The sequence below is a fragment of the Paenarthrobacter sp. E2MeOHC11 genome, from assembly GCF_058744955.1.
In genome coordinates this window covers 4,052,475-4,110,145 of record NZ_CP196673.1, presented here as the reverse complement: position 1 = coordinate 4,110,145, position 57,671 = coordinate 4,052,475, and the positions used below count along the sequence as shown (strand labels likewise).

Genomic DNA, 57,671 nt, shown 5'->3' with positions numbered 1-57,671 from the left:
GGTAGCTGGCACCCGGTCCAGAACCACGGCTACGGTGATATCCCGCGAAGCCGCGTCCAGGAGCAGGCGCCAGGGTACGGCGTCGGCGTAGCGGTTCGCTGTGGTGACGAACACCCAGAGGTCAGCGGCAGCAAGCAGCTGTCCAGCCAGCCTGCGGTTGTCATCGGAAATCGAGTCGACGTCAGGCGCGTCCAGGAGGGCGATTCCCTGGGGCACCGCAGCATGGGCGACCAGCACCAACGACGTGATGGCCTGCGCATCGGGGGCGGCACCTGCCTGGTTTGCCGGCAAAGGACTCGTTGAGACAGTGCCCTTGATGCGGTCCAGGCTCGGAAGAATCCTGTGGCCTTCAAACCACCCCGCATCCCCGGGATGGTGGAGCAAGATGGGCTGGCGCGTGGTTGGCCTGATGGCGCCCGCCCGGGTCACCGGGTAACCCACCAGCGCGTTGACCAACGTGGATTTGCCCGCACCCGTTGAACCTCCGACGACGGCCAACAGCGGAGCCTCCAGGCTTCTGTAGCGGGGAATCACGTAGTCGTCGAGCTGCGCAAGGGACTCGCGAATCCATTGGCGGGCTTCCTCGGCTTCCGGCACGGCGAGCGGAAGGGTGGTGGCCGCCAGTTCAGCACGGGCCGACTCCAAAGTTTCGACGGCGGCCGCCGCACCTTGGGCTACGGATTGGTGCCGGCTCGATGCCGGGTCTTGGTTTGCGGTCACAGCATCATCATGCCAGCCGGATCCACCTTGCAAGCGCGAGGCTGGCACGGCAGGTGGAAAACGGGCAAAAGAAATCCCCCGGAACGTGAGTTCCGGGGGATTCGGTGGTGACCCCAGCGGGATTCGAACCCGCGTTACCGCCGTGAGAGGGCGGCGTACTAGGCCGCTATACGATGGGGCCTTGCACTTTTTATCACCGTTTCCGGCGATCAAGCTGAATGAGTATTTCATACTTTCAGCCTCGCTCCAAATCGCTTCTGCTACTTGGAGGTTCCGAATTTCCAGCGTGTTGACGCGGATTTTCAGAGCTGGGATACCAGGACTCGAACCTAGAATGACGGTACCAGAAACCGTAGTGTTGCCAATTACACCATATCCCAAAGTGACTTTCGGACCGGAGTTCCGCGCTTCGGTTTCCCTCAGCTTTTCCCTCCGTGCCCCTCAGCACGAGTAATGACTCTACCGGAGTCTTGCCACCTGCACAAATCGAGAAGCCGTTACCTGCATCACATGAATCTCACGCCGCAGTAGGGGCTTTAGCGAGCAGCCGCGACAGTGAGTCCACCTGGCGTCCTGTGAACTCTTCCACCACTTCCCCGGTCCTGTTGAGCCAGACGCCAATGAGTCCGGCCGCCGTCGCACCATCGGCGTCGAGCAGCCTGTTGTCACCGACGTAGAGGGTCTCCTCCGCGGCGGTACCCAGCAGGCGGACACCCTCAAGGTAGATGGCAGGCTCCGGCTTGGCCGCGCCCACAGTGTCTGTGCCCACGAGGACCTTGATCCTGGAAAGGCCCGCACGGTCCAGCTTGGCGCGCTGGTAGTCATGAACGTTGTTGCTGACGGCTCCATAGGGAATGCCGGCGGCATCGAGTGCGTCCAGGACCTGTTCGACGTCGTCGAAAGCCCTCACGTACGCCGTCTGGCGTTGGTGGTACTCGCTCACCCACGCCTGCGATTCGTCACCATCGCCAAGCTCCACGCCAAAATGGCCAAGGGCAGCCCGGCCGCGAAGCAGTCGCTGCTCGTTGAAGGTCAGCTCGCCGGCCAGGTAACGGTCGTAGAAGTGCGTGGTTTCGTGGGTGAAAATGCGCCCGAACTTCACCCACCCGGCCTGGTCGAGGCCGGGCAGGAGATGTTCACTGACATCACGCAACGCTGTCGTCATGGCGTACTCAAGGTCCACCAAGGTGTCGTCGATGTCGAAGAGGACACCGCGGATGGTGCCGAATGAGCTTGCAATAGCCATGACGTGGGCTGCTCTTAGCCGCGGAACGCGCGAACGCGGCCCAGGGACGAGTCCTTACCCAGGATCACCATGGACTCAAACAACGGCGGGGAAATGCGGCGGCCTGAGATGGCGGTGCGGACAGGCCCGAACGCTGCACGCGGCTTGATGCCCAGGTCCTCGACCAGCGCCTGCTTCAGGGCGCTCTGGATGTTCTCGGCCGTCCATTCTTCGATGGGCTCCAGGGCCGCCAGGGCAGCATCAAGGACTTCCTCAAGGTTGGCCGGCAGGCCCTTGCGCGCGTCATCGGCAACGTCGATCGCGTCGTCGGCCTTGAACAGGAAGGCCAGCATCTCGGGAGCCTCGCCCAGAAGGGTGATGCGTTCCTGGACCAGCGGGGCTGCCTCTGCGAGGATCTCTTCCTGCCGCGGAGTGAGGATCTCACCTACGAAACCTGCTGTACGAAGGTACGGGACCAACCGCTCTTTGAAGTCTTCCGGCGCGAGCATCCGGACGTGTGTTCCATTGATGGCTTCGGCCTTCTTGATGTCGAAGCGGGCAGGGTTGCCCAGGACATCGTGGATGTCGAAGTTCGCCACGAGCTGCTCCACCGTGAAGATGTCCTCATCCGCGCTCAGGGACCAGCCCAGCAGCGAGAGGTAATTGAGCAGGCCCTCGGGAATGAACCCACGTTCGCGGTGCAGGAACAGGCTGGACTCCGGGTCACGCTTGGAAAGCTTCTTGTTGCCCTGGCCCATGACATACGGCAGGTGGCCGAACTCCGGCATGTACTCGGCCACACCGATGGCGTAGAGCGCACGGTACAGTGCGATCTGGCGCGGGGTGGAGCTCAGCAGGTCCTCGCCGCGCAGGACGTGGGTGATACCCATCAACGCGTCATCCACCGGGTTCACCAGGGTGTAGAGCGGGGCACCGTTTGCGCGGACCACGGCAAAGTCGGGGACGGAGCCGGCTTTGAAGGTGATCTCGCCGCGGACGAGGTCGTTGAACGTGAGGTCCTCGTCCGGCATGCGCAGACGCAGGACGGCATCGCGGCCTTCGGCCTTGAACTGTGCCAGCTGCTCCTCCGTCAGGTGGCGGTCGAAGCCGTCGTAGCCCAGCTTCGGGTCGCGGCCGGCAGCCTTGTGGCGGGCTTCGATCTCATCAGGCGTGGAGTAGGACTCGTAAACGTGTCCTCCGGCCTTGAGCTTGGCGATGACGTCCTGGTAGATGTCGCCCCGCTGTGACTGGCGGTAAGGCTCGTGCGGTCCGCCAACCTCCACGCCCTCATCCCAGTTGATGCCGAGCCACTTGAGCGCATCCAGAAGCTGGTGGTAGCTCTCCTCGCTGTCACGGGCAGAGTCCGTGTCCTCGATACGGAAGATCAACTTTCCACCGGTGTGGCGCGCATAGGCCCAGTTGAACAGGGCGGTGCGGATCAGGCCAACGTGCGGTGTTCCCGTCGGTGACGGGCAAAAACGGACGCGGACCGGAGTCTCGGCGTTAACGGCAGGGATGGCGCTGGGGGCAGCGTTCGACGCAGAAGCAGTAGTCATAGTGGTTCCAACTTTACCGCTTGGCACAGCTTGGGTTTCCCGGTCGAAAGTGCTCGACGGCGGCACTTACCTTTCGTGTGAAAGGCGCGTGCCGCCGTCGGCGTTTGGCATGTTGAGGTTTAGCCGGGAGCCTAGCGGCGAACCACCGGGTTGGAGAGGCGGCCGATGCCCTCAATCTCCACTTCGAAGCGGTCGCCCTCGCTGACCAGGCCAACACCGGCCGGGGTGCCGGTCATGATGACGTCACCCGGAAGGAGGGTGAAGGCATGCGAAACGATCGAGACGAGTTCGCGTACGCCTCGGATCATCTGGTTGGTGCTGCCGTCCTGGCGGAGTTCACCGTTGAGGCGGCCTTGGATGGAGAGGTCCTCGTGGTCGAGTTCAGTTTCGATCCACGGACCCAGCGGCGCAGAGGTGTCGAAGCCCTTGGCACGGGCCCATTGAAGGTCCGTTTTCTGCACATCGCGGGCAGTGAGGTCATTGCCACAGGTATAGCCGAAGATGACGTCGTCCGCCCGCTCTTCGGGGACGTCCTTGCAGATGCGGCCAATGACCACGCACAGCTCGGCTTCGAAGGAGACTTCCTCCGAGAACTCGGGAAGGATGATGGGGTCGTTCGGCCCGATCACCGAAGTATTGGGCTTCAGGAACAACAACGGCTGCTGGGGAACTTCATTTCCCAGTTCCGCTGCGTGCTCGGCGAAGTTCCGGCCGACACCAATCACCTTGCTGCGGGGAATGATGGGCGCCAGGAGCCGCACGTCCTCGAGCTTGTGCTTCACATGGGTACGTTCGACGCCGTTGAAGAACGGGTCACCATTGATGACAGTGATTTCCTCACTGCCGGGCTCACCTTCGACAACGCCGTAAAGGGGATCAGAATCAACTACAAACCGGGCGATACGCATGGGCTCAAGCCTACCGTCCGGGCTTAGCTCCGGAGGTAATCCACTTGGGCCGCAACCGAAGTCTCAGCGGCCCACCTGACGGAGGGGTCGACGTCGGGATACACGGCATCGGTGACCGCAGGGATCGAGGCGTCCGCGCCCAACTGGTTCAGCGCCGCCCTGACTTGATCAAGCCGTTGTTCCCGGTGTTCGCGGTATTCACGGCATTTCGCGTCCAGGGCTGGAAGCACGGGTCCATGGGCTGGGAGGAGCGTTGCGGGGCCGAGCGCTTCCAAGCGGTCCAAGCTGGCAAGGTAGTCGCCCAGCCTGCCATCCGGGTAGTCCAGCACCGTGGTGCCGCGGCCCAGGATGGTGTCCCCCGTCAGTACTGAGCCATGGGGACCGTCGGCGGGGAGATGGAAGCACACTGAGTCGGAAGTGTGGCCCGGGGTTGCCACGACGCGGATTTCGATGCCGCCTGCGTTCAGGACTTCGCCATCGTGGAGGGGCTCGCCGCCATGGCAGTGTTCCGGGGATACAGCCCGGACCGGGGCTCCCGTTAGTTCGTGGAAGCGCGCGGAGGCTTCCGTGTGGTCTGCGTGCCGGTGCGTGATGAGCACGACGTCCACTGCGCCGGCCGCCGCCAACTCCGCCAGGTGCTGTTCGTCTTCCGGACCCGGGTCAACTACAGCTACGTGGCCCGATCCCGGGGCTCCGATGACGTAGGAATTGGTGCCGTCCAGGCTCATCGGTCCTGGGTTCGGGGCCAAACGGAAGCGGGTGAGGTCACTGCTGCGCTGCAGGGAAGAGTCGTTGGAGGTCGCTATTGATTCAGAAGTCACTGTCCCATCTTGGCACCGATGCGATGCTCTCTCACCAATCACCCCCATCCAGCCATCCCCCTCTCACCAACCACCCTCAAAAGGCCCGACGCCGTCACCCGGCCGTAGTGCCGCCGTCGCCGATTAGAGCGCCTCCGACAGGAGGTGAGAGAGCGGTCACAAGAAAGACGCGAGAGGTGAGAGCGCATCCAGACGCAGAACGGCGGCCCTTCCGCTTGTCACCAAGGGAAAGGACCGCCGTCGTGCGTTTCGGTTGTGGCAGGAAATACTGAGACTTAGACCAGGCGCGTCAGCCAGCCGTGTCGGTCCTCGACGGTTCCGGTCTGGATGCCCAGGAGCTGCTCGCGGATAGCCATGGTGGTCTCGCCCGCCTTGGCGTCCTCGGAGCCGATGAATTCCGTTGCGTCCTTGAGGACACCGATCGGCGTGATCACAGCCGCGGTGCCGCAAGCGAAGACCTCGGTGATCTCGCCGGAGGCAACGCCATCACGCCACTCATCAAGGGTGATCTTGCGCTCGGTGACTTCGCGGCCCATGTCCTTGGCCACCTGGATGACGGACATCCGGGTAACGCCTTCCAGGATGGTGCCGCTGAGCGCGGGAGTGACAAGCGAGCCGTCCTTCATGACGAAGAAGACGTTCATGCCGCCGAGTTCTTCCACGGCGTCGTCGTTGAAGTGGTCCAGGAACAAGACCTGCTTGCAACCGTTCGCTTCGGCTTCCTGCTGTGCGATCAAAGAGGCTGCGTAGTTGCCACCGCACTTCGCTGCGCCCGTACCGCCGCGGCCTGCGCGTGCGTATTCACGGGAGATCCAGATGGAGACCGGCTTGAGTTCGCCGCCGAAGTAGTTGCCGGCGGGAGAAGCGATGACGCGGAAGGATACTTCGCGGGCGGCACGCACACCCAGGAACGCCTCGGTAGCGATCATGAACGGACGCAGGTAAAGGGCTTCGCCGTCGCCGGAAGGAACCCATCCCTTGTCAGCCTGCACGAGTTCGCGGATGGCGCCGAGGAAGTACTCCTCCGGAAGTTCCGGAAGGGCAAGGCGGCGGGCCGACTTGTTCAGGCGCGCAGCGTTGGCTTCGGGGCGGAACGTCCAGACGGAGCCGTCAGCGTGGCGGTAGGCCTTGAGGCCCTCGAAGATTTCCTGGCCGTAATGCAGGACAGCAGCCGAGGGGTCCAGGGAAATGGGTCCGTAAGGCTCGATCCGGGCATTCTGCCAACCGCCATTGCCATCGGCGTCAACTTTGTAGTCGACGACGGCGGTGTGGTCGGTGAAGTAGTCGCCGAAGCCTGGGTTCGCCAGGACGGCTGCACGCTCCTCAGCAGATTTCGGTGTTTCCGAAAGCTGCTGGCTGAATTCGACGCCATGGGCAGTCTGAGTCATGTTTCCTCCACAGTCAGCTACCTGGCAGGGTGAACCGGGTCCCAAAGGGTGTGGTTCAGCGATGGACCAGGGAAGCAGGTAAATAATTCAAGACAAGCTTACGCCTGAGAATTGGGCCTAAAGTGCGGCCGCGATAGCGTCGCCAATGGCAGCTGTGCTGCGTGGCTCGCCGGTGCGGCTCTCGACGTCGGCGATCACTGCCGCCTCGATCTTGCGGGCCGCCGTGGTGTAGCCAAGGTGGTCCAGGAGAAGCACTGCGGAGAGGATGGCCGCGGTGGGATCGGCTTTCTGCTGACCGGCGATGTCCGGAGCGGAGCCGTGGACGGGTTCAAACATGGACGGCGCTGTGCGGTCCATGTTCATATTGCCCGATGCCGCCAGGCCGATGCCACCGGTAATGGCAGCAGCGAGGTCGGTAAGGATGTCGCCGAACAGGTTGTCGGTGACGATGACATCAAAGCGGGAGGGGTCGGTCACCATGAAAATGGTGGCAGCATCGATGTGCAGGTAATCGTGGGTGACCTCGGGGAATTCCTGGGCCACGGCTTCGACGGTCCGCTTCCACAGGTGCCCGGCGTAAACCAGGACATTGTGCTTATGGACGAGTGTGACGTGCTTGCGCGGACGCTCGCTGGCGCGGCGGAACGCATCGCGCACCACGCGCTCAACGCCATGGGCGGTATTGAGCGAAACCTCGGTTGCAACCTCGTGCGGGGTGCCGCCACGCAGCGTGCCGCCGTTGCCGACATAAGGACCCTCGGTACCTTCGCGGACCACGATGAAGTCGATGGTGCCGGGGTTCGCCAAAGGGCTGCCGACCGTTCCGTACAGACGGGACGGGCGCAGGTTCACGTAGTGGTCCAGGCTGAAGCGGAGCTTGAGCAGCATCTCGCGTTCGATGATGCCGGAGGGGATTCGCGTATCGCCGGGGGCCGCACCCACTGCGCCGAAAAGAATGGCGTCGCGCGTGCGCAGGTCCGCCAGGACCTCGTCCGGAAGGGTCTCGCCAGTCTCCAGCCAGTGCTGGGCACCGAGCTTGTAGTTGGTCAGCTCAAGGGCGACGCCCTCCACGGCGACAGCCTTTTCGAGGACCTTGACGGCTTCGGCGATGACCTCTGGGCCAATGCCGTCGCCAGGGATGACAGCGAGATTGATGGACGTTGCACTCATAGCTCTATCTAGCCAAGCAATCCACATGCTGGTCAAAATCGTCTCATTCTGCGAACACGCAACAGCGCGAAGTCAGACCACGGCATGATGTCCGGGCAGGGAACAAGCGCATAGAGTCTAAGCGTGGATAGAAGGCACGCAGTTTACGAATGGTTCCGCATCAACCGCTTCACAGTGGATATGACGGCCACCTCGCTGCTGATACTCCTTTTCGGTCCGGTCTACCTGCTCGCCTCCCGGCCCGGGCTCTTTGTCCTTTCGTGCAGCCTCCTGCTTCCGCTGGCCTGGCGGCGGACGCGCCCGGCTGTGGCGGCCGGCGTCGTCATTCTTGTATGCCTTATTCAGTGGGCAGTAGGCGCCGAACCGGTGGCGGGCCAGATCGCAGTCCCGCTTGTCATCTATGCAACCGCAGCCTACGGGCCGGCCTGGGCGAGCCGCACGGTGCTGGTGGCCGGCATGCTGGGTGGCATCATGCTGACTACTCGCGAATACTCCAGTACTGCCGAGTCGGGGATCATGGGGCTCACCATCGGAGCGCTCTACACGGTCCTGATTTGGATGCTGGTCCTGGTGAGCTGGACCCTGGGCGATCTGACCCGGGTACGCCGGCTCCAACTTCAGGCCCTCGAGGACCGGACACGGCGGATGGAAGTGGAACAGGTCCAGGAGCGGAAACTGGCCGCCGCCGACGAACGCTCCCATATCGCCCGGGAAATGCACGACATCGTGGCCCACTCACTCTCAGTGATCATCACCCAGGCGGACGGCGCCCGTTATGCAGCCGCCGCGAAGCCCGAGCTCGCTACCGAAGCGCTGGCAACCATTGCCGCGACAGGCAGGGACTCGCTGGGTGAGATGCGACGGCTCCTGGGAGTCCTCCGCTCCGATGACGACTCCCCCACGCGCCCGCAACCCCGGCTGTCCGACCTGGACGAACTGCTCCTCGGCTTCCGTGCCGCTACCTTGCAGGTGGCTTTCGAACAGAGTGGGGTCCCCCGCCGGGCCCTCCCCGCTGGCGCGGAACTCACTGCCTACCGGATCATCCAGGAAGCCCTCACCAACGTCATGAAGCATGCTGGACCGAGGGCGACGGCGGGCGTCACCCTGACATGGCAGGCACGTGGACTTCAACTGGATATCGTCGACGACGGCCGCGGCGCCGCGGCGGATCCGCCAGCAGCCGGTGGCGGCAACGGCTTGCTGGGAATGGGAGAGCGGGTCTCCCTCTACGATGGTTCCTTGACCGCAGGTCCGGAACAGGGCGGCGGTTTCCGTGTGTCCGCTTTTATCCCCTACTCGGAGGCCTAAGCCATGCCAGAAGTTCCTGCGCCCATCAGGGTCGCACTCGTTGACGACCAGCATTTGGTCCGTTCGGGCTTTGGCATGCTGATCAATTCACAGCCCGACCTTGAAGTGGTCGCCGAGGCGGGAAACGGGATCGAGGCTGTCCAGGCCCTTGCCGCCACCGCTGCCGATGTGGTCCTGATGGATGTTCGTATGCCCGGGATGGATGGCATCGAGGCAACCCGCCGCATCCTGGAGCAGGCAGCGGCGCAACCTTCTGGATCCCAACGCGCGGAAATCAAAATCGTCGTCCTGACCACGTTCGATCTCGATGAGTACGCCCTGGCTGCTATCCAGGCCGGCGCCAGCGGGTTCCTCCTGAAGGATGCGCCACCCGAAGAACTCCTTGAAGCAATCCGGACCGTTTACCGTGGGGACGCCGTGATCGCTCCCTCCACCACCCGGCGTTTGCTTGACCATGTGGCGCCGCTGCTGCGGACGCAGACCCCTGAACAGAGCGAGCACGCCGCTGCCGTAGAGCGGCTAACGACCCGCGAGCGTGAAGTGTTCCAACTGATCGCGCAGGGACAGTCGAATCCCGAGATTGCGGCGGGCCTTTTCCTGTCCGAGGCAACAGTGAAGACCCATGTGGGCCACATCCTGGCCAAGCTTGGCGCCCGGGACCGTGTGCAGGTAGTGGTGATTGCGTACGAGACAGGGATTGTGGCGCCGGGGATCTGAGAGCTCAGACCACGGTATGAGCACCCCTGCCAGATAATGGACCCCAGGCCCGATCCCGGCGCGACGCACCAAAACATAGCGTGGAACCATGACAACATTCACGCCTCTCCCCCACCCGTCAGGAACCGACCACCCCACGGGATCGGACGCCGACCAGGCGCGTCCCGCCGTCGAGGCCTTCACCCTGTCCAAGAGTTACGGACGGGCCGATACCCGCGTGACGGCCCTGAACGAAGTGTCGGTGAGCTTCGATGCCGGGAAGTTCACCGCGATCATGGGGCCCTCCGGTTCGGGAAAGTCCACCCTGATGCATTGCCTCGCCGGGCTTGATACCGCGGATTCCGGACGGATTGTGCTGGGCGGCACGGATTTGACGGGGCTGAACGATCGCCAGCTCACCGCCCTTCGCCGGGAGCGGATCGGCTTCGTCTTCCAGGCGTTCAACTTGGTGCCCACCTTGACGGCCGAGCAGAACATCACGCTTCCGCTTGCCTTGGCGGGAACCACCGCCGACGCCGGATGGCTGGATACCGTTGTCAGTACCCTCGGCCTGAAGGACCGCCTGAAGCACCGACCCCATGAGCTTTCCGGGGGTCAGCAGCAGCGCGTGGCCGTAGCCCGCGCGCTGCTGACGCGTCCCGACGTCGTGTTTGGCGATGAGCCCACCGGCAACCTCGATTCCAAGGCCGGCGGCGAAGTCCTTGCGCTGCTCCGTCGAAGCAGCCAGGAAATGGGCCAAACCATCATCATGGTCACCCACGATCCCGTGGCCGCCAGCTACGCCGACCGCGTGGTGTTGATGAGCGACGGCGGCCTGGTGGGCGAGATTCACGATCCCACGGCAGATTCCGTCCTGGCCGCCCTCGGCAAGCTGGGGGCCTGAGGCATGTTGCGTGTTGCCCTTTCCCAAGTGACGACGCATTTCCGGCGGTTCGTCGCCATCGGACTGGCTGTGATGCTGTCCGTGATGTTCCTCTCCGCCACGCTGATGGTGGGTGCAAGCACGAATGCGTCCCTGGGCGCCAGCATAGGAGAGGCCTATCGCAACGCTGACCTCGTTGCTACGTCAAAGAACGGTGAAGCGTTCACCCAGGCCGCAGTGGATGCAGCCGTGTCCTCCCCCGCAGTGGATGATAGCTACGCCGAACGTTCCACTTATGTCACGTTCGAGGCCGGCGGCGGCGAGCAATACGGGCGGCTGCGAAATGCAGCCCCCGCGTCGCTTGAAGGCGCGGTCCTGTCGTCCGGATCCATGCCGGTCAAGGCTTCGGAGGCTGTTATTGACGTCAAGACGGCTGAACATCTGGGCCTCGCCGTTGGGAGCACACTCGAGCTGCACGGGCCCGGACCTGTCAAGAATGCCACAGTGACCATCACGGGCCTGACCCAGGCCACGAATGACCCCTTCTCGTCATCGGCGGCGCAGTTGGTAGCGTCCGAATCGGTCCTCAACGCGGTCCAGGATGCCGGGGCCGGGTTCACCGGGGTGCAGTTCTCGCTCAAGTCCGGGGAGGATGTCGCCGCCGCCAAGGAGTACATCACCCATCGAATGGAAGCTGCGGGGGCCGTTGAGCCCGTGCTGGAAACGGCACAGGAGAAGGTTACGTCCACGGTGGCCATGCTCAGCGCAGGACAGGACCAACTGACCGTGGTGCTGCTTGCGTTCGCCGGCGTAGCCATCCTTGTCTCGACGTTGGTGGTGGCCAATACTTTCTCCGTGCTGGTGGCCCAACGGACCAGGGAGTTGGCACTCCTGCGGTGCCTCGGCGCCGGCCGGGCACAGATCCGCGGATCAGTCATGCTTGAGGCCCTGGTGGTCGGCTTCCTTTCCTCGGTGCTGGGCGTCCTTGCCGCGACCGGCCTGATGACCGGGTTGATTGCATGGGCAAGGTCCCAGCCCGAGCAGGCCTTCGCGACGTTGGCTGTACCGCCCTCGGCTATTGTTGCCGGCCTTGTTGCCGGAACATTGTTGACCGTAGTCGCTGCGCTGGTGCCCGCCAAGGCGGCCACCGCCGTCGCACCCCTTGCCGCCTTGCGGCCCAGCGATGACGCCTCCGTCCGGAACAAACGCGGAAAGGTCCGGCTGGTTCTGGGCCTGGTGGCCTTGGCCGGAGGAACTGCGCTGCTGGTGTACGGCAGCGTGAACGTGTCACTGGGGGTGGCACTGCTGGGTGGTGCCGCCTCGTTCGTAGGGATCCTGCTCTGCTCCAGCCTGTTCATCCCCACAGTCGTTGCAGTGGCCGGTCGCCTGGCCGCTCCGGCTGGCGTCCCGGGCAAGCTTGCCGCCGTCAACGCCACCCGCAACCCCGCTCGGACCTCGGCTACCGCGGCTGCGCTTCTGATCGGCGTCACGCTTGTGTCCCTGATGATGACCGGCGCAGCGACCTCGAGGCAGGCGTTTAACGACACCCTGGCAGAGAACTATCCCGTGGACCTGTCCACGCAGACAGCAGTGGACGGCCCGGGCGAGCCCAACCAGGCTTTGGAAAGGATCAGGACCCTCGACGGCGTCAGCGCCGCGGTCCTGCTCCAGCCTGTGGGAACACTGAGCGACACCACCACCCCTGACGGAGGCACGACGATCTACGGCCTCTCCGCCGCTGATGCGGCATCCGTGCTCCGCGACAACAACCTGAAGCCGGCCCCGGGCACCGTGTACCTTCCTGAAGATTCTCCGAAGGGACCCGCCACGATCACGACGGCGGCCGGCAGCGTTTCACTCGACGCCAAGGTTTTGCGGACCCGCCACGTCCCGGCCTTCGTCGAAAGCACCAGCATCTCCGCCGCCCCGTTGCCGGAAACCCCTGCCATGGTGTGGGTGAAACTGGACGATTCTGTGTCCACGGACCGAGTGCAGGCTATTCAGAAGGAAGTCGCAGCAGCCTTGGGCGTTCAGGAGCGTACTGTCAGCGGGGCCGCGATCGAGCGGGTGACGTTCAACAGCATCATTGACGTGCTCCTGCTGGTGGTCACCGGGCTGCTTGGTGTCGCGGTGGTGATCGCGTTGATCGGCGTGGCCAACACGTTATCGCTTTCGGTCCTTGAACGGACCAGGGAGAACTCGCTCCTCAGGGCGCTGGGACTCACCAAGGGCCAGCTGCGCGGAATGCTGGCCATCGAGGCAGTGCTCGTAGCAGGCGTGGCCGCCATCATGGGTGCCGGCATGGGCGTCGTCTACGGATGGCTGGGGGCGCAGGCAACCCTGGGCGGCGTGGCGACCGTTGTGCCCGCCGTGCCCTGGCTGCAGCTGGCAGCGGTCTTTGGGGTGGCCGTGGTGGCCGGACTCCTCGCATCCGTGATCCCGGCCCGACGCGCTGCACGTCTGTCGCCGGTTGAGGGGTTGGCCACCGCGTAGGGCCCGCACGCCCTCCCACCTCATCCGGCTTAAAGAGAAACGCTCTCTCACTTCCAACGGTCATACGGCCGGGAAGTGAGAGAGCGTTTCGCGTTTGACTGCAGGCAGTGAGAGAGCGCCCTGAGCCTTAAGCTTCGACGGGTTCCTCGTACCTCGGGAAGACCGGTGCGGGGGCCGGCAACTGCGTTCCCGCCACGATCGGAGTCGCGATGGCGGCGAACTGCCGGGCTTCGCCTTCGGACTGGCCCAGGACTCCAAGCAGCTTGGCCGACGACGACGGCATGACCGGCTGGGCGAGGATCGCCACAATCCGGACTACTTCCAACGTGACGTAAAGGACCGTGTTCATGCGCTCGACGTCGGTCTTGCGAAGCACCCATGGCGCCTGATCGGCGAAGTACGCATTCGTGTCACCCAGCACTGTCCAGATGGCCTCAAGGGCACGGCTGAACTCCTGCTTGTCGAACGCGACACGGGCAGTCGTCAGCAACTCCCCTGCCTGCGCCAGCAATGCCTTGTCTTCTGCCGTGAACTCCCCGGGCACTGGAACTGTTCCCTCGCAGTTCTTCGCCACCATGGACAACGAACGTTGGGCAAGATTGCCGAAGTTGTTGGCCAGGTCCGAGTTCATGCGGCCCACGATGGCTTCATGGTTGTAGTTGCCGTCCGCGCCGAAGGGGACTTCGCGGAGGAAGAAGTAGCGGCACTGGTCCAAACCATACTGGGCAACGAAATCCTGCGGTGCCACCACGTTGCCCAAGGACTTGGACATCTTCACACCGTTGTTGGTGAGGAAGCCGTGGATCATGACGCGCTGGGGCAATTCAAGGCCGGCGCTCATGAGGAACGCGGGCCAGTAGATCGCGTGGAAGCGTGAAATATCCTTGCCAATGACGTGAACGTCGGCCGGCCAGAATTTCTTGAAGGACTCAGACTCAACGTCCGGGTAACCCACGCCCGTCAGGTAGTTGGTCAGGGCGTCAACCCACACATACATGACGTGCTTCTCATCGCCCGGAACCGGAACACCCCAGTCGAAAGTGGTGCGGCTGATGGACAGGTCCTCGAGCCCGCGCTTGACGAAGCTGATGACCTCGTTGAAGCGGGACTGCGGCGCACCGAACTCAGGCTGTTCTTCGTACAGGGCAAGGAGCTTGTCCTGGTAGTTGGAGAGCCGGAAGAAGTAGCTTTCCTCAGCCGTCCAGGTCACCAAGGTGTCCGTCTCCTTGGAGTAACGGAGACCGTCTTCCTTCACTACGGTGTCGTCCTCGACGTAGTACGCCTCGTCACGGACGGAGTACCAGCCCTCGTACTTGGACAGGTAGATGTCGCCGTTGGCTTCCATCTTCTTCCAAATGGCCTGCGAGGCGGCGTAGTGGTCCTGGTCGGTGGTGCGGATAAAGCGGTCGTGGGAGATCCCCAGGTCCTGGCTCATCTGCTTGAACGCAGCCGAGTTGCGGTCCGCGAGTTGCTTGGCAGTGATGCCTTCCTTCTCGGCCGACTGCTGCATCTTGAGTCCGTGCTCGTCCGTCCCGGTCATGAAGAACACTTCATGACCGTCCAGGCGCTTGAAGCGCGCCATCGCATCAGTCGCAATGACCTCGTAGGCGTGGCCGATGTGCGGTACGCCATTGGGGTAGCTGATTGCGGTGGTGATGTAGAACGGGGATTTCTCTGGAGACGTCACTCTAAGAAGTTACCTTTTTTTGGGATGAAATAGCTTTAGTTAAGTTCGGTCAGCGTATCGCTGAGCCGTACCAGCTCATGGTCGTGGGAGGCCACCAGGACAGCGATGCCATCACTGGTGGTGTCCTTCAGGATTCCGATGATGCGGTTGGCTGCGGCCCGGTCGAGGCTCGCAGTGGGCTCATCCACTACCAGCACGCGGGTACCAAGGATCAGGGCGCGGGCAATGGCCACACGCTGGCGCTCACCGCCGGAGAGCTGGGCGGGACGGTGACGCATGCGTCGCCCGAGGCCCACCAGGTCCAGGAGGTCCTTGGCCATCTCCGTCCGCTGTTCCACTTCCCCATCCGGCACGGCGGGAAGCAAGACGTTTTCCAGGGCACTCATGCCGTCGATCAAAGCGCCACCCTGGTCCACGTAGCCAATGAGTGCACGGCGACGGTCTGCGATCTCGTCGTCACCCATGGTGTCCAGCGGCAGGCCTTCCCAAAAGACCTTGCCCGACGTCGGAAGCGTCAATCCGGCGCTCACCGTCAGGATGCTGGTCTTTCCGGAACCGCTTCGACCGGCGATGCAGTGCATCTCGCCGGCGTGCAGCGTGAGGTTGAAGTCATCGACGACGTCGACTTCCTCAGCACCGCCCTTGTCGCCACCGTAGTGGATGGTGACCCGGCCCAGTTCCAAGGGAGTAGCGTGGTCCGCGGCCTTCACAATGGTGTTGGCGCGGGTTTGCAGCGACTCGTCCGTGGACTCCGGGGTCGCCGTCAGCTCGGGGTTGAGGTTGTCAGTCATTTGACTACTTTCGTTGCAATCGGAATCCAGCAAATTACGGCCAGCAGACCGGCCAGTCCGGCCCAGAGAGCCGCGTAGGGTGCCAGGAGCAGTCCCAGCCCGAGGGCGCCCAGGACACCCAGGGGTAGAGCCACGGTGCCTACCAGTGCGTTTTCAAAGAAGCGGACCTGTCCAAGCATGTCCGGGTTCCAGCCCATGGCCCGCAGGGTACCGAGGTATTCCCGCTTGGCGTGGAGTTCGAAACGCCCGGTGACCAGCGTCAGCAGCAAGCCGACAACCACGCCGAAGATGGCCAGGATGACGCTCGGCAGGGCAATGCTCGCAGCGGCCAGCCCACTCAAGGCACTGGCTCCTGCTGCCCGGGGGATGTCGATCAGCAAGGCGATCAACGCACCCACTGCAGCACCGAACACGCCCACTGCCACTGCCAGCGAAATCGAGTTGAACCTGTTGGTGGTCAGTTGCCTGTTGGCGAATGTCAGCGGTGAGTCCACTGTCACGAGGCGGTCATCGTGCTGCGGTTCCTGATCAATCACCACGCGATGACGCAACTGCTGGGCGGCCAGCAGCGCTGCACCGACGTAGATGACCAGCATGGTCACTGACACGATGACCGTGGCGAGGTTCCAGCTCAGCAGGCTGAGAATGACGCCTGCTGCAGCAAGGGCTGCGGCACCGACGGCAAACTCCTCAAGGACCCAGGATCGGATGCGTTTCTGCGTCCAACCCATCGCCCGGAGAATTCCGGCTTCGCTCCGGCGCTGCCGGATGTAGCTCACTGTGGACGCGCCTGTCAGGAGCGTCGCGCCAAGAAGCGTCAGGAAGAGCAAAGTGATGTTGGTACCGGTCAGGGAACCGGAAACTGCGTCGGCCGCATCCTGGCGGACCCACGACTGCTGGACAGTACCCAGCGGCGACTCCTTGCCGGCGTCGTCCTTGCTGTACCCGGGGACGAAGATGTTGGCGTCTTCACGTGCGGAACCGGCCACGACAGTGGCTTCGAGGCCGAGCTCGCGGATTTGCGTCGCAAGCTTCTCCACCTCCGGCTGCGCCGTCTTCCAGTTGCCGGTGGCGGATGCCTTGACCCGGATGGCGTCAATGACGTCGGCGTTGGTGTCGTAACCACGCGCTGCTGCGAGACCGTAGTAATCGGTGATGGCACCGGCGGACTGGCTGACCAGGCCTGTTGCACTCAGGGAGGGCTTCAGTTCCGTGCCTTCGACGTCTTTACCTTCAGCGTCCTTGCTGAGCGTCATGGGAGTGGGATCGTAGCCGCCAAGGGGCAACTTGTTGACGTCCCCGGCTGCGGACTGGACATCGGCCGGGTCGAAGGTGCCGTACACCATGGGCAGCGGCGCGGCCGGCTTCTTGCCCGTTTCCAGGTCTTCCCGGTAGGAACGCTCGTCAACCGGCTTGCGTTGGGTCTGGTCCACAGCCGCGCCAAAGGACGACTTCTCGGGCAAGCGGTTGACAGTGACCCAGTCCCCCGGCGTCGCGCTCTTCTCAGATGCTCCGTTGGAGGCCTCGTCGCCTTCCTTGTACTGGGGCGCCGCAGCAAATGCCGTGCTCCACGTAGCCGGGTTGTACAGTCCCTGGCTGAAGGAGGCTGTGCTCCCCAGAAGCTTGCTGTGGTCCGTGGATCCCGGCCATTCGAGGGCGAACGGGGACTTGGAGACGAACGGAAGGTAGTCCTTGTCCAAGGAGCGCGTTACGGTGCCTACCTCGTTGACCACCTTGCCGCTTGCGTCAAGTTCCTCGATTTTCACCGAGTACTGCAGGTCAAGGGATGTGCCGGAGCGGACAATCAGCGGAATGGCCTGGGAATCATCGGTCAGCAAACCGTCACGTTTGGCCTGCTGGTACTGCGTCATCAGCGGCGCCCAGTACTTGAGCTTGACGCCCAGGAAGTCCGGTCCTTCTTCCAGCTGGTCCATGCTCAGGCCTGTAGTGAACAGGCTCTCGAAGTGGCGCCCGATGGCACCCGCATCACGGGCATCGGCCGGCGGAGCCTTCTCAAGCGGAGCCAGGAAGTCGCCTGCGGAGCCCAGCAGCGCCCTCTCAGCGGCCGGGTCGACTGCGACGACGGACTCAGTCACCTCAGGGGCCAGGGGCAGTGCCACGGAGAGATTGAAGAGGTTGTGCTCAGAGCCAAGGGCTGGAGCGGGGAACTTGATGCCGGTCTCGCCATCAGCGCCGGCAATCCTGACGTTGGTGCCGCCCGCAGCCTGCTCCTGGACCAAGCGGCCCTTGCCCAAGGTGCCCTCGGCGCTGGTCTTGAACAGCGTCTGCTGGTTAACTCCGTCAGAGCTCGTAGCCGAGGCGGTCAAACGGTACTTCTTGGGGCTATCGGACAACACCGATTCCGCAGCAGGCCACTTGCTGGAATCCATGGCGGAAGGATCCCCTGCTGTCACAGCTCCGGCAAGGCCGGCGTTGTACCCGAGGTAGTCCATGGCATTGAGGCGGGGAGCCTCCAGGTTCTGCGATACGCGGGAGACGAGGCTGATGGGTGCGGCCACGGCTGTCTGGCCCATGGTCCGGATCTTTTCCAGCTGCTCAAAGCTGATGCCGCCCTGGCCGTTGGCGATTTCCGGCTGGATCAGGGCACCGCCGTCGCCGTCTTGGGCCTGGTCAGGCTTGGCCTGGACCAGGATGTCGTAGAGACCCCGCGAGTTCTCGTCCACTGTCCGGTTCAAAGCAGCCTGCGACTGGCTTTGGACGAGGACTGACAAGCACATAGCGACGATCAAAATGGCCGCGGTCAGCAGCAGCACACGGCTTCTGATGAACCTTTGGACGGCGTTCATTGGGCTCCCTGAGACCTTGATTGCGGGCGCGCACACAGAGTCCGTGTTTCCTCAAAAGACACAAGGGAATACCGGGCTGTATGTGCAAAAGTTGTGGCCGGCCTGCTGCCGGGTCCGAATCACGGACTCAGCCATTGTAAGCAGACCGGCCACTCCTGCGTGCCAAAGGTGTGTCGCCGGCACGCGAACTTAGCGGGTGGAAATCAGATCCAGTCCTAGTCCTCCAGGTCCACTTCCCGGACCATGTCTGCGCCGATACCGGCCTTGATGGCCTCCAGGACCTGCTGCGGGACTGAACTGTCGATGGTCAGGAGCGCAAGAACCTGGCCGCCTTCAGTCTGGCGGGCCACCTGCATGCCGCCGATGTTGATGTTGTTCATGCCCAGGATATGTCCGATGGTGCCGATCACGCCGGGACGGTCGGCGTAGGCCACAACAACCAAGTGCTCGCTGATGGGGATTTCAACGTCGTATCCGTTGACGCCCACCAGCTTCTCCACCTGCTTGGGACCCGTAAGGGTACCGGCAACAGAGATCTGGGAACCATCGCTGAGTGCGCCACGGATGGTCAGGACGTTGCGGTAGTCCTCAGCGTCGGGAGTGGTGATGAGGCGGGTGTTGATGCCGCGCTGTTCGGCGATGACCGGAGCGTTCACGTAGGAGACCTGCTCGGTGACGACGTCGGCGAATACGCCCTTCAGTGCGGCCAGTTCAAGAACCTTGACGTCCAGTGCCGCAATTTCGCCAGCGACCTCGACGTCGATCTGCGTCAAGGATGCGTGGGTCAGCGCAGTGAAGATCCGGCCCAGCTTTTCGATCAGCGGGATGCCCGGGCGCACGTCGGGGGCGATGACGCCGCCGGCAACGTTGACTGCGTCCGGAACAAGTTCGCCGGCAAGCGCCAGGCGGACCGACTTGGCAACAGAGACGCCGGCCTTCTCCTGGGCTTCGTCGGTGGACGCTCCAAGGTGCGGGGTGACAATGACGTTGTCCAGCTCGAAGAACGGGAGGTCGGTGCTCGGCTCCTTGACGAAGACATCCACGCCGGCACCGGCAATCTGGCCTTCCTTCAGCGCAACATAGAGAGCCTCTTCGTCCACCAAACCGCCACGGGCAACGTTGATGACGTACGCAGATTCCTTCATCTTGCGGAATGCGTCAGCGCCCAGCATGCCCACCGTCTCCGGCGTCTTGGGCATATGGATGGTGATGAAGTCGGAATTCTGCAGAAGTTCATCCAGCGTTACCAGCTTGACGCCCAACTGGGCCGCGCGGGCCGCCGTGATGTAGGGGTCGTAGGCAAGAATCTCGGTTTCGAAGCCCTGCAGGCGCGCTGCCACCAAGGCGCCGATGCGGCCCAGGCCGATGATGCCGATCTTCTTCTCGAAGAGCTCGATGCCGGTGTACTTGGAGCGCTTCCACTCGCCGTTCTTCAGCGCGGAGCTGGCCTGCGGGATGTGGCGGGCCAGGCTCAGGATGTGGCCCACGGTGAGTTCTGCGGCCGAGACGATGTTGGACGTGGGGGCGTTGACCACCATGACGCCGGCCTGCGTGGCGGACTTGATGTCCACGTTGTCCAGTCCGACGCCTGCACGGGCGATGACCTTGAGGTTCTTGGCCGCAGCAATGGCTTCGGCGTCCACCTGCGTGGCCGAACGAACCAGGATGGCATCGACGTCGGCGATTGCGGACAGCAGCTGGGAACGGTCGGCGCCGTCGGTCTGTCGGATTTCAAAGTCCGGGCCCAATGCCTCGACTGTGGCGGGCGAAAGTTCCTCGGCGAGGAGGACGACGGGTTTGCTGGCTGACACGGGGTGGCACCTTACTTTGGACAACTTTGGGACAGAACTGGACAAGGAGCGGATGCGTGGCCCGGGCACGGCGCCGGGACCAGCCCAGAATATCGAATCCGGGCGGGGATTCCGTTGCCGGCGAGGGATGTTACGGCCGGACCGGTAGCTGTTGTGAAGAAGTTCACAGCCAGGGTGGCTGGGCTATTCGGTGGAGAAACGACGGGTAAAACGGCGACGCCCGCCCGGCTGTGTTGGCCGGACGGGCGTCGTGCAGGGCATGCGCCACTGGGCTCATGCTCCCAAGGATCAGCGGGCTGCGGAACCTTCAACGTAGTCGGCGTCCTGCTGCTGCCAGGAGAAGAGGGAGCGCAGTTCGCGGCCGACCTCTTCGATGGGGTGCTGCTCTGCCTTGGCACGCAGTTCCTTGAACTCGGCGCCGCCGTTGTCCTGATCGTCGATGAAGCGCTTGGCGAACGCGCCGCTCTGGATGTCCGCGAGGACAGCCTTCATGTTTTCCTTCACCTCGGGGGTGATGACGCGCGGGCCGGAGACGTAGTCGCCGTACTCAGCGGTGTCGGAAACGCTCCAGCGCTGCTTGGCGATGCCACCCTCCCACATGAGGTCCACAATGAGCTTGAGCTCGTGGAGAACCTCGAAGTAGGCGATCTGCGGCTGGTAGCCGGCTTCGGTCAGGGTTTCGAAGCCGTACTGGACGAGCTGGGAAACGCCGCCGCAAAGGACGGACTGCTCGCCGAAGAGGTCGGTTTCGGTCTCTTCGGTGAAGGTGGTCTTGATGACGCCGGCGCGGGTGCCGCCGATGGCCTTGGCGTAGGACTTCGCCAGGTCCCATGCGGAACCGGAAGCGTCCTGCTCAACAGCGATGATGTCCGGGATACCGCGGCCGGCTTCGAATTCGCGGCGCACGGTGTGGCCCGGAGCCTTCGGAGCGATCAGGATGACGTCAACGCCGGCCGGAGCCTCGATGTAGCCGAAGCGGATGTTGAAGCCGTGTGCAAAGGCAAGCGCCTTGCCCTCGGTCAGCTTGTCCTTGATGGAATCGTTGAAGATCGAGCGCTGGTGCTGGTCCGGTGCCAGGATCATGATGACGTCTGCCCATTCGGCAGCGTCCGCAACGTTCTTGACCGTGAAGCCTGCATCCTCTGCCTTGGCGGCCGACTTGGAGCCGTCCTTCAGTGCGATAACAACCTCGACGCCGGAATCGCGCAGGTTGAGCGCGTGGGCGTGGCCCTGGGAACCGTAGCCAACGATGGCTACCTTGCGGCCCTGGATGATCGACAGGTCTGCGTCGTCGTCATAGAACATTTCAGTCACTTGCGTAACTCCTCTTGAGTGGTTTTCTTAGATATTGATTGTGGTGCTGCGGTACTGGACGCACTGCTCACGCGGAGCGGAGCGCCCTGTCACTCATGGAGCGGGATCCCCGTCCAACGGCCAAGGTGCCGGACTGCACGATTTCACGGATGCCGAACGGCTCGAGCACTGAGAGCAGTGCAGCGAGCTTCTCGGGGGTACCGGTTGCCTCAATCACCAACGAGTCGGTGGACACGTCGACGACGGCGGCACGGAACAAGTCTGCAGCTTGGGTAACCTGCAGGCGTGTCGCGGCATCCGCACGTACCTTGACCAGGATGTGGTCGCGTTGTACGGAAGATTCTGAAGTCAGCTCCACAATCTTGATCACGTTGACCAACTTGTTGAGCTGCTTGGTGACCTGCTCAATGAGGTCGCCGTCGGCGTCGACGACAACCGTCATGCGGGACATGCCGGGGACCTCGGTGGGTCCCACAGCCAGGGAATTGATATTGAATGCGCGCCGGGCGAAGAGGCTGGCCACGCGGGTCAGCACGCCGGGCTTGTCTTCTACCAGAACGGACAGTGTGTGGCGGGTCATGCCTAGTCCTCCTCTTCCCATTCCGGGGTCATGTTGCGGGCAACCTGGATCTGGTCATTGCTGACGCCCGAAGGCACCATGGGCCACACCATCGAGTTGGGGCTGACGACGAAGTCGATGACCACCGGGCGGTCATTGATCTCGAGGGCCTTCTGGATGGTGGCGTCGATGTCTTCGTCACGCTCACACCGCAGTGCGGCGCAACCGTAGGCATCGGCCAGTTTCACGAAGTCCGGAATCCGGATGGTGTCATGGCCTGTGTTCAGGTCCGTGTTCGAGTAGCGGCCCTCGTAGAACAACGTCTGCCATTGGCGGACCATGCCCAGCGAGGAGTTATTGATGATGGCCACCTTGATGGGGATGTTGTTGATGGCACAGGTGGCCAGTTCCTGATTGGTCATCTGGAAGCAGCCGTCACCGTCGATGGCCCAGACCACGCGGTCCGGTTCGCCGACTTTGGCACCCATGGCTGCCGGAACCGAGTATCCCATGGTTCCTGCGCCACCTGAATTCAGCCAGGCGTGAGGCCGTTCGTACTTGATGAACTGGGCGGCCCACATCTGGTGCTGGCCGACGCCGGCAACGTAGATGCCTTCGGGACCGGTGAGCTCACCGATGCGCTTGATCACGCGCTGCGGAGCCGTGAGCCCGTCTTCAGGCTCCGTCCAACCCAGCGGATATGTGTCCCGCAGGTTGCCCAGGAAGGCCCACCAGGAATCCAGGTCCGGGGTCCCGCTGAGTTCAAACTGCGTTTTTACGGCTTCGGTGAGCTCCGGAATGATTTCCTTGACCGAGCCAACAATCGGGACATCGGCTGTACGGTTCTTGGAAATTTCCGCGGGATCAATATCTGCGTGGATGACCTTGGCGAAGGGGGCGAAGGTCTTCAATACACCCGTGACCCGGTCATCAAACCGGGCACCAAGGGTGATCAGCAAGTCGGCCTGCTGCAAGGCAGTCACGGCGGATACTGAGCCGTGCATGCCGGGCATGCCAACGTGCTGGGGATGGGAATCAGGGAATGCGCCACGTGCCATCAACGTGGTGACCACAGGGGCGCCGGTAGCCAGCGCGAGTTCCATCAGCTCGGCCGAGGCGTGGCCCTTGACTACGCCGCCGCCCACGTACAGGACCGGCTTGCTTGCTGCGGCGATCAACTTGGCAGCTTCGCGTACCTGCTTATTGTGGCCGCGGACCACTGGACGGTAGCCCGGCAGGTCAACCTTCGGCGGCCAGGAGAACGTCATCTGGCCCACCTGGGCGTCCTTGGCAATGTCCACCAGCACAGGACCGGGACGGCCCGTGGATGCGAGGTGGAAAGCTTCTGCCATGACGTGCGGAATGTCGTTGGGGTCCGTCACGAGGAAGGAGTGCTTGGTGATGGGCATCGTGATACCCACGATGTCCGCTTCCTGGAAGGCATCGGTACCGATGACTCCGCTGGAGACCTGGCCGGTAATGGCCACCATCGGCACGGAGTCCATGTGGGCGTCCATGATGGCGGTAACGAGGTTGGTGGCACCGGGGCCCGAGGTAGCGATGCAAACGCCAACCCGTCCAGTGACCATGGCGTAGCCTTGCGCGGCGTGGCCGGCTCCCTGTTCGTGACGGACCAGGATGTGATTCATGCTGGAAGCCATCAAGGGGTCGTAGGTGGGCAGGATCGCGCCACCGGGCAAACCGAAAATATCGTCCACGCCGAGTTCTTCGAGCGAGCGGACAATTGCTTGCGAGCCGGACATCACCGTTGGGGGTACAACGGTGTTCGGCCCAAGTACAGGAGAGAGAGGCGCAACAGCGTCGACGACGACGGCCTCAGCCGTACGGTCGACCTTTTCCGGAGCTTTGTGGGCTCCAGCGGACTTTGCAGCCATCAGCGAGGGGCTGATCGGCGATCCTTTGCTCATCGGACTCTTCCTTAGTGGATCTTCAATAGATGGGTCTTGCTTAGGGGAATAAAAAAACCCCTCAGCCTTCCGGCTCTTCGAGGGGTTTGCGCGTGACAGTTCGTTACCGGTCGGACTAAGCCACGCGCTTGGTAAGGACGACGACGCCGACGGTAACGAATGTGATCATGCGTTCAGTGTTCCCTCAAAGTGAGATACGTGTCAATTGACCACTACCGTATCTCACTATTTGGACAGCGATGTCCGCCCACCGGACTCCGACTGTCTCATGGCAGCCGGAGCCCACGGTAGGAACTATCCGCAGTACGCCCCAGTGGAGGCACTGTGGACCAACTTGGCGTACTTGGCCAGGACACCCTTGGTGAACTTGGCCGGCAGCGGCTCCCAGCCCACCTTGCGGGCTTCAAGCTCGGCTTCGTCAACCAGGAGGTCGAACGATCGGGCCGCGATGTCGACGCGGATCCGGTCGCCATCCTGCACGAAGGCGATAGGACCGCCGTCGACCGCTTCCGGCGCAACGTGGCCGATGCACAGGCCCGTGGTACCACCGGAGAAACGGCCATCCGTGAGCAGGAGGACATCCTTGCCCAAGCCCGCGCCCTTGATGGCTCCTGTGATGGCCAGCATCTCCCGCATGCCGGGTCCACCCTTGGGTCCTTCATAGCGGATGACCACAACATCACCCTTATGGATTTCGCCATTGTCCAGCGCGTTCAGTGCGCCTTGCTCACGCTCGAACACACGCGCGGTGCCTTCGAAGACATCGGCGTCGAAACCGGCGCTCTTCACCACGGCTCCTTCCGGGGCCATGGTGCCGTGGAGGATGGTGATGCCGCCGGTCTTGTGGATGGGGTTGTCCAAGGCGCGAAGGATCTTGCCGTCAAGGTCCGGCGGGTTGATCGAGGCGAGGTTTTCGGCAAGGGTCTTGCCGGTGACGGTCAGGCAGTCACCGTGCAGCAGGCCGGCGTCGAGCAGCGCCTTCATGATGACGGGCACGCCGCCGATCTTATCGACGTCAGTCATGACGTAACGGCCGAATGGCTTGAGGTCCCCGAGGTGCGGGATCTTGTCGCCGATGCGGTTGAAGTCATCCAGCGTCAGCTCAACTTCCGCCTCGCGGGCAATGGCCAGGAGGTGCAGCACGGCATTGGTGGAACCACCGAATGCCATGGTGACGGCAATGGCATTTTCGAAGGCCTTCTTGGTCATGATGTCGCGGGCCGTGATGCCCAGGCGCAGCAGGTTGACTACCGCTTCACCGGACTTCCGGGCGAAGTCATCACGACGGCGGTCTGCCGAGGGTGGGGCGGCCGACCCCGGAAGGGACATGCCCAGGGCCTCGCCGATGCATGCCATGGTGTTGGCCGTGTACATGCCGCCGCAGGCGCCCTCGCCGGGACAAATGGCCTTTTCGATCCGGGTAAGGTCCTCCATGCTCATCTTGCCCGCGGCGCAGGCGCCGACGGCTTCGAAAGCGTCGATGAGGGTAACTTCCTTCTCCGAGCCGTCCTCAAGCTTGACCCACCCCGGCATGATGGAGCCGGCGTAGAGGAAGACCGAGGCGAGGTCCAGGCGGGCCGCGGCCATGAGCATGCCGGGAAGCGACTTGTCGCAACCGGCCAGGAGAACCGAGCCGTCGATGCGCTCGGCCTGCATCACGGTTTCCACGGAGTCGGCAATGACCTCGCGGGAAACGAGCGAGAAGTGCATGCCCTCATGGCCCATGGAAATGCCGTCTGAAACGGAAATGGTGCCGAACTGCATCGGGAAGCCACCGCCGGCGTGGACGCCTTCCTTGGCACCCTGCGCGAGGCGGTTGAGGGAGAGGTTGCAGGGGGTGATCTCATTCCATGAACTGGCGACACCAATCTGGGGTTTGGCAAAGTCGTCGTCGCCCATGCCGACCGCGCGGAACATCCCGCGGGCGGGTGCCGCGTGAATGCCGTCGGTCACGACCCGGCTGCGGGGCTTGATGTCCGGCGTGTTGTCTGTCGCAATCTGGGTGGTGTCACTCATGAGCAAAGTCTATGGGTACCTTGGGGCCGCCAGTACTGTTCCCCACCGGTTTATGCATGATCAGCCGAATATTGCGGTCATAACCTGATCCGGACCTTATGTGTCGTGGTGGGAATCGTGGAGTTCGCTGCCGATTGCGGCAGCCTCGTCCTTGAGCATGTCCACGACAAGGGAGATGGTGGCCCGCGCGGCAACCTCCTGGCGCAACAAGGCAACGATGCTCCTGCTGGCTTTCACCTCCGTGAGTGGTCGAAGGACCAAACCTCGTCTGGCACTGGCCCGGGCCGTATAACGCGGGAGAAGGCAGATTCCGTGGCCGGCACCCACGAGGGCCTCAAGCACCCTCAGGTCCGGATACCGTTGGCCCCTTGAAGCCTGCCTGCCGGCGTTCAGTTCAATCTGCCGAAGGACGGTGTCAAAAGGGAACCCCTCCGGAACGCCGATCCAGGGGTAGTCAACGACGTCCTCGGGACTTAGCACGGCCTTGGCCGACAGGGGGTGGCCGGCGGGCATCGCGACGTCCAGGGCCTCTTCCAGCAACGGCACCACCATCAGTCCCTGACGAGCGAAAACCTCCGACCCATCCACGCTGTGGGCAAGGACGATGTCGTAATCCGCCACCAAAGGTGCGAAATGGGCTGTACCCGGGTCCTCGAAATGGGCGTCAAAGGTGAGGCCGTCCACAGCCGCGACCCGATGCAACACACCTGGCAACAGCATCTCGGCGGCGCTGGGGAAGAAGGCCGCCGAAACGCGCGCCTGCCAGCCCTTCCGATAGGTGTCGATGGTGGATTCCGCCCTTGCCATGGCGGTGGCGATGTCTGCAGCAGCGGCGGCCATGGCGTGCCCGGCCTCCGTGAGCTGAACACCCCTGCCCACCTTCTCAACGAGCACAACACCGATTTCCGCCTGCAGGGTCTTCAATTGCTGGGAAACAGCAGAAGCAGTGACATTCATGGCATCAGCCGTTGCGCCAACGCTTTGCCGGTCTGCCAACTCGCGCAGAATCTGCAGCCTTTTGAAGTCCATTCAGCCAGCCTAGGCGACCCACCGGAATTCCTTTCCACAGCATTTTCCGACCCCCGCACATTCCTAAGCAAACTGATTAAGTTCCGTGGAACAGCAGGTCAAACGCTGGACAGCCCATTAGGAGGCACGTAACGTCAGGAACACCACGAACTGCACCGCTGTGAGCAGAAGGGCATCCACCATGGACTGGTTAATTTGGGTCATTGTCATTGTGTTGGTCATTGCTATTGTCTGGTGGCTGATGAACCGCAACAAAGCACGTAATTCGGTCTCAACCCACGCTCCCGCCGCAATGGAGCCCAGCAACACCTCTCCCCTTCCGGATGCAGCCGCCGCGACAGCAGGTGTAGCCGGCCTGGCCGGAGTAACGAATTTGGGCAAGGCTGCCGCCGAGGGCAGCGGCCCCGCAGGGGAAGAATCAATCAGCGACGAAGCAAGCGACATCAAAGCCAGCAGGGAAGAAGGGACCAACAGCGCCTCCTCCATCGGCGACGTTGACGACGCGCCGGAGACCCCCTCCCCCGAACCCCACCCGGTGGAAACTCCGGGCTTGACGGTGGAAGAACCTGTCATCGCCGCACCTGTCATTGAGGAGCCGGTGATCGAGGAGCCGGTGGTGGATGAACCCGAAGTGGACACCGACGCGAAGCTGCATGCCGCCGACGCCGGCGACGTTGACGACTGGGATGCAGGTGCTTCACAACCAGCCGCCGCAGCAGACGCAGTCGATGCAGCAGACGCAGTTGATGCGGCAGACGCAGTTGATGCGGCAGACAAGGCCGAATGGGAATCGTCATGGACCGATGAGAGCGGCGCCCCGGTCCATCACCATGAGTACACCGACGCCCACTCCCCCACGCTGCCGGGCGCAGAGTCTGCCGCGGCCGAGGATTCCGCAAGTTCCGGACACCTTGCGGCCGAGCACCCTTATGGAACCGGGTCCTCCAGCGCTTCGGGAGACGGCTACCCCGTAAAGGCCAACGCCGCCGCCATGACCTACCACGATGAAGACGCGGCAGGGTACGACGACGTCACCGCGGACGTTTGGTTCGAGTCGGCCGCACATGCGGAAGCTGCCGGCTTCAGGCCGCCCAGGCGCAACAGGCACTGAAGCGGCAGTATCCGCAGGCATAGGCAACGGACGCAGGCATGGGCAGGCACGCAGTGGCACGGCGCATCTCGCTCATGCCTGCTTCGGCATTCGCCCTGATCCTGGCCCTGGCTTCATGCACTGGCAGTCCATCGTCGCCGGGATCCGCAGCGACCCCGGGGGCGACAGCCCCCTCCTCAACTGCCAGTGCTGGTGACGGTCAGGGGACGGTGGGCACCCAGCCCGCCACTGACCTCCTGGGGAAGCTCGACGTCGGGTTGGAGCTCCCTTGGTCCGTCGTCTTCCTGCCGAACGGCACAGCGGTGGTATCCGAGCGCGATTCGGCCCAGGTCAAGGGCATTCGAGATGGCCGGGCCACAACCATAGGAGAGGTTCCCGGCGTCGACCCCGGAGGCGAAGGTGGCCTGCTGGGCCTTGCCGTGTCGCCGACTTACCCCACAGACCGTTGGCTGTATGCCTATTTCACTTCTGCGAGCGACAACCGTATTGCGCGGATGCGGCTCGACGAGGACGCAGGCGGGAGGCTGTCACTCGGCGACCCGGAAGTCATCTTCTCCGGCATATCCAAGGCATCAACCCACAACGGCGGCCGGATCCGCTTTGGCCCCGATGGATTCCTTTACGTAGGCACAGGCGACTCCCAGCGCAGGGAACAGCCGCAGGATACCAATGCCTTGGGCGGCAAGATCCTGCGCCTTACTCCGGAAGGACGTGCCGCCCCGGGAAATCCGTTCGGTGAAAATCCCGTCTACAGCTACGGTCATCGCAACGTCCAGGGCTTGGCATGGGACAGCGAAGGAAGGTTATGGGCCAGCGAGTTTGGTCCGGACGTGGATGACGAACTGAACCTCATAACGCCGGGGGGCAACTATGGATGGCCTGCAGTGACCGGCGCACCCGGCAGGGCCGGACTGATCGACGCCAAGGTCGTGTGGCCTTCAACTTCCGAGGCGTCCCCGAGCGGACTCGAAATCGTGGACGGCGTGGCCTACACAGGCGCCCTGCGAGGTCAACGGCTCTGGGCAGTCCCGCTCAACGCCGGGACGGCTGGTGAACCTGTGGCCTATTTCACAGGTGAATATGGGCGGTTGCGGGATGTGGCCAGAGCTCCGGACGGCACGCTGTGGGTCCTGAGCAACAACAAAAACCCCGACTTCGCGCTGATCCTGCGGGGCTCATCCTGAGGTCCGCAGTCGATTGGGAGTCGATTTCACACTTCGGTGGAAGTCGTGTAGAGTTACATGTCGTTGCGGAGATCGCCGGGGAATGAAAAGCCCCTGGGTTGATCGAATACAACAGCTGCACCTCTAGCTCAACTGGCAGAGCAATTGACTCTTAATCAATGGGTTCCGGGTTCGAGTCCCGGGGGGTGCACCAAAGAAAGGCCTTGGAGCGAATATTGCTCCAAGGCCTTTTTGCTTTCCCGGGAAACCCCGGAAAGCAATGACATGGCATGCATCACGCTGCCCCCCCCAATGGTCATTAGCCCGCAAAAAGTGGTGTAGAGTTATTTGTCGTTGCGGAGCTCGCCGAGGAATGCGAATTACCCGAAGCACCCCCAACGAAATGCTGCACCTCTAGCTCAACTGGCAGAGCAATTGACTCTTAATCAATGGGTTCCGGGTTCGAGTCCCGGGGGGTGCACCAAGAAAAAAGGCTCCGGATCGTCTTCCACGATCCGGAGCCTTTTTTGCTTCTCCGCCAGGGCTTCCCAAGAGGGAAACCCTGGCCTTCCTCAGACTTTGGGTACGTCGGTGCCAGTCTCCGGGGACTCCGTTTCCGGAGCCGGCAGCCCCGCCAACCCCCGGACTACTATCCTGAGTTCCTCCCGCAACCGTGCGGTATCAACGGCTACGGGGGACAAGACATCCTGCTCAAGCTTTACAGCTTCCGCGAGGGCTGCGCTCCCGGCCTCGGTAAGGGTGACCACGTGGCTCCTGCGGTCGGAGTCGCTGCGTTGGCGGGTGATGTGCCCATGCAACTCCAGCCGCGCGAGGGTAGTGCCCATTGTCTGGGCCTTGACCCGCGCAACTTCGGCCAGCGCCGCCTGCGTAATTGCACCTTTGGCGGCAAGCACCTGCATGGCAATGACTCCGGCGTGGGTAAGGCCGATGGACTTAAGTTTTTCGTTCCACGAGATTTCCACCAGGCGCGCAGCTGTCGAAAGCAATCGGGTGGTGGGCCATCTCTCCATATCTGGCATGCCGACAGTATATGCGCGGAGGGGGATGAGACGCGGCTTCTGCGCACTAAACTGGGAAATCGCGATCGAAAGCAAGGAGCATATTGTGGCAGAACGACTTATCCCGGGCGACGTCGCCCCGGACTTCACCCTTCCGGACGAATCAGGCAATAGCGTCAGCCTCTCGGACTTCCGTGGGCGAAAAACCATCGTCTATTTCTACCCGGCAGCGTCCACGCCCGGCTGCACCAAGGAAGCGTGCGACTTCCGCGACACTCTTGGTTCCCTGCAGGCCGCCGGCTACGACGTCGTAGGCATCTCCCCCGATCCCGCCAAGGCGCTGGCAAAGTTCTCGGCCGAGGAACAACTGACATTCCCACTCCTCTCCGACGAAGACCACGCCGTCGCGGACGCCTACGCGGCATGGGGCGAGAAGAAGAACTACGGCAAGACCTACATGGGACTGATCCGTTCCACGATCGTTGTCGACCCCGACGGAAAAGTGTCCCTGGCGCAGTACAACGTTCGCGCCACGGGCCATGTTGCCAAGCTGCGCCGGGACCTCAAGCTGGACAAGTAGCGGGTACAATGTAGTCCGGTATATGGCAGGGTCCGCCCAACAGGGCGGCACGCCTGCCGGCCAGCGCGAGTGGTGAAATTGGCAGACACGCAGGATTTAGGTTCCTGTGCCTTCGGGCGTGGGGGTTCAAGTCCCCCCTTGCGCACAGTGTGAAGAAGCACAGTGGTTTCGGGCCACACGGAACACCCCCGGTTGCGGAACTCTGCAGAACCGGGGGTGTCTTTTTCCTCAAGCAGTGGGGATGGTTTCCTGAAAATGCGCTGGGAAGCGCACTCAGGACGTTCAACTAGACTGGAATGCGGTCTGGCCGAAGCCGGCCACAGCACTTCCAACCGGCTTGAGGGGACAAGAGTGGCAAGCATCAAAATGCGGCGCCTGACCGTACAGTTCGGAGCTGCCGTAGCGGTTTTGGGACTGGCAGCGTGCACCGGATCCCCCGGGCCGGCACCGTCTTCGTCAGCAAGCAGTTCCGCCCCCGCGGAGCCCGCGGCCATCTTCAACTTCGGCACGGCCTCCATGCCCTTGGGGTTGGACCCCGCTATGACGGCCGATTCCGAGTCCTACCGGATCACCCGCCAGGTCCTTGAAGGACTGGTCGGCGTCGATGGCGCGACAGGCGAGACCACCCCCCTCCTTGCCACGGAGTGGAAGGACAGCAACAACGGGCTCAGCTACGATTTCACGCTTCGCTCCGAAGTAACATTCCACGACGGCACGCCCTTGGACGCTGCCGCTGTCTGCGCCAACTTCAACCGCTGGTTCACCTTCCCTGCGGACCTCCGAAAGCAAGCACCCGGGATTTCTTTCCAAGGTGTTTTCAAGGCCTACTCCGACGAACCAGTGTTCTCCATCTTCAAAGATTGCAAGGTGGTCTCGCCCAACGATGTCCAAATCAACCTGACCCGGCCCTTCACCGGTTTCCTGCAGGCGTTGACCCTCCCCGCCTTCGCCATCTCCTCCCCGGCGGCCCTTGAAGCACAAAAGGCCAACGTCCTGGACCAAGCCCGCAATGGCCAGGCCGTGTCCGCCTATGCCTCCCATCCCGTAGGAACGGGGCCCTATGAGTTCAGCGCCTGGGACCAGAACAAAGTGTCACTCTCCAGCTATAAAGGTTACTGGGGAAACAGGGGCCAGATAGCCACCATCAACTTCATCCCCTACGATCGCGCTGAAACGCGGCAGCAGGCCCTCCTGGACGGCAAGATCGACGCCTACGACCTCGTGACGTCGGGGACCTTTGACCAGTTGGTCAAAAAGGGTGTCCAGATCATCCAACGCGACCCCTTCTCCGTGATGTACCTCGGCATCAACCAGGCAGTGGCGCCCCTGGAAAAGCTGGAAGTCCGCCAGGCAATCGAAATGGCAGTCGACAAGGAAACGCTGATCCGTCGGTTCTTCATCGACAACACGGCGCAGGCATCACAGTTCGTGCCGCCCAAGCTCAGTGGCTTCAATAACAATGCCCCCTCGCTGGGCTACAACCCGGAGAAGGCCAAGGAGCTGCTGGAAAAGGCGGGCTACAAGGGCGAGGAAATCAAGTTCTACTACCCCTTGAACGCCACCCGCGCCTACATGCCCACTCCCGAGAAGATTTACGCCGAGATCAGCCGGCAATTGGTTGCAGTGGGCTTCAACATCAAGCCCGTGCCGGTGGACTGGGAGGACGGTTACCTGCAACGGGTTCAGTCGGCGGGCGACCGCGGCCTGCACCTTCTGGGCTGGAACGGCTCCTACGCCGACGCCGACAACTTCCTCGGGCCCCTGTTCGGTGAGACCCGGGCTGAGTTCGGATACTCGGACTCGGAAGTCTTCCACAAGATCGAGCGGGCACGTGCCATGCCCAACGGCGACGACCGAAACGCCCAGTACCAGGCCATCAACGCAGAGATCGCGGCGTCGGTCCCTGCCGTCCCGATTGCCTTCCCCATCTCCGCGTTGGCGTTGTCCAACAAGGTGGAAAGCTACCCGGCTTCACCAGTCCTCAACGAAGTTTTCACAAACGTCCGCCTAAAGCCTTGACGATTCCCCGCAATTTCAGTATTGAGTCTGCGCGGGGATATTCTGTGACAGCCAGTGCCGCCGCTAACGGAGATTGATCGTGACCTTCATTTCCAAGACTCAACATGCCGACGTCGTCCTTATTGGCGGCGGAATCATGAGTGCCACCCTCGGTGCGTTCATCAAGCAACTTGAACCCACCTGGACCATCTCGCTGTTCGAACGACTCGACGAAGCGGGGCTTGAGAGCTCCGGGCCGTGGAACAATGCGGGCACCGGGCATGCCGCGCTGTGTGAGCTTAATTACTCCCCCGCAGCCAAAGATGGTTCCGTTGACCCTTCCAAGGCCCTCCACATCAACGAGCAGTTCCAGCTCTCACGCCAGTTCTGGTCCCACTTGGTGGACAGCAATGTCATCGGCTCGCCCAAGGGCTTCATCAACACCGTTCCGCACATGAGCTTCGTCATTGGCGATGACCACTCGAACTTCCTCAAGACCCGGTACGAGGCCCTCAAGCCCAACACGCTGTTCCGCAGCATGGAATACACCGAGGACCAGGACCAGATCGCCAAGTGGGCCCCGTTGATCGTCAAGGGACGGGACCGCAAGCAGCGCGTTGCCGCCACCCGCGCAGCTGAAGGTACCGACGTCGACTTCGGCGCCCTGACACGGGAATTGACCACCTACTTGCAGGACGGCGGCGCAGAGGTCAACTACGGCCACGACGTCACCAACATCAGCCGCGCAGCAGGTGGCGGATGGGACTTGTCCATCAAGCACACCAAGTCCGGCGAACACGGCCGTATCCACGCGAAGTTCGTCTTTGTCGGAGCCGGCGGCGGCGCCCTGCACCTGCTTCAGGCCTCCGGCATTCCCGAAAGCAAGGGCTACGGCGGTTTCCCCGTGTCCGGACAGTTCTTCCGCTGCACGGATGATGCCATCACATCCCAGCACAGCGCCAAGGTCTACGGCCAGGCGTCCGTGGGTGCTCCTCCCATGTCGGTCCCCCACCTGGACACCCGGTACGTGGATGGCAAGCGCTCCCTCCTCTTCGGCCCGTACGCCGGCTTCTCCACCAACTTCCTGAAAACGTCCAGCTATCTTGACCTCCCCTTGTCCATCCGTCCGGGAAACATCATCCCGATGCTGGCAGTGGCCAAGGACAACATGGACCTCACGGCATACCTCATCAAGGAGGTCGCCAAGCGTCACGAGGCCAAGGTGGAGGCCCTTCGGGAGTACTACCCCGAGGCCGCCGGCGCCAATTGGGAATTGATCACCGCAGGCCAGCGCGTGCAAATCATCAAGAAGCACCCCCAGAAGGGTGGCGTCCTGCAGTTCGGCACCGAGGTCATCGCTTCCCGCGATGGTTCCATCGGCGCACTGCTTGGGGCTTCCCCGGGAGCATCCACCGCCGTGCCCATCATGATCGAACTGCTGCAGAAGTCCTTCCCCAAGAACTTCAAGGGTTGGCAGTCCAAGCTCAAGGACATGATGCCGGGCTACGGCGTCAAGCTCAACGAGAACGCGGACCTCGCCGCCGAACTGGAAGCAAGCACCGCCCGGTCCTTGCAACTGGAAGTGGCCAACGCCGTCCAAAGCTAGGCCATACCCGGGGCTGCGGCCGGTTCCCGTCAGACGAATCGTTACGTAGACCCTGGGAGTCAATGCAATGTTCCGCCTGGCCAAGCTTTCTCTGGGAAACCGGGCCCTGATCGCGCTGATCACCGTCTTTGCGGCGGTGTTCGGCGTGATCACCATGGGGTCCCTCAAGCAGGAACTTATTCCGTCCATCGAGTTCCCGCAGATCACTGTGGTCACTTCCATGCCTGGCGCTTCGCCTGAGGTCGTGGACAAGCAATTGAGCCAGCCACTGGAAACAGCACTGAACAGTGTTGAAGGCCTGGAATCCACCACGTCAACGTCCCGCAGCGGCGTATCGCAGATCACCATGGTGTTCACGTACGGATCCAACCTGGACCGGGCCCGAAACCAGATCGATCGGGCCATCTCGAACGCCAAGCGGGTGCTGCCCGCCGACGTCGAACCCCAGTCCATTGCCGGGAACATCAGCGACTTCCCTATCGTCTATCTGGCGGTGTCCTCGGACAAACCGCTCAGCGAACTCAACGCCGACCTCTTGCGGCTGAGCGTTCCCCGCCTCCAGAAGATCGACGGCGTCCGCGGCGCCGATGTGACAGGCGGGTCCAGCCAGCACATCCTGATCCAGCCCCGTCCAACGGACCTGGCAAGCAGTGGCGCTTCCATCCAGGCCATCAGCAACGCCTTGAAGAACAACGGCACTTTGGTTCCCGTGGGCACCATCGAGGACCAGGGCAAGACGTTGTCCCTCCAACTAGGCAGTCCGGTCGATTCCCTTGACATCATCAAAGGGCTTCCCCTGGCGGGGGCGAAGGGCGCTGCCACCATCGGGGCGGTGGCCGACGTCAGCATTGAGGACGACGCCGCCACCTCCATCACGCGCACCAATGGCAAACCGACCCTGGCGCTGTCCGTCACCAAAAAGCCGGAGGGCGATACCGTCGCGATCTCGCACGCGGTGCGTGACGCGATCGGGCCGATGCAGGACGAACTGGGCAACAACGCCACGTTCACACCGGTCTTCGACCAGGCCCCGTTCATCGAGAAATCAATCAAGGACCTCACGACGGAAGGGCTCCTCGGCCTGGGCTTCGCCGTGGCCGTCATCCTGGTATTCCTGATGTCCGTGCGGTCCACCCTGGTCACGGCCGTCTCCATTCCGCTCTCGCTGCTGATCACGTTCATCGGCATCTCCGCTACCGGATATTCGCTCAACATCCTCACTTTGGGGGCGCTGACCATTGCGATCGGGCGTGTGGTTGACGACTCCATCGTGGTGATTGAGAACATCAAGAGACACCTCAGTTACGGCGAACACAAGCTCACCGCCATCCTGACCTCCATCCGGGAAGTCGCCGGAGCCATCACGGCGTCCACCCTGACCACAGTGGCGGTCTTCCTGCCCATCGCGTTCGTGGGCGACCTCGCCGGGGAACTGTTCCGGCCCTTCGCCCTGACCGTGACCATCGCGCTTCTGTCGTCGCTGTTGGTGTCCCTCACGATCGTTCCCGTGCTGGCCTACTGGTTCCTCTCCTCCACGCCCAAGGGCGCTGAGGCTGCAGCGTCCGCCCAGGCAGCGGCAGAGAAGGCCCGTGAGGCCGAGCAGCGTAGCCGGCTCCAGCGCGGATACCTACCCATCCTGGCGAAAACCCAGAAACACCCGGTCATCACGTTGTCCGCCGCGGCTTTGGTCCTCGTGGCGACCATTGCCGTGTCTCCGCTCCTGGCCACAGACCTGCTGGGCCGCTCAGGTGAGAACAGCATGACCGTGCGCCAGGTCCTGCCAGCAGGCACAAGCCTGCAGGCAACCAGCGATGAAGCCGCAAAGATCGAGGACGCCCTCAAGGGCATTGAGGGAATCAAGGATGTGCAAGTCACCTCCGGAAATGCGCAGACGGGCTTCGCAGCCCTGACATCCACCGGTTCATCCAACTCCACGTTCACGATTGTCACCGACGAGAAAGTGAACCAGACCAAACTCCAGGACGAGGTCCGTTCCAAGCTTGAGGGGGCCGCGGGGAAGGTCACCGTAGGGTCCCAGCAAGGCGGATTCGGAACATCCTCCACCGTGGACATCACCATCCGGGCCGCGAACTCCGCCGATCTCCAAACTGCCAGCGATGCCTTGGTCAAAGCCATGGACGGAGTGCCAGGCAGTTCCGAGGTGGCCACCAACCTGGCCTCCACGCAATCGGTGGTGCAGGTTCGGGTTGACCGGGCCAAGGCCGTGGCCGCCGGCCTGACGGAGGAGCAGGTGGGAGCCTTCCTTGCCTCCACTGTCAGCCCCATCCCTGCCGGCACCGTCAGGATCGACACCAACGACTACCCTGTGCAGATCGGTGAGGGGACGCGCTTTACGAGCATTGCCTCGGTGCGGGCGCTGCAGCTGCCGACCGCACGCGGTTCGGTGGCGCTGGAGTCCATCGCCGCCGTCGAACAGGTGGACGCTCCCGTATCCATCACCAGCAGCAACGGGCAGCGGACCGCGCGGGTAACAGTGACGCCGTCGGGTTCCAACCTGGGCAGCGTTAGCACCGCGGTGCAGGAGCGCCTGGCCAACGTGGAACTGCCGGCAGGGGTTACTGCCACCATCGGTGGGGCAACGACCCAACAGGCGGAGTCGTTCCGGCAGTTGGGGCTGGCACTGCTGGCCGCCATCGCGATCGTCTACGTCATTATGGTCGCGGCCTTCAAATCGCTGATACAGCCGCTGATCCTGCTGGTCTCGGTCCCCTTCGCCGCCACGGGCGCTGTTGGCTTGCTGCTGTTAACCGGAGTTCCGCTGGGCCTCCCCTCACTGATCGGCATGCTGATGCTTGTGGGCATCGTCGTGACCAACGCGATCGTCCTGATCGACCTCATCAACCAGTACCGCAGGCCGCACGACGGCAGCCCGGGCATGAACGTGGCGGACGCCATTACCCACGGCGCCCGCCAACGTCTCCGCCCTATCCTGATGACGGCGCTGGCCACCGTGTTTGCGCTGACCCCCATGGCACTTGGACTTACGGGCGGCGGTGGGTTCATCTCACAGCCTCTGGCCATCGTGGTGATCGGCGGGCTGGTGTCCTCTACGGCGTTGACGCTGGTCCTGGTCCCTGTCCTCTACAAGTTGGTGGAGGGCCGCAGGGAGAAGAAAGACCTGCAGAAAGCCTTGAAGGACAAGCCGGAGCCCACGTCGGGCAACGGCTCTGCCGGGGATCCATCGGATGAGTTCCAGGACTGGACCACGGGCATGATCCCCCGGGTCAAGGGCCGCCGGGCGGCCCACAATCCCGGAGAATAGCGGGCACCCAACAGATTGACCCCTTGACAGGCAGGGCCGGGAACAATTCCCGGCCCTGCCCTGTTACAGACATCGATACATGCAAATGCATCTAGTTTGGGTTACACTGTTTATAGAGCCCGGGACCACGGGCAGGGAGAAAGGCACATCATGCAGATCGGCGTATTCAGCGTCAGTGACATCACCACTGACCCCACCACGGGCCGCACCCCCACGGAAAACGAGCGCATCAAGGCGTCCGTTGCGATCGCCAGGAAGGTCGAAGAAATCGGCATGGATGTCTACGCCCTGGGCGAGCACCACAACCGGCCATTCTTCTCCTCCTCCCCCACCACGACGCTGGCGTACATCGCCGCGCAGACCGAACGCATCACCCTCTCCACCGCCACGACACTGATCACCACCAACGACCCCGTCAAGATTGCCGAAGACTTCGCGATGCTGCAGCACCTGTCCGACGGCCGCGTGGACCTGGTCCTTGGCCGCGGCAACACCGCACCGGTCTACCCCTGGTTCGGCAAGAACATCCAGGACGGCGTGGAACTCGCCATCGAAAACTACAGCCTGCTCCGCAAGCTGTGGGACGAGGACACGGTCAACTGGTCCGGCAAGTTCCGCACGCCGCTGCAGAACTTCACGTCCACACCACGCCCGCTCGACGGCGTCGCTCCCTTTGTCTGGCACGGTTCCATCCGCACGCCGCAAATCGCAGAAGTTGCGGCATACTTCGGCGACGGCTTCTTTGCCAACAACATTTTCTGGCCCAAGGAGCACTACCAGCAGCTGATCGGCCTCTACCGTGAGCGCTACGAACACTACGGGCACGGCAAGGCAGACCAGGCAATCGTGGGCCTCGGCGGCCAGTTCTTCATGAGGAAGAACTCCCAGGATGCAGTGAAGGAATTCCGTCCGTATTTCGACAACGCTCCGGTCTACGGCCATGGACCGTCCCTGGAGGACTTCACCTCACAGACGCCCCTGACCGTGGGAAGCCCCCAGGAAGTCATCGAAAAGACCTTGACGTTCCGTGAGGCTTTTGGCGACTACCAGCGCCAGCTGTTCCTGATCGACCACGCGGGTCTCCCCCTGAAGACCGTCCTTGAGCAGTTGGACCTCTTCGGCGAGGAAGTCCTTCCCGTCCTGCGCAAGGAGTACGCTGCCCTGAAACCGGCCCACGTACCCGATGCACCGACGCATGCATCCCGCGTTGCCGAAGCACTGGAAGCCAAGGTCAGCGAGTCCGCAACCGCAGGCGCCACGGGGCAGGACGCCTGATGTCCAGCCCGTCGGCGTCCTCCGCCGTTCGCCTCGCCGCCGAGACCTGGGAGTCATTGTTCCGCTCCCAGGTGGCGGTGATGCGGAAGCTCCAGTCGGGACCGGCGTTCAAAACCCTCCCCGTCAAGGAATACGACGTCCTGTTCACGCTCTCCAAGTGCCCTTCCGGGCAGCTCCGGCTCAATGAAATCAACGACAAAGTGCTGCTGAGCCAGTCCAGCTTGAGCCGTTTGGTGGACCGGCTGGAGAAACGCGGATTGGTGGAGCGGACAACAGCCCCCGACGACGGCCGCGGAGTATTGCTGTCACTCACCGAAGCAGGCAGTGAGCTTCAAAAGACGATCGGCCGGGAGCATGTCCGCGACATCGCCCACTTGGTGGCGCCGGCGCTCACCGCCGAGGAACAAAAGGAGCTCCTTCGCCTGACGGAAAAACTCCGTGCTTCCGTGGCGGGACACTAACGCAGGCTGATGAGCTCCCGGGGGTCGTCCACCGGGAGCTCGCCGTTGACCGAGGCGCCCACCTTGAGGGTCTTGAGCGACAGGCTGCCACCCACAGTGGACAGGAACGCCGTGTCCGAGGAGTCACGTCCTGCAGTGATCCTGAGCATGGACCTCCGCGGTGCCAAACCTGTGGGATCGATGATGTGCCAGGCACCGTCAATATACGCTTCGGCTACCGCATGGAAATCCATGGGACTCAAGCCCGGCGCGTAGACCGCCGCGAGTCGGGCGGGTATATCTTTCGCCCTCAACAGCGCAATGGCGAGGTGGGCAAAGTCGCGGCACACACCCTTACGGTGAAGCAGCGTTTCCACGGCCCCGTCCGTACCCCGCGAAGAACCGCTGACGTAGCGGAGCTCCCCATTGACCCAGTTGCGGACAGCGTGGAGCAGCTCGGCTCCCTGCAGGCCGCCGAACTCGGCGTATGCGGTGGGCAGGAGCCGATCAGACTCGGCATACCGGCTGGGACGTACGTACCGGATCAGTTCCATGGGAGAGGACTCATCAGGGACGCCAAAGCCATGGACGGTGGCACGGTACTCCACCGACACTTCGCTCGGTTCACTGAACTCCATGTAGTGGAAACGGCCTCCGTGGTGGTCGCTGAGTTCGGCGAAAGGAACGTCCATCCCGGCCGTGGTGATGGACAGGGTTTCCGTCACTGACCCGTAGCCAGGGTTCCCGGCCACAGCAATGGCCATGGCCACCTTTGTGTTGGCTGCGGTCTTGAAAACGAGCGTGGCAGCAACGTTGCGTTCCATTGATCTCCGGGGTGGGTTGCGGCGGGAAGCCCCCATCGCCGCCATATGTGTGAACCAGCCAATCGCAGGACTACAGATTGACCTTCAGAGACAGTAGCATCCGCTGGACATCGGCGAATTCAGAACCATGGACCGCGTACTTCGCTGCCAGGTCCAAAGTGTCGAAAGCCTTGGCCGGCGCCACCTTCTCGTCAGTGGCGTAGGAATGGATTGCCGGCACGTCACCGAAGGAATAGTCGCCCTTCCCTGAAGGCCCCTGCACTCGGTTTCGGAGTTCGCAGGACTGCCCATCCGCCCCCGCCACCATGTTGGTGATGCCGTAGGAGCCGAAGAACTTGTAGCCCTGGATCACCCTGAAGACCACCCTCGGATCAATGGTGTCCGGGCCGTCGGAGTGCGGGATGTCCAAGGGCACGCTGCTGATGACTACGTAAGGGCGCCCCTGTCCGGCAGGGCAGGCAACGGGAGTGGATGGTGGGAGCCCGGTTTGCAGGGTGGCAATATATCTTCCTGTCGCATCCTTGACTTCCACCTTCACGGCTCCGGCCAAGGATCCGGCTTCGGGTGCTGCCGACTGGGCAATCCAGTCCCGGGGAAGATCGAAACTGACGGTTTTGGCAGCGTCCGTGTAGGTCTTCCATGACACCGCTGTTGCCGGCGCGCTGGGGCTGGCGGTGGCTTGAGCCGTGGACGTCCCATCCGAACCGGGCGTCACGGACGGTGAGCTGCCCGCGCTCCCAGGTTCCGGCGTCGTGCTCTCTGTTGGCTTTCCTGTTCCGGACTCCGAACTGTTCGGCTTTGACGTGGCCGTGGACGTTACTTGTGGTCCCTTGTTTTCGGCGGAACAGGCTGTCGTCGCCGCGAGCACTGTACCCGCCAACGCCAGGGCAGCAAGCTTCGCTGGAACGCACTTCCGGTTCATGATGCCCTTCATGACCACAGCCTATCGGCGGCGGTGCCGCGACACGCACAGGACTAGGCTGGGGGTATGGCTCCCGATCAGCAGGACTATTTCGAGGACGACATCCCCATTATGTCAGCGGTTGATATAGCTGACTGGCGCCTGCGGACGTTCGCTCTCTACGACAAGGTGCGGCAGCTTGCAGCCACCAATCCGTTCGATGCGCACGTTTTCTGGCGCCAGGAGCGGGACCTGCTGTTCGCCACCCATCCCGCATCGGCGCTGACGGCGGACATGAAGGCTTCCTTCTCAGGTCTGCGCACAGCCGGATATGACCCCGCTTTCCGCCGACACGCGGCCCTATCGCCTGACGGTGCCGGACAGGAAATGAACGTTGAGACCGGCACTGACGGTGTCGTGCCTTTTGTTCGCATCGGCACTTTCGAGCTGCCTGGACTGGGCTCATTGGCCGCATGGAGACTGCGGAGCTATGGCGGCGGTATCTTCGTACCCTTCCGCGACGCAACGGCCGGGAAGGACGGCGGCAGCTACGGAGCCGGACGATACCTGCTGGACACGGTCAAGGGCTCCTTCCACGGGACCAGGGGCGCTGCAGGAGAACAGGAATTCATCCTCGACTTCAATTTTGCCTACAACCCCTCGTGCGCCTACAACGAAGCGTGGGCCTGCCCCTTGGCAGGCCCGGACAACCGGCTGACCACGGAGATTCCCGTGGGTGAGCTGTACTTGGGCTAGCCAAGCAGCCCTCCGGGGCCAACAGCTGCGAGCGCCGCGATGGCCGCCACGATGGTCAGGGGTGCCACGATCAGGCCGAACACCGCATAACCCTTCCACTTGATCAGCACGTTCATCCGGACCAATCGGTCATGCCACAGCAAGGTGGCCAGGGAAGCCCACGGCGCGATCAGGGGTCCCGCATTCACTCCGACCAGCAGTGCGGCCATTCGCTCCGGACTTCCGGCCAAGGGTTCCGCCAGTAGGTAGGCGGGCAGGTTGTTGACCACGTTGGAGCCGAGCGCGCCCGTCATGGCCAGCCTGAGCAGTTCAACGAACCCGCTTCCCTGGCCTGCCACCTGTCCCAGCAGTACTGAGGCGCCGAGGTATTGGGTGGCCTCAACCACCAGGAAAAGTCCGCAGGTGAAGAGCAACAACGACCACGGAATCAGGGCCATCCTGAGCACCTTGGGGCGTCGGATGGCGAACGTGCCGGCGAGGATGGCGGCCGCCACCGTGGCAGGAATCCAAATGGCAACCCCGGACACCAGTGACGGCAACAGCAGCACCAGGACCACCGCGCTGACCACGAGCAAGACTTTGTCGGGGGCGGCGGTGGACGAAGGTGCTTGAGCAGGACGGGCGGAATCGAGGGCATAGGTCTTGCGAAGTTCACGTCGGAATACCAGCGCGATGAAGGCCAACGGAACTAGGACTGCCGCCAGCGACGGTGCCCACATCAGCTGGGCAAACTGTGCGGGACTGATGCCGCCCAGGTTGTGCTGCGCCAGAAGGTTGGTCAGGTTGGAAATGGGAAGCAACAAGCTGGCGGTATTCGCCAGCCACACGGTCGTCAACGCGAAGGGCAGGACCGGCAGTCCGGCCTGGCGGGCCACCGTGACCACCACGGGGGTCAGGAGCACCGCCGTTGTGTCCAGTGACAGGAACACGGTGCTCAGGGTGGCGAACAGCGCCACAAGCAACCACAGCAGGACACTGCGCCCACGCCCCCACCCGCGCAAATGGCGCGCGATCCACTGGAACGCGCCGGCTTCGCTGACGAGCTCCGTCACCACGGTCATGGCAACGACGAAGGCCAGGATGGGTGCTACCCGGTCCACCAGGACCGCCACTTCCTGCCACGGCAGGACACCCGTGGCGACGGTTACCCCACCCGCCACGAGGAGAACCAATCCGATGATCGCCAGCCGCATGAATCGGAGTCTAAGCCCCGACCCTGTGTATCTTCCGGCGACACATCCTGAATCAGCGTCACCGTACTGTAAGCAATGAAGCCCCTGCAGCATGGCTGGGAAGCCTAGCCTTGAACCATGAACCGATTGCGGAGTTCGATCCGGGCCCACAGGACCCTCGCTGCGGTGGCAGGCCTGGTACTCCTATCCCTGGTGGTGGTCGGGGCTGCCCTCTTCCAACCATGGCGGCTCTTCACCAGCAGCAGCCTGGACGAAGCACTGCCGGCCGCCCCGGTGTCCACGAGCGTGCCGCCAGAGGTTAAGGCCGCAGAGGTTGAAACCCCGGCGGCGGACGGACCCGTGGTTGTCAGCTCGGGCACCTTCGAATCGCAGGAACATGAGACAACCGGCGCGGCCCAGTTGCTGAAGCTCCCGGATGGAAGCCATCTGCTCCGCTTGGAGAATCTGGCCAGCAGCGATGGGCCTGACGTCAAAGTTTGGCTCAGCAGCCTGGAGGCCGGGGGCGACTGGTTCAAGTACCGCTCCGGCCGCTATGTGGACCTCGGTGCCATTAAAGCCACGCACGGCAACCACAATTACGCCATTCCTGCAGGAACCGACGTTGCAGGGCTGACGTCTGTGGTGCTCTGGTGCGACCGCTTCAGTGTTGCGTTCGGGTCGGCCCCGCTCACCTGATGCGTTGCGGGGCCCGCTCTGCATGCCAAGCGAACGTCTTAAGGCGTAAACCGGGCCTCGCAACACTCGGGCACCACGCGCGGAGGACGTAGGATGTCATCATGACTTCACCCCTTCCCCGTCGCATCGCCCGTGTCCGGCCTGCAGCTGCCCCGCCCATGGCCGGTCAACCCCAAGACGAGCAATTCTTCGTGGCCAATGATGCTGAAGACTTCGACACGCACGCGGGCAAGGTATGGATCGTCATCGACTCTCCATTCCCGGCTTCACGGGCCAACGCAAGCAGCCCTTCCCGTCCCGGTTGGGAAACCGGCGCAACAGTCAGTGAAGACGCTTTTACCTTCCTGGCCCCATCAGTCCCCGTCAACGTCTTCGGCATGGCCCACAACACCGGGCAGCCGGGCCGGGACTTGCCGCCACAGGCTTTCCACAAAGCGGCCTCGAGCGTCATCGGACCCGGCGAGGCGATCCAACTGAGCTCCACCGTTGGCTATGTGGACCCGGAAGCCGAACTGACCGTCGTCGTCGGCAGTACCGCCCGTGGCTTGACGCTGGAAACAGCGCGTTCGGCAATCCTTGGCTACACCATCGGCAACGACGTCTCGGCAAGGGACCTTCAAAAGACGGACGAACTCTGGATCAGCGCCAAAAGCCAGGACACGTTCACGCCCACGGGTCCGTGGATGGTCACGGACCTGGATGACGCGAACCTGGAGATCGGGATCGTCCACAACGGCACCGAACTAAAAACCGCCAGTTCAGCGGACCTCGGCTGGAAAGTGGACGAAATCATGGTGTACCTGACCTCGTTCATGACGCTTCAGCCCGGCGATCTGGTGCTCACAGGCTTCCCCGCCGAGTGCGCCCGCATCCAACCAGGCGACACTGTTGTATGCCGGGTTGAAGGAATCGGTGAGCTCCGGAACCCCGTCACGGGCGCTTCCTGGGAGGTCACGCCGGCATAGTGTGTCAGGCTTAACCCATGGAGACAGCCGCGGATGCCACTGAGCTACGGCCGTCTCCCCCACAGAAACCACCGCGCCGACGACACCGCGGAGTCCTCAAGTACCCGGTGGTGCGGCAACTGATCCGCTTCACCGGCGTCGGAATTGTGTGTACTGCCAGTTCGCTGGCCATCTATGCGTTGCTGCGTCCCTGGATTGATCCACAGTTGGCGAATGCCGTGGCCCTGATCGTCACCTCATTGATGAACACGGCGCTGAACCGCCGCTTGACCTTCAAGATCACCGGTAGGAAGAAACGCGTCCAGGATCACCTGAGTGGGGTCATGGTGATCGCCATTGCCCTGGTGATCACCGGAGGCAGCCTCGGCATACTGCATCTCTTCCGTCCGGAAGCTACTGTCACCGAGGAACTGTGGACCACCACGTTGTCCGGGTTCGTCGCCACCGCGGTCCGGTTTACCCTGCTGCGGCACTGGATCTTCCGGCGCGCACGGCACGTGTAGCTAACCCGCTTGCGGGGACGCCAGATTCCGGACACGCCCGACGGCGGTTTCCACGGCAGCGGCGGCCTCGTTCAGTTCAGCGTCGGTCACTGTTGAGGTGAAGCTGAAGCGGACAGCCGTCTGGGCCGTTTCAGGGGCGATGCCAAGTGCCACCAGCACTGGCGAGGGCGCGTCGGATCCTGCGGCGCATGCGGAGCCACTGGAGCACACCACGCCAAGGCGCTCCAGTTCAAGCAACACCGACTCGCCGCTGGTGCCCGGAAAGCAGAACGACGCCACTGAGGGCAGACGCTGGCTGCGGTGCCCCGTCAGCAAGGCATCGGGTACGGTGGCGAGGACCTGGTCGATGAACTGGTCCCTCAAACCCGAAACCCGTGCTGCCTGCTCCGGCTGCTCAGCATGGGACAACCCCAGCGCCGTGGACAGCGCCACAGCTCCGGCCACGTTCTCCGTACCTGAGCGCCTTGCTCGTTCCTGGCCCCCACCGTGGACCAAAGGCTCCACCCGCAAACGGCCCTTGGTGAACAAGACACCGGATCCCTTGGGCGCGCCAAGTTTATGTCCGGAAATACTCAAAGCGTCCACGCCCAGCGCCTTGACGTCCAGGGGCAACCACCCGGCAGCCTGGACCGCATCCGTATGGAACGGGACGCCGTGTTCCCGCGCCACGGGCGCCAGGGATGCGATTGGCTGGACGGTTCCGATCTCATTGTTCGCATACATGATGCTCACCAACGCTGTTTCGGGCCGCATTACGGCCCGCAAGCCGTCCACCGAAACCAAGCCCTCCCGATCCACCGGCAGCACGTCCACAGCGAAGCCGTGCACACGTTCGAGGTAGCGGGCCGACTCCTCCACCGCGGGATGCTCGATGGCGCTGATCACCACCCGGTTCAACGAGGGGTCAGCCAACTGCCGGGCCAGGGCAATGCCCTTAACGGCAAGGTTGTCCGCTTCCGTGCCTCCGGAAGTGAACGTCACCTCGCTGGCCCGACAACCCAGGACCTTCGCGACGCCGGAACGCGCCCCTGCGAGCGCAACTGCTGCCGCTTCGCCTAGGCTGTGGTGGCTGGAGGGGTTGCCGAACTCACCGCTCAGGTACGGCCACATCGCCTCAAGGGCCTCGCGGCGTACTGGAGTGGTGGCTGCGGCGTCGAGGAAGATCATGGGGGCGTCAGGCCGCCTTCAAGACGACATCGAGGCCCAGGTCCAGGGCGCTCACGCTGTGGGTCAGTCCTCCAACGGAGATGACGTCAACACCGGCGGCAGCGATTTCGGTGACTGTGCTGATGTTCACGTTGCCGCTTGCTTCCACGATGGCCCGCCCGTCCACCTGCTTGACCCCGGCCCTGAGCTCCTCAAGGGAGAAGTTGTCCAGCATGATGGTGTCCACACCGGCCGCCAGCACGGGTTCGATCTGCTCGGCCCTGTCCACTTCCACTTCGAAGTGCGTGGTGTGGCCAAGCTGGGCCTTGGCGGCAACCAGCAGCCCGGTCAGCTTGGTGGAGTCGCCCCCGGTCATGACAGCCAAGTGGTTGTCCTTGGCCAGGACCGCGTCAGAGAGGCTGTAACGGTGGTTCGCTCCCCCACCACAACGGACTGCATAGCGTTCCAGGACACGAAGGCCTGGCGTGGTCTTGCGGGTGTCGGTGATCCGGGCCCTGGTCCCTTCGACAAGCCTCACGAATTCGGCCGTCTTGGTGGCGATGGCGCTCATCCGTTGCACCAGGTTCAGGCCGACCCTTTCGGCGAGCAACACCGACCGGGCCCTTCCGCTGACCCGGGCGAGGTGGGTTCCGGCGTCGAACGCTTCGCCGTCGGCGAGGAGCAGTTCCACCTCGGTCTCCGGGTCCACCAGCTTCATGGCGTCGCGGAACACGGTGCCTCCGCTGAAGACGCCGGCGACGCGCGCATTCAGCACGGCGGTTGCCCGGGCGTCGGCGGGGATCAGCAGCTGCGAGGTGATGTCGCCGCTGGGTGCGTCCTCAGCAAATGCCCGTTCCAGGATGTCCCGGACAGGGGCTGCGGGGAGGGTCAGGTTAGTCATGGACGAGGCTCACTTTCCGGCTCAGGGTGTAACGCTTGTCAAAGTCGTCGACGGCGGCTGGTTCCGCCACGCTGTCGCTGCGGTAATGCGCCCCCAGCGACGCCTTCCGCTCCCGCGCCGCATGAACGAGCAGTTGCGCCGCCAGCAGCACATTGGAATCCTCATGCTCCCGGACATCCAAGGACTCCGGCTCGTTCAACGGCAGGACATCCCCCGCCCAAGCAGCCAACGTTACGCCGGCTTCACGAAGCAAAGGGCCGTCACGCAAAACCCCGGCCTTGGCTGTCATCAACCGCCGCAGAGCTTCCCGCGAAAACGCGCCCGCCTGCGCAAATGAGGCCTCAAGGGCACCCGGCCCCGGCAAAGACTCAAACTCCCAGGAAACCGGCTTTTGGACAACGTCGTGCCCTCGGGCGAGCGCAGGTGCGAGCGCAGGTGCGAGCGCAGGCGCCAAGGGAACTGTGGAACTGCGCCCAAGGAACCCCTCCACAGCCCGCCGCCCGAACACCAGGCCTTCAAGGAGGGAGTTGCTCGCCAAGCGGTTGGCCCCTTGCACCCCGGTACAGGCCACTTCACCGGCCGCCAGCAGCCCTGGAACGGACGTCCGGCCGTAGAGGTCGGTGACCACTCCGCCCATCCAGTAATGAGCCGCGGGTGCAACGGGAACGAGGTCCCGGGTCCAGTCGACTCCGGCTTGGCGGGTCCGTTTGCTCAGGGTTGGGAAGCGCTTGGCCAGGAATCCTCCGCCCCGCTGTTCTTCGATCACGGTGGCATCAAGGAACACGTGGCCGTTGGGGTCGCCGAGTTTTGCCAAGTGCAGTGCGATGCTGCGGGAGACGACGTCCCGGGGTGCCAGTTCTGCATCAGGGTGGTAGTCGGGCATGAAGCGATGCCCTTTGGCGTCCAGGAGGATGGCGCCCTCGCCCCGCACTGCTTCTGAAATCAGCAGGGGGTCGTTATTGCCTTCTGCTTCCCGGGCCTCGTCCGGGAGCACCATGCAGGTTGGGTGGAACTGGAAGAATTCCAGGTCAGCAACGGCGGCTCCGACACGCCATGCGAGCGCCAGGCCATCCGCTGTGGCCACTGCGGGGTTGGTGGTTTGGGCGAAAAGCTGCCCGGCTCCCCCTGTAGCAAGCAGGACGGAGTCGCCGTGGACGCCGAGGTGGCGTCCGTCGTGGAGGAAATTCGCTCCCACCACACGGCCACCTTGCTCTCCGCCCAGCGAGAGCGATGTCACCTGGGCGTGCCCGATGACCTGGATCTTGCCTGCCGCCTGGAAGTCCAGGACTGTCTTTATCAGCGCGGCCGCCACCCCGGCACCGGTAGCGTCGCCGCCGGCATGCAGGATTCGTGGGGCGGAGTGTGCCGCCTCGAGGCCCAAGGCGGGGTCTCCGTCGTCGTCGAGGTCGAACCGGACGCCGAACCGCCCCAGCCCGGCGATATCCAACCGCGCCTCGGTGCACAACACCCTTACTGCCTCTTCGTTGCAGTGCCCCGCACCGGCTTTGAGGGTGTCCGCGATGTGTGCGGCCACCGTGTCACCGGGGGCCGGCTCGTCCAGGACGGCCGAAATGCCGCCCTGGGCGTAGTAGGTGTTGCTGTCCGCGAGCGCACCCTTGGTCAGCAGCACAACGTCCGCACCGGCGTCCGCGGCAAGAAGCGCAGCGTAAAGTCCCGCGATGCCGCTTCCGACGACGATCAGACGTTGGGGGGCAGGCCCTCCAGCAACGCTCGCTGTAGTCATGTGACGCTCGATTCGGCTAGTCCGCTGTGATGTGCCGGTTTGGTTAGGCCGGCTTGGCTGCCAGCATGCGCTCCAGCGCAATCTTGGCGTTGTCCTGCACGGAGTCATCCACGGTGATGCGGTTGACGACACGTCCTTCCACGAGTTCCTCCAGGACCCAGGCGAGGTAGCCGGGGTGGATGCGGTACATGGTGGAGCACGGGCAGATGACGGGATCCAGGCAGAAGATGGTGTGCTGCGGGTTTTCGGCGGCCAGACGGTTCACCATGTTGATCTCGGTACCGATGGCGAACGTGGTGGGTTCGGTGGCGGCCGCGATCGCCTTCTTGATGAAGTCGGTGGACCCGGCGGAGTCAGCAGCGTCCACGACCTCCATGGGGCATTCGGGGTGGACGATCACGTTGACGCCCGGGAAGTCCTGGCGGGCTTTCTCGATCTGGCCTACGTTGAAGCGCTTGTGGACCGAGCAGAATCCGTGCCACAGGATGACCCGGGAGTCGAGCAGTTGCTGTTCGTCGTTGCCGCCCAGTTCCTTGCGCGGGTTCCACATGGGCATCTGCTCCAGCGGAACGCCGAGTGCTTTGGCGGTGTTGCGGCCCAAGTGCTGGTCGGGGAAGAACAGAACACGCTGGCCACGCTCGAAGGCCCACTCCAGGACCACCTTGGCGTTGGACGAGGTGCAGACTATGCCGCCGTTGCGACCACAGAAAGCCTTGAGCGCGGCGGACGAGTTCATGTAGGTGACAGGAATGACCGGTACGCGGCCCTTGGCGTCCGGTTCGGTGCCAAAGATCTCCTCGAGCTGCTCCCAGCACTCCTCGACGGAGTCTTCGTCTGCCATGTCTGCCATGGAGCAACCGGCGGCCAGGTTGGGCAGGATGACTGCTTGCTCCGGAGTGGAGAGGATGTCAGCGGTTTCTGCCATGAAGTGGACACCGCAGAAGATGATCGCTTCGGCGTCCGGCTTGGTCAGGGCCGCGTTGGCCAGCTGAAAGGAATCACCCACGAAGTCCGCGTACTGGATGACTTCGTCGCGCTGGTAGAAGTGCCCCAGGATGACGGCACGGTCCCCGAGCGTCGCTTTGGCCGCCCGAATGCGGGAATCGAGTTCGGCGTCGCTGGCCTTCTTGTACTCCTCAGGCAACTGGCCCTGCCGAGGAGTAGCCATGGGTGCGACGTCAGCGCTGGACGCCCCGGGCCCATACGCGGGGGCGCCGGCAACGGCTTCGGCGAGGTCATACTCCCATGGGCCCTTGGCCAGGGCCGGGCTGCACGTGGACCCCGCGCGGGAGAGGCCCTTCTCGGCTTCTTCGCGGGTGATCAGCTGGACGGCAGTGTTGACGCTGCTCATGGTGTACTCCTGTTATCTGGCCCGAGGCCGGGCGTGCCGGTGAAGCGGTAGAGGCGTGGTGGACGGTGTTTCCCGCCCTGGAGGTATTCACCGGTCTCTTCGATTTCCGGTGTTGCCTTGACGTGTCGGCGGAAGTTCGCGGGATCGAGCTGGCGGTCCAGCACGGCCTCGTAGACTTCGCGGACCTGGGCGAGGGTGAAGAACTCTCCCAGCAGGTGGTAGGCGATGGACCCGTAGGCCATCTTGTTGCGGAGCCGCCACAGGGCGTAGTCCACGATTGCGTTGTGGTCGAAAGCGAGTTCGCCCAGCCGGTCTGCACGGAACCACCGCACATTTTCCGACTCATCAGCCAAAGCAGCTTCCGTGGGCTGCACCAGTGCCCAGTACACGATGGAGACAACGCGCTGGGTGGGTGACCTGTGGAGGCCGCCGAATGCGTAGAGCTGCTCGAGGTAATGCGGCGTCAGTCCAGTGGTCTCGCGGAGGTTCCTGGATGCCGCATCCTGGAGCGATTCGTCGTGGGCCAACGGACCGCCGGGGAGGGCCCACATGTCTTTGTACGGTTCCCGGATCCTCCGGACCAACGGCAGCCACAACGTGGGGCGGCCGGACTTTTCACTGGGGCGAAGAGCGAAGATCACCGTTGAAATAGCCAACGACGGCGGTGCGAGCCGCCTCTCGGCGACATTGGCTGAGTTGGTGTTCACGGCGTTCACCTCGCTTCATTGCCGTCCGGAGCACTCCCCATTGAGTACTGGAGCACTAGTTAAAGTCATCTTGACTAGAACTAATGGTACGACTCTCCGGGCACTTGGCAAAATGCTTGACGTCACAAGGGCTTCGCCGCAGCTTCCATCAGCGGCAGTGTCCGGCCTTGGATGTGGCTGTTCAGGACAATCACCGACGAACACCGAACCACGGACTTCGTGGCGATCATGGCATCGAGCACCCGCTGCATGTCCGGGTTGGAACGCGCCGCAATCCGCACCATGAGGTCCGAGTTCCCCGTGACCGTGTGGACCTCGATGATTTCCGGGATGGCGCCCAGGCTTTCGATAATGGCGTCATGTCCAATCTCCTGGGTGATGGTGACCGAACAGAACGCCACTACCGGGAACCCAAAATTGGCCGGATCGGGCTGCGGAACCCACGAACCAATGACTCCGTTTTCAATCATTCGGTCAATCCGGGACTGCACGGTAGCCCGGGCAACCCTGAGCACCCGGGATGCCTCCAGCACTGAGGATCGCGGTGAATCCGTGAAGAAACGTACAATTTTTGCATCAAGCGCATCGACCAGCATCAAAGTTCCTGTCCCCGGGGATCCTTACCCATCACATCGCTACAGCAAAAAGTGATGTATCTTACAAACTGCGAGAATTATTCCACGGCTCTTGCTGCGTCGTCGACGCCCGCTTGCCAGGCCCATGAGGCCGGCACGCCACACCAGCATGTAATCCATAGAAGGTAGACACGTATGACAACGAAGTCCATCGCGGCTCCTGCGCCAACATCCGGCCTCGGCCATTCGCTGAAACCCCGCCAGCTGACCATGATGGGACTTGGCAGCGCGATTGGCGCCGGCCTCTTCCTCGGCTCCGGCGCGGGCGTACAGGCCGCCGGCCCGGCAGTCCTTATCTCCTACCTCGTTGCCGGCACGCTGATCATCCTGGTCATGTGGGCCCTTGGCGAGATGGCAGCTGCCAACCCCAACAGCGGCGCCTTCTCCGTGTACGCAGAGAAGGCCCTGGGCAAGACGGCCGGCGGTACCATCGGCTGGCTGTGGTGGCTTCAGCTGGTGGTGGTCATCGCGGCCGAAGCCATTGGAGCGGCCGGCCTGCTGTTCTCCATCTGGCCAGTCATCCCCGTATGGGTCCTTGCCCTGGTGTTCATGGTGGTCTTCACGGGCATCAACCTTGTGGGCGTCCGCAACTTCGGCGAGTTCGAGTTCTGGTTCGCCATCCTAAAGGTGGCAGCAATTGTCATCTTCCTGCTCATCGGCGCCGCCCTGCTCTTTGGCTGGTTGCCGAATGTCCCTTCCCCCGGATTCTCGGCCTTCGGCGATTTTGCCCCCAACGGCATCGGTGGCATCGCCGCTGCACTGTTCGTGGTGATCTTCGCCTTTGGCGGAACCGAGATCGTCAGCGTCGCGGCCGCCGAAACCGAGAACCCGGCCCATAGCGTCGGCAAGGCCATCCGCACGGTTGTCTGGCGCATCCTGGTCTTCTACATCGGCTCCGTCTTCGTCATCGCAGCCGTCCTTCCCGTTGGTTCCGAAGGCCTGAAGTCTCCGTTTGCCGGAGTCCTGGACCTGGCCGGAATCCCCGGCGCCGGCGCAGCCATCACCCTGGTAGCCGTCGTCGCCCTGCTCTCTGCACTCAACGCCAACCTGTACGGCGCCTCCAGGATGGTCTTCTCCCTCTCGGAGCGCGGGGAAGCTCCCCGCTTCCTGTCCCGCCTCAGCGGCTCCAAGGTTCCCGTTGCCGCCGTCGGAATTTCGGTTGCCTTCGGCTTCATCGCCACCGTCCTTGAATTGCTGTTCCCGGAGAAAATCCTGCCGGCACTCCTGAACCTGGTGGGCTCTACCTGCCTGGTGGTCTGGGGCACCGCGCTGGTGTCGCAGTTCATTCTCCGCCGCAGGGCTGACAAAGAGGGCACGGAACTGCCCCTGCGCATGAAGGGCTTCCCCTTCCTCACCATCCTTGGCCTCATCCTGCTGGGCCTGATCCTGGTGGTCGGCTTTGCGAACCCCGAAAGCGCCGGGCAGCTGATTGGCACCTTCATCCTGATCCTCGCCATCGCCGCCGGGTGCTTCATCAACGCCAAGGCCAAGGCCTCCAGGCAGTCCATGCCCGTGGAGTAACTGCCTGCTCACCACCCATGGAAAGCCCTGCACAGTTTGTACCGTGCAGGGCTTTCTTTTATGTCCAAATTGTACAAAGTGTTCCGTTCCAACTGAGCTGATTGCGCATGGCAGGATCCGGTGACTAGGGTCACACTCATGACTACAGAACCCGTGCTGGCCGCCGTCGATGATGACGCGGCCCCGCTCACCCACCATCAACTCCGTGAGTTGTACACGCTGATGGCAGCAGTCCGGCACCTGGACTCCTCGGCCGTCGCCTGGCAGCGTCAGGGCATCATCCCTGGCTATGCGCCGGAGCTCGGCCAGGAAGCCGCGCAAGTAGGCAGCGGCTATGCCGTCGACCGAACCCGCGACTTCGTGTTTCCCACCTACCGGGAAATGGGCGTTGCCCGGGCGATGGGCCTGGACATGGTGGGCTATATGTCTACTCACAAGGCCACGTGGCACGGCGGCATGTACAACCCGCTTGAGTCCAGGTTCGCTCCCATCCAGGCGGTGGTGGCCGGTTCCGTTTTGCACGCTGTGGGCTGGGCCCATGGACAGACCCTCTCCGGGGCGCCGGAGATGGGCGTCGCCATGACGTACTTCGGTGACGGCGCTTCCTCCCAGGGTGACGTTCACGAAGCCATGAACTTCGCCGCGGTCATGAAAGCCCCCGTGGTCTTCTTCATCCAGAACAACGGCTGGGCCATCTCGGTCCCCACCGAACGCCAGGTTGCGGGCGGCTCTGTAGCCGCACGAGCAGCCGGTTACGGAATCCCCTCCCTGCAGATCGATGGCAACGACGTGGTCGCTGTCTTCGAAGCCACACGTTCCGCTTTCGCGCATTGCCGCGCAGGGAACGGCCCCGTGGTGATAGAAGCCATGACCTACCGTCGTGGCCCACACTCCACCGCCGACGATCCCGGCCGCTACCGCACCCTGGAGGAGGAACGCCTCGACGGCGGCGAGGATCCGCTGGAGCGCTTCAAACAGCGGCTTCTCGCAGAAGGCGTAGCGGATGCAGCCTTCTTCGCGGAGGCGCAGCGCGCGGCCGAAGATGAAGTGGAAGCCATCCGTGCCGGCATCGCCGACCTCGGCCCACGCCCCGGCGCCGAGATGTTCAGCCTGGTCTTCCAGGAACCAACACCAGCCCTTCAATCCCAGGCCACCTCGTGGCGCGAGGAGTCCGAACATGCCTGAGACCATCACCACTGATCGCAGCAGTGGAAACAGCACTGATACGGGCGCCGCAAACGTCCAGCACATGTCCATGCAGCAGGCCCTCAACCGCGCCCTCGACGAGGTTTTGGCCGAAAACCCCAAGACCGTCATCTTCGGGGAGGACTGCGGCCGGCTGGGTGGCGTCTTCCGTATCACCGATGGCCTGCAGGCAAAGCATGGCGAGGAACGCGTTTTTGACACCCCGCTTGCTGAATCCGGCATCCTGGGCATGTCGGTTGGCCTCGCAATGGCCGGCTTCCACCCCATTCCCGAGGTCCAGTTCGACGGCTTCGCCTACCCGGCCATCAACCAGATCGTTTGCCAGATCGCCCGGATGAACTACCGCAGCCGCGGAACCCTGCCCATGCCCATCACATTGCGGGTCCCCAGCTTCGGCGGCATCCGCGCCCCTGAACACCATGGCGAGAGCCTGGAAGCGCTCTTCGCCCACGTCCCGGGCCTCAAAGTTGTCTCTCCATCAAACACGCACGACGCCTACCATCTGCTCAAGTACGCTGCCACCAGGCCGGACCCGGTGATCTTCATGGAGCCGAAATCGCGCTATTGGCAGAAGGGACCCGTGGACGTCGCCAGTGCCGCCCAAGGCCCAACGCACGACGCCGGAGTAGACGACGGCGGCAGCCTCACCGGCGCCCGCGTGGTGAGGGAAGGCCGCCACCTCACTCTGGTGGCATGGGGGGCCATGGTCTCCCGCTGCTTGCAGGTTGCCGAACTCGCAGCCGAGGACGGCATCGACGTCGAGGTCCTGGATCTGCGCTGGCTGAAGCCAATTGATGCCGATGCGTTGGCGAGGTCCGTTGGGAAGACGCGGCGCGCCGTCGTCGTCCATGAGGCGCCCCTGACCTCCGGACTTGGTGCCGAAGTCGCCCAACTCATCACACAAAGCTGCTTCGCAACCCTGAAGGCGCCCGTGGAGCGGGTGACCGGATTCGACGTTCCCTACCCCTCCGGCGACCTGGAGGACGAATACATCCCCAACATCGACCGCATCCTCTTTGGGATCCAACGCGTACTGGAGTACCGCCGTGGCTGAAATTTCCTTCCCCCTTCCCGACTTGGGCGAAGGCCTGATCGAGGCGACAGTGCTGGATTGGCTGGTGGAACCCGGCCAGCAGGTGGAACGCAACCAGCCGATAGTGGAGCTTGAAACCACCAAGTCGGCCCTCGAATTGCCCAGCCCGCAGGCGGGTAAAGTGGTGCGTATCCACGGGGCGCCAGGTGACACCATCAACGTTGGCGAACCGCTGATCGTGTTCGAGGTTCCGGATGATACTGCCGGTATCGTGGGCACTGTTCCAAAGGACGAAGCACCCAAGCGCCGGGTCCGCCTGAGCGCCGTACTCGATGAGGACTGACATGATGACCGGCAGGCACACCATGGAACAGCACAGGCACACAGTAGAGGGCACGGACCCCGGGCTGTCCGTGGAAGTCCATGAGCCATCCACGGACGCCGGCCTGCGGCCCGTCCTGCTGATCCACGGCTTTTCTTCCTCCACGAAACTGAACTGGGTGGATAGCGGCTGGATCACCACCCTTCAGGATGCAGGCCGTCGCGTGATCACCGTAGACCTGCCAGGCCATGGCAGGAGCCACTCCCCCGAGGACCTGGATTCGTACACGCCCAGCCGCATACGCGCTGACCTCCTCCAGATAGTGACCGACGCCGGAGCCCGGCCACTGCGCGATGGTGACCCGTCCACGGGACTGGACGTCATTGGCTACTCGCTCGGCTCGAGGCTGGCTTGGGAGTTCGGCGCCACCCAGCCGGATCTTGTCCACCGCATCGTCCTGGGTGGACCCAGCTCAGCGGATCCGTTGGCAGCTTTCGACCTCGTCGCTGCGCAACGGCACTTGGCCGACGGCACGCCCATTGAGGACGCGTCCACGGCCGGATTGCTGAAGATGGCACAGATGCTTCCCAGCAACAACCTCTTCTCCATGTTGTCGCTCATTGAGGCCATCAAGGGGGAACCTTTCGATCCTGCCGAAGCTGCCCCGCATATGCCCGTCCTGCTCGTTGCCGGCGAAAAGGATGAAAGGGCAGCCACCATGCCGGAGCTCGCCTCGATTGCGGGCAGGCATGGCGGTTTGGTGGAAACGTTGGTCATTCCAGGGCGCACCCACACCAACGTCATCACCAGCCGGGCGTTCAAGGAAGCTGCTGTCGAATTCCTTGGGGTGTAGGGCCCCCGTTCCCTGGGAGGGCTCAGTGGGGCGCGGCTGGTTTTGCCGGCTGGAAGTCAGCGGGCCAGCCGCTCCGCGTTGAGGCTCATTCGTTCCAACACGCTCAGGGCCATGGCGTACTCATCGATGCCGATGCCCATGGAAAGGTCCTGACGCGCCGCTTCCACCAACCGCTGGGCTTCGTGGTATTTTTCCCGTCCACGGTCACTCAGGACCAGCCGGTCATCAATCATGGTGATCATTCCGCGGCCCACGAGGGCTGCCAGTTCCCTCTCCCGCATCCGGATGTCGTTTCCCCACAACGGCTGCAAAGACTCCTCGAGCTGGTCCGGGAGCATGGCGCCCTCGGACAGGACACTGAGGGTATGCCATTGGCGCCGGCTGAGCTTGATCTTGGCAAGGATGGTGTCCAGTTGGGCTTCCAGTGCGGCGTCGAGCCTCTTGATCCAGTATCCGATGGGCTTGTTCACACGCCCATGCTTTCAGCGGAGACGCTACCGGGCAAGGTCTGGACGGTAGGCTTGGAACTGCAACGACTTACGTGGAAGTGGAGCAGATGGGCATGCGTTTCAAGGACCGCGCGGAAGCCGGTCGACGCCTGGCTGAAGCCCTCCCGCAACTCAGGGAAAAGCCGGACACCATCGTCTTGGGCCTGGCACGTGGAGGAGTCCCCGTGGCCGCCGCGGCAGCGGCCGAACTGTACCTGCCCTTCGGCGCGGTCCTGGTCCGCAAGCTCGGCATTCCGGGTCGCGACGAGACGGCTTTTGGGGCACTGGCATGGTCTCAGGGCGACGTCCTCCGGATCGTCAACAAGCCACTGAGGGACCTCGTCCTCGCCCACGGCATCTCC

49 protein-coding genes and 5 tRNA genes (2 of these 54 cut by a window edge) are annotated in these 57,671 nt (G+C 63.1%); 25 read left to right on the top strand and 29 right to left on the bottom strand.

The window, feature by feature from the left end; genetic code table 11:
* From ACSSVG_RS19110 to ACSSVG_RS19070, 9 genes are all read right to left on the bottom strand, one after another.
* Nucleotides 1-720, bottom strand: partial view of a dynamin family protein gene (locus ACSSVG_RS19110; protein WP_492415878.1) — the beginning only. The gene continues 1,062 nt to the left of window position 1, outside the view; the window shows 720 of its 1,782 coding nt (coding positions 1-720); the start codon lies at nt 718-720; its stop codon lies off the left edge, out of view.
* 105 nt (nt 721-825) lie between these two features.
* Nucleotides 826-901: transfer RNA gene (locus ACSSVG_RS19105), tRNA-Glu, on the bottom strand.
* 127 nt (nt 902-1,028) lie between these two features.
* Nucleotides 1,029-1,100: transfer RNA gene (locus tag ACSSVG_RS19100), tRNA-Gln, on the bottom strand.
* A 137-nt stretch (nt 1,101-1,237) separates the two neighbouring features.
* Entirely contained in the window at nt 1,238-1,966 is a 729-nt protein-coding gene (locus tag ACSSVG_RS19095; RefSeq protein WP_492415877.1) for an HAD family hydrolase, read from the bottom strand.
* Between the two features lie 14 nt (nt 1,967-1,980).
* Nucleotides 1,981-3,501, bottom strand: a complete 1,521-nt coding sequence (gene gltX, locus ACSSVG_RS19090) for a glutamate--tRNA ligase (protein WP_492415876.1) — start codon at nt 3,499-3,501, stop codon at nt 1,981-1,983.
* A gap of 131 nt (nt 3,502-3,632) precedes the next feature.
* Nucleotides 3,633-4,409 carry a fumarylacetoacetate hydrolase family protein gene (locus ACSSVG_RS19085; RefSeq protein WP_090818840.1) on the bottom strand — a complete coding sequence of 259 codons (777 nt, stop codon included), beginning with the start codon at nt 4,407-4,409 and terminating at the stop codon, nt 3,633-3,635.
* Between the two features lie 23 nt (nt 4,410-4,432).
* Nucleotides 4,433-5,230, bottom strand: coding sequence for an MBL fold metallo-hydrolase (locus ACSSVG_RS19080; protein WP_492415875.1), 798 nt, complete (start codon nt 5,228-5,230; stop codon nt 4,433-4,435).
* A gap of 275 nt (nt 5,231-5,505) precedes the next feature.
* Nucleotides 5,506-6,618, bottom strand: coding sequence for a branched-chain amino acid aminotransferase (locus ACSSVG_RS19075; RefSeq protein WP_231339953.1), 1,113 nt, complete (start codon nt 6,616-6,618; stop codon nt 5,506-5,508).
* Nucleotides 6,619-6,735: 117 nt separating this feature from the next.
* The gene (locus ACSSVG_RS19070) at nt 6,736-7,788 is read right to left on the bottom strand and encodes a 3-isopropylmalate dehydrogenase (RefSeq protein ID WP_492415874.1); all 1,053 of its coding nucleotides are present in this window, start codon (nt 7,786-7,788) and stop codon (nt 6,736-6,738) included.
* 123 nt (nt 7,789-7,911) lie between these two features.
* Here ACSSVG_RS19070 and ACSSVG_RS19065 point away from each other — a divergent pair, with 123 nt between their 5' ends.
* The 4 genes from ACSSVG_RS19065 to ACSSVG_RS19050 all read left to right on the top strand — a co-directional run bounded on the left by ACSSVG_RS19065 (nt 7,912) and on the right by ACSSVG_RS19050 (nt 13,168).
* Entirely contained in the window at nt 7,912-9,096 is a 1,185-nt protein-coding gene (locus ACSSVG_RS19065; protein WP_492415873.1) for a sensor histidine kinase, read from the top strand.
* 3 nt (nt 9,097-9,099) lie between these two features.
* Nucleotides 9,100-9,813: a response regulator gene (locus ACSSVG_RS19060; protein ID WP_492415872.1), complete on the top strand. Its 714-nt coding sequence runs from the start codon at nt 9,100-9,102 to the stop codon at nt 9,811-9,813.
* Nucleotides 9,814-9,901: 88 nt separating this feature from the next.
* Complete coding sequence (locus ACSSVG_RS19055) at nt 9,902-10,696, top strand: ABC transporter ATP-binding protein (protein WP_231339957.1); 795 nt, start codon at nt 9,902-9,904, stop codon at nt 10,694-10,696.
* Nucleotides 10,697-10,699: 3 nt separating this feature from the next.
* Nucleotides 10,700-13,168, top strand: coding sequence for an ABC transporter permease (locus ACSSVG_RS19050; protein WP_492415871.1), 2,469 nt, complete (start codon nt 10,700-10,702; stop codon nt 13,166-13,168).
* Nucleotides 13,169-13,295: 127 nt separating this feature from the next.
* On the opposite strand, the gene metG is transcribed toward ACSSVG_RS19050, so the two are convergent.
* The 9 genes from metG to ACSSVG_RS19005 form a co-directional block, all read right to left on the bottom strand.
* Complete coding sequence (gene metG / locus ACSSVG_RS19045; RefSeq protein WP_492415870.1) at nt 13,296-14,855, bottom strand: methionine--tRNA ligase; 1,560 nt, start codon at nt 14,853-14,855, stop codon at nt 13,296-13,298.
* 35 nt (nt 14,856-14,890) lie between these two features.
* Nucleotides 14,891-15,646: an ABC transporter ATP-binding protein gene (locus ACSSVG_RS19040; RefSeq protein WP_492415869.1), complete on the bottom strand. Its 756-nt coding sequence runs from the start codon at nt 15,644-15,646 to the stop codon at nt 14,891-14,893.
* A complete protein-coding gene (locus ACSSVG_RS19035) occupies nt 15,643-18,453 on the bottom strand; it encodes an FtsX-like permease family protein (RefSeq protein ID WP_492415868.1) in 2,811 nt (936 codons plus the stop codon). Before ACSSVG_RS19035 ends, ACSSVG_RS19040 begins: the two co-directional genes overlap by 4 nt.
* Nucleotides 18,454-18,668: 215 nt before the next feature.
* Nucleotides 18,669-20,264, bottom strand: a complete 1,596-nt coding sequence (serA, locus tag ACSSVG_RS19030; RefSeq protein ID WP_159702197.1) for a phosphoglycerate dehydrogenase — start codon at nt 20,262-20,264, stop codon at nt 18,669-18,671.
* Between the two features lie 288 nt (nt 20,265-20,552).
* A complete protein-coding gene (gene ilvC / locus ACSSVG_RS19025; RefSeq protein WP_159702194.1) occupies nt 20,553-21,578 on the bottom strand; it encodes a ketol-acid reductoisomerase in 1,026 nt (341 codons plus the stop codon).
* Nucleotides 21,579-21,645: 67 nt separating this feature from the next.
* Nucleotides 21,646-22,158 (bottom strand): acetolactate synthase small subunit, encoded by a 513-nt coding sequence (gene ilvN / locus ACSSVG_RS19020; RefSeq protein WP_021470923.1) that lies wholly within the window; start codon nt 22,156-22,158, stop codon nt 21,646-21,648.
* Nucleotides 22,159-22,160: 2 nt separating this feature from the next.
* Entirely contained in the window at nt 22,161-24,065 is a 1,905-nt protein-coding gene (locus tag ACSSVG_RS19015; RefSeq protein ID WP_231339961.1) for an acetolactate synthase large subunit, read from the bottom strand.
* A 294-nt stretch (nt 24,066-24,359) separates the two neighbouring features.
* Nucleotides 24,360-26,081, bottom strand: a complete 1,722-nt coding sequence (gene ilvD, locus ACSSVG_RS19010) for a dihydroxy-acid dehydratase (RefSeq protein ID WP_231339962.1) — start codon at nt 26,079-26,081, stop codon at nt 24,360-24,362.
* Nucleotides 26,082-26,177: 96 nt separating this feature from the next.
* On the bottom strand, nt 26,178-27,110 hold the full coding sequence (locus ACSSVG_RS19005) for a LysR family transcriptional regulator (protein ID WP_492415867.1): 933 nt from the start codon (nt 27,108-27,110) through the stop codon (nt 26,178-26,180).
* Nucleotides 27,111-27,291: 181 nt separating this feature from the next.
* Between ACSSVG_RS19005 and ACSSVG_RS19000 the strand changes: the two genes are divergently transcribed.
* From ACSSVG_RS19000 to ACSSVG_RS18985, 4 genes are all read left to right on the top strand, one after another.
* Complete coding sequence (locus tag ACSSVG_RS19000; protein ID WP_492415866.1) at nt 27,292-28,221, top strand: sunset domain-containing protein; 930 nt, start codon at nt 27,292-27,294, stop codon at nt 28,219-28,221.
* Nucleotides 28,222-28,259: 38 nt separating this feature from the next.
* Nucleotides 28,260-29,405, top strand: a complete 1,146-nt coding sequence (locus tag ACSSVG_RS18995; protein WP_492415865.1) for a PQQ-dependent sugar dehydrogenase — start codon at nt 28,260-28,262, stop codon at nt 29,403-29,405.
* A 117-nt stretch (nt 29,406-29,522) separates the two neighbouring features.
* Nucleotides 29,523-29,598: transfer RNA gene (locus tag ACSSVG_RS18990), tRNA-Lys, on the top strand.
* Nucleotides 29,599-29,792: 194 nt separating this feature from the next.
* Nucleotides 29,793-29,868 (top strand) — tRNA-Lys (locus ACSSVG_RS18985).
* A gap of 88 nt (nt 29,869-29,956) precedes the next feature.
* Here ACSSVG_RS18985 and ACSSVG_RS18980 read toward each other — a convergent pair.
* Nucleotides 29,957-30,424, bottom strand: coding sequence for a MarR family winged helix-turn-helix transcriptional regulator (locus ACSSVG_RS18980; RefSeq protein WP_231339966.1), 468 nt, complete (start codon nt 30,422-30,424; stop codon nt 29,957-29,959).
* An 85-nt stretch (nt 30,425-30,509) separates the two neighbouring features.
* Between ACSSVG_RS18980 and bcp the strand changes: the two genes are divergently transcribed.
* From bcp to ACSSVG_RS18945, 7 genes are all read left to right on the top strand, one after another.
* Entirely contained in the window at nt 30,510-30,983 is a 474-nt protein-coding gene (bcp, locus tag ACSSVG_RS18975) for a thioredoxin-dependent thiol peroxidase (protein WP_231339967.1), read from the top strand.
* 63 nt (nt 30,984-31,046) lie between these two features.
* Nucleotides 31,047-31,128 (top strand) — tRNA-Leu (locus ACSSVG_RS18970).
* Nucleotides 31,129-31,334: 206 nt separating this feature from the next.
* The gene (locus ACSSVG_RS18965) at nt 31,335-33,002 is read left to right on the top strand and encodes an ABC transporter substrate-binding protein (RefSeq protein WP_492415864.1); all 1,668 of its coding nucleotides are present in this window, start codon (nt 31,335-31,337) and stop codon (nt 33,000-33,002) included.
* A 79-nt stretch (nt 33,003-33,081) separates the two neighbouring features.
* Nucleotides 33,082-34,587 (top strand): malate:quinone oxidoreductase, encoded by a 1,506-nt coding sequence (locus tag ACSSVG_RS18960; protein WP_492415863.1) that lies wholly within the window; start codon nt 33,082-33,084, stop codon nt 34,585-34,587.
* Nucleotides 34,588-34,654: 67 nt separating this feature from the next.
* Complete coding sequence (locus ACSSVG_RS18955) at nt 34,655-37,870, top strand: efflux RND transporter permease subunit (RefSeq protein WP_253468478.1); 3,216 nt, start codon at nt 34,655-34,657, stop codon at nt 37,868-37,870.
* Between the two features lie 150 nt (nt 37,871-38,020).
* The gene (locus ACSSVG_RS18950) at nt 38,021-39,145 is read left to right on the top strand and encodes an LLM class flavin-dependent oxidoreductase (protein ID WP_231339970.1); all 1,125 of its coding nucleotides are present in this window, start codon (nt 38,021-38,023) and stop codon (nt 39,143-39,145) included.
* On the top strand, nt 39,145-39,606 hold the full coding sequence (locus tag ACSSVG_RS18945) for a MarR family winged helix-turn-helix transcriptional regulator (RefSeq protein ID WP_231339971.1): 462 nt from the start codon (nt 39,145-39,147) through the stop codon (nt 39,604-39,606). The genes ACSSVG_RS18950 and ACSSVG_RS18945 overlap by 1 nt, the downstream gene beginning before the upstream one ends.
* Here ACSSVG_RS18945 and ACSSVG_RS18940 read toward each other — a convergent pair.
* Together ACSSVG_RS18940 and ACSSVG_RS18935 are read right to left on the bottom strand one after the other, a co-directional pair.
* Entirely contained in the window at nt 39,603-40,409 is an 807-nt protein-coding gene (locus tag ACSSVG_RS18940; RefSeq protein WP_253468483.1) for a transglutaminase-like domain-containing protein, read from the bottom strand. The genes ACSSVG_RS18945 and ACSSVG_RS18940 overlap by 4 nt on opposite strands.
* A gap of 70 nt (nt 40,410-40,479) precedes the next feature.
* Nucleotides 40,480-41,343, bottom strand: coding sequence for a hypothetical protein (locus ACSSVG_RS18935; protein ID WP_492415862.1), 864 nt, complete (start codon nt 41,341-41,343; stop codon nt 40,480-40,482).
* 54 nt (nt 41,344-41,397) lie between these two features.
* Between ACSSVG_RS18935 and ACSSVG_RS18930 the strand changes: the two genes are divergently transcribed.
* Entirely contained in the window at nt 41,398-42,066 is a 669-nt protein-coding gene (locus ACSSVG_RS18930; protein ID WP_492415861.1) for a DUF1684 domain-containing protein, read from the top strand.
* Here ACSSVG_RS18930 and ACSSVG_RS18925 read toward each other — a convergent pair.
* The gene (locus ACSSVG_RS18925; RefSeq protein WP_492415860.1) at nt 42,063-43,259 is read right to left on the bottom strand and encodes an SLC13 family permease; all 1,197 of its coding nucleotides are present in this window, start codon (nt 43,257-43,259) and stop codon (nt 42,063-42,065) included. The genes ACSSVG_RS18930 and ACSSVG_RS18925 overlap by 4 nt on opposite strands.
* A gap of 117 nt (nt 43,260-43,376) precedes the next feature.
* Here ACSSVG_RS18925 and ACSSVG_RS18920 point away from each other — a divergent pair, with 117 nt between their 5' ends.
* From ACSSVG_RS18920 to ACSSVG_RS18910, 3 genes are all read left to right on the top strand, one after another.
* The gene (locus tag ACSSVG_RS18920) at nt 43,377-43,934 is read left to right on the top strand and encodes a DM13 domain-containing protein (RefSeq protein ID WP_231339976.1); all 558 of its coding nucleotides are present in this window, start codon (nt 43,377-43,379) and stop codon (nt 43,932-43,934) included.
* A 101-nt stretch (nt 43,935-44,035) separates the two neighbouring features.
* Nucleotides 44,036-44,899, top strand: a complete 864-nt coding sequence (locus ACSSVG_RS18915) for a fumarylacetoacetate hydrolase family protein (protein WP_231339977.1) — start codon at nt 44,036-44,038, stop codon at nt 44,897-44,899.
* Nucleotides 44,900-44,916: 17 nt separating this feature from the next.
* Complete coding sequence (locus tag ACSSVG_RS18910) at nt 44,917-45,402, top strand: GtrA family protein (protein ID WP_231339978.1); 486 nt, start codon at nt 44,917-44,919, stop codon at nt 45,400-45,402.
* Here ACSSVG_RS18910 and ACSSVG_RS18905 read toward each other — a convergent pair whose 3' ends face one another.
* From ACSSVG_RS18905 to ACSSVG_RS18880, 6 genes are all read right to left on the bottom strand, one after another.
* Nucleotides 45,403-46,569 (bottom strand): cysteine desulfurase family protein, encoded by a 1,167-nt coding sequence (locus tag ACSSVG_RS18905; RefSeq protein ID WP_492415859.1) that lies wholly within the window; start codon nt 46,567-46,569, stop codon nt 45,403-45,405. It abuts the gene before it with no gap.
* Between the two features lie 7 nt (nt 46,570-46,576).
* Nucleotides 46,577-47,449: a carboxylating nicotinate-nucleotide diphosphorylase gene (gene nadC / locus ACSSVG_RS18900; protein ID WP_231339980.1), complete on the bottom strand. Its 873-nt coding sequence runs from the start codon at nt 47,447-47,449 to the stop codon at nt 46,577-46,579.
* Nucleotides 47,442-49,193: an L-aspartate oxidase gene (locus ACSSVG_RS18895; RefSeq protein ID WP_492415858.1), complete on the bottom strand. Its 1,752-nt coding sequence runs from the start codon at nt 49,191-49,193 to the stop codon at nt 47,442-47,444. Before ACSSVG_RS18895 ends, nadC begins: the two co-directional genes overlap by 8 nt.
* Nucleotides 49,194-49,236: 43 nt before the next feature.
* The gene (nadA, locus tag ACSSVG_RS18890) at nt 49,237-50,544 is read right to left on the bottom strand and encodes a quinolinate synthase NadA (RefSeq protein ID WP_231339982.1); all 1,308 of its coding nucleotides are present in this window, start codon (nt 50,542-50,544) and stop codon (nt 49,237-49,239) included.
* Nucleotides 50,541-51,260, bottom strand: a complete 720-nt coding sequence (locus ACSSVG_RS18885) for an NUDIX hydrolase (protein WP_089595490.1) — start codon at nt 51,258-51,260, stop codon at nt 50,541-50,543. The genes nadA and ACSSVG_RS18885 overlap by 4 nt, the downstream gene beginning before the upstream one ends.
* Nucleotides 51,261-51,373: 113 nt before the next feature.
* Nucleotides 51,374-51,847 carry an Lrp/AsnC family transcriptional regulator gene (locus ACSSVG_RS18880; protein ID WP_231339983.1) on the bottom strand — a complete coding sequence of 158 codons (474 nt, stop codon included), beginning with the start codon at nt 51,845-51,847 and terminating at the stop codon, nt 51,374-51,376.
* A gap of 174 nt (nt 51,848-52,021) precedes the next feature.
* Between ACSSVG_RS18880 and ACSSVG_RS18875 the strand changes: the two genes are divergently transcribed.
* From ACSSVG_RS18875 to ACSSVG_RS18855, 5 genes are all read left to right on the top strand, one after another.
* Nucleotides 52,022-53,407: an amino acid permease gene (locus tag ACSSVG_RS18875; protein ID WP_253468497.1), complete on the top strand. Its 1,386-nt coding sequence runs from the start codon at nt 52,022-52,024 to the stop codon at nt 53,405-53,407.
* 138 nt (nt 53,408-53,545) lie between these two features.
* Nucleotides 53,546-54,592 carry a thiamine pyrophosphate-dependent enzyme gene (locus ACSSVG_RS18870; RefSeq protein ID WP_492415857.1) on the top strand — a complete coding sequence of 349 codons (1,047 nt, stop codon included), beginning with the start codon at nt 53,546-53,548 and terminating at the stop codon, nt 54,590-54,592.
* The gene (locus ACSSVG_RS18865; protein WP_492415856.1) at nt 54,585-55,667 is read left to right on the top strand and encodes an alpha-ketoacid dehydrogenase subunit beta; all 1,083 of its coding nucleotides are present in this window, start codon (nt 54,585-54,587) and stop codon (nt 55,665-55,667) included. Before ACSSVG_RS18870 ends, ACSSVG_RS18865 begins: the two co-directional genes overlap by 8 nt.
* Nucleotides 55,660-55,989 carry a biotin/lipoyl-containing protein gene (locus ACSSVG_RS18860; RefSeq protein ID WP_017200407.1) on the top strand — a complete coding sequence of 110 codons (330 nt, stop codon included), beginning with the start codon at nt 55,660-55,662 and terminating at the stop codon, nt 55,987-55,989. The genes ACSSVG_RS18865 and ACSSVG_RS18860 overlap by 8 nt, the downstream gene beginning before the upstream one ends.
* A 1-nt stretch (nt 55,990) precedes the next feature.
* The gene (locus ACSSVG_RS18855) at nt 55,991-56,821 is read left to right on the top strand and encodes an alpha/beta fold hydrolase (protein WP_231339987.1); all 831 of its coding nucleotides are present in this window, start codon (nt 55,991-55,993) and stop codon (nt 56,819-56,821) included.
* A gap of 56 nt (nt 56,822-56,877) precedes the next feature.
* Here the strand turns inward: ACSSVG_RS18855 and ACSSVG_RS18850 are convergent, their stop codons facing one another.
* Nucleotides 56,878-57,291 carry a helix-turn-helix domain-containing protein gene (locus ACSSVG_RS18850; protein ID WP_253468503.1) on the bottom strand — a complete coding sequence of 138 codons (414 nt, stop codon included), beginning with the start codon at nt 57,289-57,291 and terminating at the stop codon, nt 56,878-56,880.
* Between the two features lie 86 nt (nt 57,292-57,377).
* Between ACSSVG_RS18850 and ACSSVG_RS18845 the strand changes: the two genes are divergently transcribed.
* Nucleotides 57,378-57,671 carry the 5' portion of a phosphoribosyltransferase gene (locus ACSSVG_RS18845; protein ID WP_253468505.1) on the top strand. Its footprint extends 375 nt past the window's final position, so the window shows 294 of its 669 coding nt (coding positions 1-294); it begins with the start codon at nt 57,378-57,380; the stop codon falls past the right edge of the window.

Coding starts and splice junctions, on each gene's coding strand:
- ACSSVG_RS18935 (WP_492415862.1), bottom strand. CDS start 41,343: ATGAAGGGCATCATGAACCGGAAGTGCGTTCCAGCGAAGCTTGCTGCC.
- gltX (WP_492415876.1), bottom strand. CDS start 3,501: ATGACTACTGCTTCTGCGTCGAACGCTGCCCCCAGCGCCATCCCTGCC.
- ACSSVG_RS18950 (WP_231339970.1), top strand. CDS start 38,021: ATGCAGATCGGCGTATTCAGCGTCAGTGACATCACCACTGACCCCACC.
- nadC (WP_231339980.1), bottom strand. CDS start 47,449: ATGACTAACCTGACCCTCCCCGCAGCCCCTGTCCGGGACATCCTGGAA.
- ACSSVG_RS19060 (WP_492415872.1), top strand. CDS start 9,100: ATGCCAGAAGTTCCTGCGCCCATCAGGGTCGCACTCGTTGACGACCAG.
- ACSSVG_RS18855 (WP_231339987.1), top strand. CDS start 55,991: ATGATGACCGGCAGGCACACCATGGAACAGCACAGGCACACAGTAGAG.
- ACSSVG_RS18980 (WP_231339966.1), bottom strand. CDS start 30,424: ATGCCAGATATGGAGAGATGGCCCACCACCCGATTGCTTTCGACAGCT.
- ACSSVG_RS18940 (WP_253468483.1), bottom strand. CDS start 40,409: ATGGAACGCAACGTTGCTGCCACGCTCGTTTTCAAGACCGCAGCCAAC.
- ilvN (WP_021470923.1), bottom strand. CDS start 22,158: ATGACCCGCCACACACTGTCCGTTCTGGTAGAAGACAAGCCCGGCGTG.
- ACSSVG_RS18870 (WP_492415857.1), top strand. CDS start 53,546: ATGACTACAGAACCCGTGCTGGCCGCCGTCGATGATGACGCGGCCCCG.
- ACSSVG_RS19005 (WP_492415867.1), bottom strand. CDS start 27,110: ATGGACTTCAAAAGGCTGCAGATTCTGCGCGAGTTGGCAGACCGGCAA.
- ACSSVG_RS18925 (WP_492415860.1), bottom strand. CDS start 43,259: ATGCGGCTGGCGATCATCGGATTGGTTCTCCTCGTGGCGGGTGGGGTA.
- ACSSVG_RS18865 (WP_492415856.1), top strand. CDS start 54,585: ATGCCTGAGACCATCACCACTGATCGCAGCAGTGGAAACAGCACTGAT.
- ACSSVG_RS18905 (WP_492415859.1), bottom strand. CDS start 46,569: ATGATCTTCCTCGACGCCGCAGCCACCACTCCAGTACGCCGCGAGGCC.
- ACSSVG_RS18930 (WP_492415861.1), top strand. CDS start 41,398: ATGGCTCCCGATCAGCAGGACTATTTCGAGGACGACATCCCCATTATG.
- ACSSVG_RS19085 (WP_090818840.1), bottom strand. CDS start 4,409: ATGCGTATCGCCCGGTTTGTAGTTGATTCTGATCCCCTTTACGGCGTT.
- ACSSVG_RS18955 (WP_253468478.1), top strand. CDS start 34,655: ATGTTCCGCCTGGCCAAGCTTTCTCTGGGAAACCGGGCCCTGATCGCG.
- ACSSVG_RS19040 (WP_492415869.1), bottom strand. CDS start 15,646: ATGACTGACAACCTCAACCCCGAGCTGACGGCGACCCCGGAGTCCACG.
- ACSSVG_RS18945 (WP_231339971.1), top strand. CDS start 39,145: ATGTCCAGCCCGTCGGCGTCCTCCGCCGTTCGCCTCGCCGCCGAGACC.
- ACSSVG_RS18915 (WP_231339977.1), top strand. CDS start 44,036: ATGACTTCACCCCTTCCCCGTCGCATCGCCCGTGTCCGGCCTGCAGCT.
- ACSSVG_RS19070 (WP_492415874.1), bottom strand. CDS start 7,788: ATGAGTGCAACGTCCATCAATCTCGCTGTCATCCCTGGCGACGGCATT.
- ACSSVG_RS19055 (WP_231339957.1), top strand. CDS start 9,902: ATGACAACATTCACGCCTCTCCCCCACCCGTCAGGAACCGACCACCCC.
- ACSSVG_RS19075 (WP_231339953.1), bottom strand. CDS start 6,618: ATGACTCAGACTGCCCATGGCGTCGAATTCAGCCAGCAGCTTTCGGAA.
- ACSSVG_RS18910 (WP_231339978.1), top strand. CDS start 44,917: ATGGAGACAGCCGCGGATGCCACTGAGCTACGGCCGTCTCCCCCACAG.
- ACSSVG_RS18920 (WP_231339976.1), top strand. CDS start 43,377: ATGAACCGATTGCGGAGTTCGATCCGGGCCCACAGGACCCTCGCTGCG.
- ACSSVG_RS19050 (WP_492415871.1), top strand. CDS start 10,700: ATGTTGCGTGTTGCCCTTTCCCAAGTGACGACGCATTTCCGGCGGTTC.
- ACSSVG_RS18880 (WP_231339983.1), bottom strand. CDS start 51,847: ATGCTGGTCGATGCGCTTGATGCAAAAATTGTACGTTTCTTCACGGAT.
- ACSSVG_RS18895 (WP_492415858.1), bottom strand. CDS start 49,193: ATGACTACAGCGAGCGTTGCTGGAGGGCCTGCCCCCCAACGTCTGATC.
- ACSSVG_RS18995 (WP_492415865.1), top strand. CDS start 28,260: ATGGGCAGGCACGCAGTGGCACGGCGCATCTCGCTCATGCCTGCTTCG.
- ACSSVG_RS19015 (WP_231339961.1), bottom strand. CDS start 24,065: ATGAGCAAAGGATCGCCGATCAGCCCCTCGCTGATGGCTGCAAAGTCC.
- ACSSVG_RS19095 (WP_492415877.1), bottom strand. CDS start 1,966: ATGGCTATTGCAAGCTCATTCGGCACCATCCGCGGTGTCCTCTTCGAC.
- nadA (WP_231339982.1), bottom strand. CDS start 50,544: ATGAGCAGCGTCAACACTGCCGTCCAGCTGATCACCCGCGAAGAAGCC.
- ACSSVG_RS19035 (WP_492415868.1), bottom strand. CDS start 18,453: ATGAACGCCGTCCAAAGGTTCATCAGAAGCCGTGTGCTGCTGCTGACC.
- ilvD (WP_231339962.1), bottom strand. CDS start 26,081: ATGAGTGACACCACCCAGATTGCGACAGACAACACGCCGGACATCAAG.
- ACSSVG_RS19000 (WP_492415866.1), top strand. CDS start 27,292: ATGGACTGGTTAATTTGGGTCATTGTCATTGTGTTGGTCATTGCTATT.
- ACSSVG_RS18875 (WP_253468497.1), top strand. CDS start 52,022: ATGACAACGAAGTCCATCGCGGCTCCTGCGCCAACATCCGGCCTCGGC.